Source organism: Rhodococcus sp. NPDC060084, assembly GCF_042730335.1.
Classification (GTDB): Bacteria; Actinomycetota; Actinomycetes; order Mycobacteriales; family Mycobacteriaceae; genus Rhodococcus.
In genome coordinates this window covers 1-57301 of the sequence record NZ_JBHWWX010000027.1, presented here as the reverse complement: position 1 = coordinate 57301, position 57301 = coordinate 1, and the positions used below count along the sequence as shown (strand labels likewise).

At 67.8% G+C, this 57301-nt stretch carries 52 protein-coding genes and 2 tRNA genes; 21 read left to right on the top strand and 33 right to left on the bottom strand.

Annotated features, from left to right (window positions below; translation table 11 throughout):
• The first annotated feature begins 218 nt into the window (after positions 1-218).
• Positions 219-359 (top strand): hypothetical protein, encoded by a 141-nt coding sequence (locus tag ACFWBU_RS14815; RefSeq protein ID WP_169652516.1) that lies wholly within the window; start codon positions 219-221, stop codon positions 357-359.
• Between the two features lie 4 nt (positions 360-363).
• Here the strand turns inward: ACFWBU_RS14815 and ACFWBU_RS14810 are convergent, their stop codons facing one another.
• Positions 364-2085: a hypothetical protein gene (locus ACFWBU_RS14810; protein ID WP_296551024.1), complete on the bottom strand. Its 1722-nt coding sequence runs from the start codon at positions 2083-2085 to the stop codon at positions 364-366.
• Between the two features lie 1150 nt (positions 2086-3235).
• On the opposite strand from ACFWBU_RS14810, the gene ACFWBU_RS14805 reads away from it, so the two are divergent.
• Positions 3236-3982, top strand: coding sequence for a GAF and ANTAR domain-containing protein (locus ACFWBU_RS14805; RefSeq protein ID WP_169652517.1), 747 nt, complete (start codon positions 3236-3238; stop codon positions 3980-3982).
• Between the two features lie 163 nt (positions 3983-4145).
• On the opposite strand, the gene ACFWBU_RS14800 is transcribed toward ACFWBU_RS14805, so the two are convergent.
• Positions 4146-5804 carry a CHASE3 domain-containing protein gene (locus ACFWBU_RS14800; protein ID WP_169621524.1) on the bottom strand — a complete coding sequence of 553 codons (1659 nt, stop codon included), beginning with the start codon at positions 5802-5804 and terminating at the stop codon, positions 4146-4148.
• Positions 5805-6189: 385 nt separating this feature from the next.
• On the opposite strand from ACFWBU_RS14800, the gene ACFWBU_RS14795 reads away from it, so the two are divergent.
• Positions 6190-6744, top strand: coding sequence for a hypothetical protein (locus tag ACFWBU_RS14795; RefSeq protein WP_378528606.1), 555 nt, complete (start codon positions 6190-6192; stop codon positions 6742-6744).
• A 341-nt stretch (positions 6745-7085) separates the two neighbouring features.
• Here ACFWBU_RS14795 and ACFWBU_RS14790 read toward each other — a convergent pair.
• The 10 genes from ACFWBU_RS14790 to ACFWBU_RS14745 all read right to left on the bottom strand — a co-directional run bounded on the left by ACFWBU_RS14790 (position 7086) and on the right by ACFWBU_RS14745 (position 14806).
• Positions 7086-7159 (bottom strand) — tRNA-Leu (locus ACFWBU_RS14790).
• 12 nt (positions 7160-7171) lie between these two features.
• On the bottom strand, positions 7172-8119 hold the full coding sequence (locus tag ACFWBU_RS14785; RefSeq protein ID WP_378528609.1) for an exopolyphosphatase: 948 nt from the start codon (positions 8117-8119) through the stop codon (positions 7172-7174).
• A gap of 2 nt (positions 8120-8121) precedes the next feature.
• Entirely contained in the window at positions 8122-8649 is a 528-nt protein-coding gene (locus tag ACFWBU_RS14780) for a DUF501 domain-containing protein (RefSeq protein ID WP_169621523.1), read from the bottom strand.
• Positions 8646-9353 carry a septum formation initiator family protein gene (locus ACFWBU_RS14775; RefSeq protein WP_169621522.1) on the bottom strand — a complete coding sequence of 236 codons (708 nt, stop codon included), beginning with the start codon at positions 9351-9353 and terminating at the stop codon, positions 8646-8648. Before ACFWBU_RS14775 ends, ACFWBU_RS14780 begins: the two co-directional genes overlap by 4 nt.
• An 8-nt stretch (positions 9354-9361) precedes the next feature.
• A complete protein-coding gene (gene eno, locus ACFWBU_RS14770; protein ID WP_169621521.1) occupies positions 9362-10648 on the bottom strand; it encodes a phosphopyruvate hydratase in 1287 nt (428 codons plus the stop codon).
• Positions 10649-10787: 139 nt separating this feature from the next.
• Positions 10788-11549: a lytic transglycosylase domain-containing protein gene (locus ACFWBU_RS14765; protein ID WP_378528605.1), complete on the bottom strand. Its 762-nt coding sequence runs from the start codon at positions 11547-11549 to the stop codon at positions 10788-10790.
• 47 nt (positions 11550-11596) lie between these two features.
• Positions 11597-11776, bottom strand: coding sequence for a sugar transferase (locus ACFWBU_RS14760; protein WP_277351043.1), 180 nt, complete (start codon positions 11774-11776; stop codon positions 11597-11599).
• Positions 11777-12027: 251 nt separating this feature from the next.
• The gene (locus tag ACFWBU_RS14755) at positions 12028-13794 is read right to left on the bottom strand and encodes a putative bifunctional diguanylate cyclase/phosphodiesterase (protein ID WP_378528608.1); all 1767 of its coding nucleotides are present in this window, start codon (positions 13792-13794) and stop codon (positions 12028-12030) included.
• Positions 13795-13919: 125 nt separating this feature from the next.
• On the bottom strand, positions 13920-14345 hold the full coding sequence (locus ACFWBU_RS14750; protein ID WP_378528604.1) for a hypothetical protein: 426 nt from the start codon (positions 14343-14345) through the stop codon (positions 13920-13922).
• Complete coding sequence (locus ACFWBU_RS14745; RefSeq protein WP_378528603.1) at positions 14342-14806, bottom strand: effector binding domain-containing protein; 465 nt, start codon at positions 14804-14806, stop codon at positions 14342-14344. Before ACFWBU_RS14745 ends, ACFWBU_RS14750 begins: the two co-directional genes overlap by 4 nt.
• Positions 14807-15119: 313 nt before the next feature.
• Between ACFWBU_RS14745 and ACFWBU_RS14740 the strand changes: the two genes are divergently transcribed.
• Positions 15120-16226 carry a class I SAM-dependent methyltransferase gene (locus tag ACFWBU_RS14740; RefSeq protein ID WP_378528602.1) on the top strand — a complete coding sequence of 369 codons (1107 nt, stop codon included), beginning with the start codon at positions 15120-15122 and terminating at the stop codon, positions 16224-16226.
• Between the two features lie 19 nt (positions 16227-16245).
• On the opposite strand, the gene ACFWBU_RS14735 is transcribed toward ACFWBU_RS14740, so the two are convergent.
• The 6 genes from ACFWBU_RS14735 to ACFWBU_RS14710 form a co-directional block, all read right to left on the bottom strand.
• Positions 16246-16890 carry a MazG family protein gene (locus ACFWBU_RS14735; RefSeq protein WP_169621703.1) on the bottom strand — a complete coding sequence of 215 codons (645 nt, stop codon included), beginning with the start codon at positions 16888-16890 and terminating at the stop codon, positions 16246-16248.
• Positions 16891-16898: 8 nt separating this feature from the next.
• Complete coding sequence (gene mfd, locus ACFWBU_RS14730; RefSeq protein ID WP_169621517.1) at positions 16899-20552, bottom strand: transcription-repair coupling factor; 3654 nt, start codon at positions 20550-20552, stop codon at positions 16899-16901.
• A 102-nt stretch (positions 20553-20654) separates the two neighbouring features.
• Positions 20655-21236 carry a PIN domain-containing protein gene (locus tag ACFWBU_RS14725; protein ID WP_169621516.1) on the bottom strand — a complete coding sequence of 194 codons (582 nt, stop codon included), beginning with the start codon at positions 21234-21236 and terminating at the stop codon, positions 20655-20657.
• A 20-nt stretch (positions 21237-21256) separates the two neighbouring features.
• Complete coding sequence (locus ACFWBU_RS14720) at positions 21257-21586, bottom strand: helix-turn-helix domain-containing protein (protein ID WP_378528601.1); 330 nt, start codon at positions 21584-21586, stop codon at positions 21257-21259.
• 84 nt (positions 21587-21670) lie between these two features.
• Positions 21671-22312 (bottom strand): ScbR family autoregulator-binding transcription factor, encoded by a 642-nt coding sequence (locus ACFWBU_RS14715; RefSeq protein ID WP_378528600.1) that lies wholly within the window; start codon positions 22310-22312, stop codon positions 21671-21673.
• 113 nt (positions 22313-22425) lie between these two features.
• Positions 22426-23031 carry a TetR/AcrR family transcriptional regulator gene (locus tag ACFWBU_RS14710; protein WP_378528599.1) on the bottom strand — a complete coding sequence of 202 codons (606 nt, stop codon included), beginning with the start codon at positions 23029-23031 and terminating at the stop codon, positions 22426-22428.
• 236 nt (positions 23032-23267) lie between these two features.
• On the opposite strand from ACFWBU_RS14710, the gene ACFWBU_RS14705 reads away from it, so the two are divergent.
• The 6 genes from ACFWBU_RS14705 (at position 23268) to ACFWBU_RS14680 (ending at position 28421) form a co-directional block, all read left to right on the top strand.
• A tRNA-Gln gene (locus ACFWBU_RS14705) sits at positions 23268-23339 on the top strand.
• A gap of 83 nt (positions 23340-23422) precedes the next feature.
• Positions 23423-24898: a bifunctional UDP-N-acetylglucosamine diphosphorylase/glucosamine-1-phosphate N-acetyltransferase GlmU gene (gene glmU, locus ACFWBU_RS14700; RefSeq protein WP_169621512.1), complete on the top strand. Its 1476-nt coding sequence runs from the start codon at positions 23423-23425 to the stop codon at positions 24896-24898.
• Complete coding sequence (locus ACFWBU_RS14695; protein ID WP_169621511.1) at positions 24895-25872, top strand: ribose-phosphate diphosphokinase; 978 nt, start codon at positions 24895-24897, stop codon at positions 25870-25872. Before glmU ends, ACFWBU_RS14695 begins: the two co-directional genes overlap by 4 nt.
• Positions 25873-25928: 56 nt before the next feature.
• Positions 25929-26558: a DUF2461 domain-containing protein gene (locus tag ACFWBU_RS14690; protein WP_378528598.1), complete on the top strand. Its 630-nt coding sequence runs from the start codon at positions 25929-25931 to the stop codon at positions 26556-26558.
• Positions 26559-26713: 155 nt separating this feature from the next.
• Complete coding sequence (locus tag ACFWBU_RS14685) at positions 26714-27397, top strand: hypothetical protein (RefSeq protein ID WP_169621509.1); 684 nt, start codon at positions 26714-26716, stop codon at positions 27395-27397.
• Positions 27398-27449: 52 nt separating this feature from the next.
• Positions 27450-28421, top strand: coding sequence for a calcium/sodium antiporter (locus ACFWBU_RS14680; RefSeq protein ID WP_169621508.1), 972 nt, complete (start codon positions 27450-27452; stop codon positions 28419-28421).
• Positions 28422-28425: 4 nt separating this feature from the next.
• Here ACFWBU_RS14680 and ACFWBU_RS14675 read toward each other — a convergent pair whose 3' ends face one another.
• Complete coding sequence (locus tag ACFWBU_RS14675; RefSeq protein WP_296551013.1) at positions 28426-29547, bottom strand: hypothetical protein; 1122 nt, start codon at positions 29545-29547, stop codon at positions 28426-28428.
• Between the two features lie 152 nt (positions 29548-29699).
• Between ACFWBU_RS14675 and ACFWBU_RS14670 the strand changes: the two genes are divergently transcribed.
• Both ACFWBU_RS14670 and ACFWBU_RS14665 read left to right on the top strand, forming a co-directional pair.
• Positions 29700-30668, top strand: a complete 969-nt coding sequence (locus ACFWBU_RS14670) for a TIGR03557 family F420-dependent LLM class oxidoreductase (RefSeq protein ID WP_169621506.1) — start codon at positions 29700-29702, stop codon at positions 30666-30668.
• Between the two features lie 119 nt (positions 30669-30787).
• Positions 30788-33382: a LuxR C-terminal-related transcriptional regulator gene (locus ACFWBU_RS14665; protein WP_378528597.1), complete on the top strand. Its 2595-nt coding sequence runs from the start codon at positions 30788-30790 to the stop codon at positions 33380-33382.
• Here the strand turns inward: ACFWBU_RS14665 and ACFWBU_RS14660 are convergent.
• The 5 genes from ACFWBU_RS14660 to egtA all read right to left on the bottom strand — a co-directional run bounded on the left by ACFWBU_RS14660 (position 33330) and on the right by egtA (position 38856).
• Positions 33330-34541, bottom strand: a complete 1212-nt coding sequence (locus ACFWBU_RS14660; RefSeq protein ID WP_378528607.1) for an MFS transporter — start codon at positions 34539-34541, stop codon at positions 33330-33332. The genes ACFWBU_RS14665 and ACFWBU_RS14660 overlap by 53 nt on opposite strands.
• A gap of 89 nt (positions 34542-34630) precedes the next feature.
• Positions 34631-35587 carry an L-histidine N(alpha)-methyltransferase gene (egtD, locus tag ACFWBU_RS14655; protein ID WP_169621503.1) on the bottom strand — a complete coding sequence of 319 codons (957 nt, stop codon included), beginning with the start codon at positions 35585-35587 and terminating at the stop codon, positions 34631-34633.
• Positions 35584-36333, bottom strand: coding sequence for an ergothioneine biosynthesis protein EgtC (egtC, locus tag ACFWBU_RS14650; protein WP_169652530.1), 750 nt, complete (start codon positions 36331-36333; stop codon positions 35584-35586). Before egtC ends, egtD begins: the two co-directional genes overlap by 4 nt.
• On the bottom strand, positions 36326-37672 hold the full coding sequence (egtB, locus tag ACFWBU_RS14645) for an ergothioneine biosynthesis protein EgtB (RefSeq protein WP_378528596.1): 1347 nt from the start codon (positions 37670-37672) through the stop codon (positions 36326-36328). Before egtB ends, egtC begins: the two co-directional genes overlap by 8 nt.
• The gene (gene egtA, locus ACFWBU_RS14640) at positions 37633-38856 is read right to left on the bottom strand and encodes an ergothioneine biosynthesis glutamate--cysteine ligase EgtA (protein WP_296551008.1); all 1224 of its coding nucleotides are present in this window, start codon (positions 38854-38856) and stop codon (positions 37633-37635) included. Before egtA ends, egtB begins: the two co-directional genes overlap by 40 nt.
• A 173-nt stretch (positions 38857-39029) precedes the next feature.
• Between egtA and ACFWBU_RS14635 the strand changes: the two genes are divergently transcribed.
• From ACFWBU_RS14635 to ACFWBU_RS14615, 5 genes are all read left to right on the top strand, one after another.
• Entirely contained in the window at positions 39030-40208 is a 1179-nt protein-coding gene (locus ACFWBU_RS14635; protein WP_169621702.1) for an aminotransferase class V-fold PLP-dependent enzyme, read from the top strand.
• Positions 40209-40415: 207 nt separating this feature from the next.
• Positions 40416-41036 (top strand): 50S ribosomal protein L25/general stress protein Ctc, encoded by a 621-nt coding sequence (locus ACFWBU_RS14630; protein WP_169621499.1) that lies wholly within the window; start codon positions 40416-40418, stop codon positions 41034-41036.
• 95 nt (positions 41037-41131) lie between these two features.
• Positions 41132-41704, top strand: a complete 573-nt coding sequence (pth, locus tag ACFWBU_RS14625) for an aminoacyl-tRNA hydrolase (RefSeq protein ID WP_169621498.1) — start codon at positions 41132-41134, stop codon at positions 41702-41704.
• Between the two features lie 118 nt (positions 41705-41822).
• Complete coding sequence (locus ACFWBU_RS14620) at positions 41823-43511, top strand: peptide chain release factor 3 (RefSeq protein WP_169621497.1); 1689 nt, start codon at positions 41823-41825, stop codon at positions 43509-43511.
• A gap of 99 nt (positions 43512-43610) precedes the next feature.
• A complete protein-coding gene (locus ACFWBU_RS14615) occupies positions 43611-44231 on the top strand; it encodes a hypothetical protein (protein WP_169621496.1) in 621 nt (206 codons plus the stop codon).
• A 48-nt stretch (positions 44232-44279) separates the two neighbouring features.
• Here ACFWBU_RS14615 and ACFWBU_RS14610 read toward each other — a convergent pair whose 3' ends face one another.
• From ACFWBU_RS14610 to ACFWBU_RS14590, 5 genes are all read right to left on the bottom strand, one after another.
• Positions 44280-45317 carry an enoyl-CoA hydratase/isomerase family protein gene (locus ACFWBU_RS14610; RefSeq protein WP_169621495.1) on the bottom strand — a complete coding sequence of 346 codons (1038 nt, stop codon included), beginning with the start codon at positions 45315-45317 and terminating at the stop codon, positions 44280-44282.
• Positions 45318-45375: 58 nt separating this feature from the next.
• The gene (locus ACFWBU_RS14605) at positions 45376-46050 is read right to left on the bottom strand and encodes a pyridoxal 5'-phosphate synthase (RefSeq protein ID WP_296551007.1); all 675 of its coding nucleotides are present in this window, start codon (positions 46048-46050) and stop codon (positions 45376-45378) included.
• 56 nt (positions 46051-46106) lie between these two features.
• Positions 46107-46541 (bottom strand): VOC family protein, encoded by a 435-nt coding sequence (locus ACFWBU_RS14600; protein ID WP_378528595.1) that lies wholly within the window; start codon positions 46539-46541, stop codon positions 46107-46109.
• A 16-nt stretch (positions 46542-46557) separates the two neighbouring features.
• Positions 46558-47043, bottom strand: a complete 486-nt coding sequence (locus ACFWBU_RS14595) for a nuclear transport factor 2 family protein (RefSeq protein ID WP_378528594.1) — start codon at positions 47041-47043, stop codon at positions 46558-46560.
• Positions 47044-47174: 131 nt separating this feature from the next.
• Positions 47175-47780: a TetR/AcrR family transcriptional regulator gene (locus ACFWBU_RS14590; protein ID WP_378528593.1), complete on the bottom strand. Its 606-nt coding sequence runs from the start codon at positions 47778-47780 to the stop codon at positions 47175-47177.
• 97 nt (positions 47781-47877) lie between these two features.
• Here ACFWBU_RS14590 and ACFWBU_RS14585 point away from each other — a divergent pair, with 97 nt between their 5' ends.
• The 3 genes from ACFWBU_RS14585 to ACFWBU_RS14575 are packed head-to-tail and all read left to right on the top strand — an operon-like array spanning position 47878 to position 51349.
• Entirely contained in the window at positions 47878-49401 is a 1524-nt protein-coding gene (locus ACFWBU_RS14585; RefSeq protein WP_378528592.1) for an acetyl-CoA acetyltransferase, read from the top strand.
• Positions 49398-50192, top strand: coding sequence for an enoyl-CoA hydratase/isomerase family protein (locus ACFWBU_RS14580; protein ID WP_378528591.1), 795 nt, complete (start codon positions 49398-49400; stop codon positions 50190-50192). The genes ACFWBU_RS14585 and ACFWBU_RS14580 overlap by 4 nt, the downstream gene beginning before the upstream one ends.
• A gap of 2 nt (positions 50193-50194) precedes the next feature.
• Complete coding sequence (locus ACFWBU_RS14575; RefSeq protein ID WP_169621489.1) at positions 50195-51349, top strand: acyl-CoA dehydrogenase family protein; 1155 nt, start codon at positions 50195-50197, stop codon at positions 51347-51349.
• 60 nt (positions 51350-51409) lie between these two features.
• Here ACFWBU_RS14575 and ACFWBU_RS14570 read toward each other — a convergent pair whose 3' ends face one another.
• The 4 genes from ACFWBU_RS14570 to mgtE form a co-directional block, all read right to left on the bottom strand.
• A complete protein-coding gene (locus tag ACFWBU_RS14570; protein WP_378528590.1) occupies positions 51410-51874 on the bottom strand; it encodes a DUF6069 family protein in 465 nt (154 codons plus the stop codon).
• 98 nt (positions 51875-51972) lie between these two features.
• The gene (locus ACFWBU_RS14565) at positions 51973-53769 is read right to left on the bottom strand and encodes an ABC-F family ATP-binding cassette domain-containing protein (RefSeq protein ID WP_296551004.1); all 1797 of its coding nucleotides are present in this window, start codon (positions 53767-53769) and stop codon (positions 51973-51975) included.
• A 29-nt stretch (positions 53770-53798) separates the two neighbouring features.
• A complete protein-coding gene (locus tag ACFWBU_RS14560) occupies positions 53799-54734 on the bottom strand; it encodes a 4-(cytidine 5'-diphospho)-2-C-methyl-D-erythritol kinase (protein WP_378528589.1) in 936 nt (311 codons plus the stop codon).
• A 75-nt stretch (positions 54735-54809) separates the two neighbouring features.
• Positions 54810-56168 carry a magnesium transporter gene (gene mgtE, locus ACFWBU_RS14555; RefSeq protein WP_378528588.1) on the bottom strand — a complete coding sequence of 453 codons (1359 nt, stop codon included), beginning with the start codon at positions 56166-56168 and terminating at the stop codon, positions 54810-54812.
• An 83-nt stretch (positions 56169-56251) separates the two neighbouring features.
• Here mgtE and ACFWBU_RS14550 point away from each other — a divergent pair, with 83 nt between their 5' ends.
• The gene (locus tag ACFWBU_RS14550) at positions 56252-57220 is read left to right on the top strand and encodes a helix-turn-helix transcriptional regulator (RefSeq protein WP_378528587.1); all 969 of its coding nucleotides are present in this window, start codon (positions 56252-56254) and stop codon (positions 57218-57220) included.
• The last annotated feature ends 81 nt before the right edge of the window (positions 57221-57301 follow it).

Here is a 57301-nt window from a genome sequence, read left to right as displayed (position 1 = left end):
CCGCTCCCGCCGTGTCGCACAGCGGGACCGCGACCCAGGGGTGTAGGGTGGAGAAATCGCACGGCTCGCAGCCTCCGAGCTATCTTCTTCGGACGGGCCTCGATGATCTTCTTCGATCTGCACCCGAGTACCCGCGCATACACCGCGCGACCTCGCTGTTTGCACCTCGTCGCTCCCCTTCGGCCGGAGTTGTCCGCGCCGAACCCGAAAGGACCACCATGAGTAGCTACACCGAAGCCAACAATCCCTTGTTCCTGCAGCCGGTCAACCCGAACGAGCCGGAGCAGGCCGAGCCTGTCGCGCCTGCCGCGCAGGTCGGCCCCTACGACTACAGCTCGATCTTCTCCGGTCGCCCCTGACGGCCTACGGTGTCGCGAACTCCACGAGAGCTCGCGACACCGGTTCGCCGTGCCCGTCGTTCTGATCGGCTGCCGCGGTGAGAACGTCGATGTGGTTGTACCCGGGAAGGGTGATCGCCACAGCGTTCGGATGGTTCGACGCCGGGAGCGTGATTCCACCGCTCCCGCGCAACGTGAGGACCGGGTTCCTCGTCACCCCGTCGCGGTACAGATGATGCGCCGCAAACGACGGGGCCGTACTCTGCGCGAGATCCGACGGTAAGCGCATCGGGAAGTACCACTCGGTGAAATCCAACGGCGGCTCGGACAGGTTGCGCGCCAACTCGTTTATCGATGTCACCTCACCGGCCCGAGAGGTATACCGGCTTTCCTCCGGCAACGACGCTTCGGTACCCACCTCGTCGTAATCGAGCCACCGGTAGATCACCTCGGGGTCGCCGTATACCGCCGGCGACGCCTTCGGGGCGTCCCCGAAGGATCCCGATTCGAGTATCTCCGGAGTGGACGGCACCGGGAACACCTTGTCCTGCACGGGCCCTCCGGTCATGAACCCGACACTCGCCTGCAAGAACCCCAGCGGCTGTGAGTTGTCGTCCAGGAGGGCGCCGAGCACCGCTTCATTGGTGGCGTTGAGCGTCCGCACATCGGGTACACCCGTCGCGAACATCTCCGGATCCTTCGCCAGCAACGTACGCAGCGTCCAGTTCACGTTCGCGTTGTCGGGCATCCGCGACACGATGTCGTTGACCCCGTCGGGGTCCAACCGTGCCGCAAGCCCTGCCAGCGCAAGGGTATTCGTGGTTTCGGGGTTGATGACCGCGGGAAGTTGCAGGACCGGACTCGCCGTGGAGGCCGCTCCGAGGAAGATCTCGAGCGGTGCGGCCAATGCTTCGGGTACGTCGGGTTGCTGCCCGGAACTCGGGAACGGCGCGCCCGCACGAATAACGGTATCGAGCGCGAAATAGCCCGAGCACTGGTTGTAGCCGGCGTCGTCGGTGGTGGCAGGGTCGGCGTCGAAATCCCATTCCGCGAAGTAGCCGGTGATGAAACCGCCCATCGAGTGCCCACCGCAGAGCACCTTCTCCTTGCGGACCTTCTGGTCCGGAAACTCGTGTCGCAGAAGGTCGTACTGGTCGCGCAGGGTCTGCTCGAGACCCACATGTGCGAGCCACGCGACATCCGACCCTGTCGCATGTCCTTCGAAGCGTGCGCCGTCGATCTCGGCGTCGCGGAAGTAGTAGTCGGTGGCCGTATCAAGATCGCCCGTCTCGAGCGCGGCGCGCATCCCGACGTGGTCCTCGAGACAGTTGGAGCGCCGGTCGAGGGCCCAGAACTCGACGTGCAGGCCGCGCTCTGAGGCCGCCACCACCGTATTGCGAGCCACACTCTCGAATGCCCCTGCGCCCTCGAAGATTCCGGGCTGTGCGACGAAGATGCGATCGGCATCCCCGGACTCGACGGGGCCGTCGACCGACCGCCACCGCAGATACGACAGTCGGTCGCACTCCGGTGGGTGCGGCCCCACCTCCGGCGGTAACGGCACGGCGATGGACACGACCGACCCCGCAACCTTCTCGGCGAGCGGCGCTGTGGACAGGTACGGAACCTCGGTCCGGTCTCCGGCCTGCGCGTGGGCCACCCCCGGGAGGACCACCATGCCGGCACCGGCCGTCGCCGCGAGCAGCACCGACATCGACGCCCGCGCGACCGCATCCACGATCTTCATGTGTCCCCCCACCGAGTCCCTCGGATCGAACCGCACCGGGTGGCGTATGGCAACCCCGCCGTCCGGAATCTGTCGATTCCACCACGGTGGGTGCGACGGTGACGTGGAATACCGCATTCGGCGGCAGCGCTCCGCAGGTTCGGTCAGGCGCGGCGCTCCGGGACGGTCCCGGCCCCCGGCCGGGTGGCTCGTCGGCCGACCCGGACCCCGGCCGGGGTCGAACGATCCCGGAGCGCGCGTCGTATTACCCGTTCACCTTCGCCGAAGGTCCCTATCGGTAAGGCCGTTCGTCCTCAATCCTGACGACCTTCGGCGCGAATACGTATTGCCGGCCCAGATTTCCCCGCAGGGTGACGGAGGCGGCCGGCTGGGGATATGAGATTCCGGCGTCACTTGCCCGTGTTCGAACGGCCGTGATCACTCGACCCGCGGTTGCGCCGCCTGCGGAGGAAGTTCGACACCGCCAACAACGATTTCGACGTCTTCGTCGGGTGCCCTTTTCGGCGCTGCAGAACACCGGCAACGAGAGACAAACCCCCGGCGACCAGCGGAACTGCCAGCGAGAGCAGCACCCATCGACGGACCGGCTTACTGAGCAGAGCCCACATGTGAAGTCCTTTCACCCATACGCCGCCTCGTCGATCGAGGCGACGGTCGTGCCATCCATGGACGGCCGACGTCTTTCCCTCTTATCTATGCCCAGAGTGCCCTCCACCTATTCCCTCCTGCGGCGATGAAGATCATCCGGCACAACGCAATCGGATTCGGCGTCACGGCAGGCGAAAGCCCCCTCGAGGGCCCGGCACGGAAAGATCGGCGCCCCTTCCGCTCGGGTACGATTCCCCGGGGTTAAAGAGAAGCCCTTGATCGTCAATCGTGTCCGCGGTGTCGAGTGCGAGTTTTCGAACCGGCGGGATCGGGTCTGTTTCAGGAGAAACCCTTCAATGAGAGTTGTTCCCGCGTCGAATGCTCGGCCGGTCTCCCCTCCCCGCGGTCCAGGGGGAATCGGGGCTTCGGATCGCCGTGCGTCGCGTCACCGGTGGTGCCCGCCGAGCACAGTCGGCCGACACCCGTGTTCGTCTGAGCCGGTAGAGATCTCGAGTGCTTCCGAGTGCATGCACCGAGATTCCGGTCGCCCGGTGGTTACCGCATGACGGACCACGACGGGAACGGATCCTCGACCGTCACCCCGGCGTCGAACAACGCCGATCCCGCAACTGTGTTCACTGCCCTGGCCGAGATCCTGTACGGCGGCGCCGACGCTTCCGAGGTGTACTCGGCGATCTGCGTGGCCGCAACCCTGCTCGTGCCCGGCTGTGACCACGCGAGCGTGATGCTGCGCCGCAACGGAGAGTTCGTCCTCGTCGCCGCCAGCGACGATGTCGCTGCGGCCATCGATTCCCACGAGCGGCACCTCGGTGAGGGACCCTGCCTGGACGCGATCGAGGAAGAGGTTCCGCAGATCGAGGCAGATCTGCGGAACGGCTCGTCGTGGCCCGCACTCGCCCGGGCGGTGGTCGAGTCCACCCCCGTGCGCGGAGCAATGGGTTTCCGGTTGCTGATCGACGAACGGAAGGTCGGGGCACTGAATCTGTTCTCGGATACTGTCGGCGCGTTCACTTCCGCGGCCGCGGCCGACCATGCCAGCATGCTGGCGGCGTTCGCCTCGGTCACTGCCACCGCAATCGGCCGCGGCGAAGACATCGACTCGCTGCGTAGCGGTTTGGTGAGCAATCGGGAGATCGGCAAAGCAGTCGGCCTCGTGATGGCGGCCCAGGACCTCACAGCCGACGAGGCGTTCGACCTTCTGCGGCGCACGTCGCAGCAAGTCAATCTCAAGGTTGCGGATCTGGCCCGCACCGTCGTCGAGAATCATTCCGTCGGCAAGGACCGCTGAGCCCCGACGGCGGCGTGAGCTACTGCTCTGAACTCACGCCGCCTGGGTCCGACCACCCGCCCGGGCAGATGTCAAACCTCTCTCTCCGATACCCCGCCCTCACTGCACGGAAACCCGCGGGATCGACAGCACCGCCATGTCCCCCGGCGGCGCCGGAACTGCGCTAGGAGCGCGCCGCGCCGGGCAGGCCCGCGGGGTGAACGGCTCCCGATGGTCCCAGCTCGGTCTGGGTTTTCGCGCCGACGAGTGTGAAGCACACGCGGGCTCCCTCCGTCCACGTGGTGTCGATCCAGATGTTGCCCCCGTGGTAGTCGACGATCTTTCGGCATACGGCCAGACCGATACCGGTCCCGGTGTAGACGTCCCGGGCATGCAAGCGCTGGAAGATGACGAAGACTTTTTCCGCGAATTCGGCGGGGATACCGATGCCGTTGTCGCTGACGGAGAACTCCCAGCCGGCCGCGTCGTCCTCCGCGTCCACCCTCTCGCACGTGATCCGGACGACGGGAGTCCGGTCGGGATGCCGGAACTTGATCGCATTGGCCAGCAGGTTCTGCCAAAGCATCGTCAGCAGGGTGGGGTCACCGGTCAGCTCGGGCATCTTCTCGGGCCGCTCGATGCGGGCCTGTGCCTCGTCGATCATGATCGCGAGATTGGACTGCGCCTTGTCCAAGGTCTTGTCCAGGTCCACGCGCAGACGCGCGTCGTTGACCCGGCCCACGCGGGAGAACGCCAGCAGGTCGTTGATGAGGACCTGCATACGTTTCGCCCCGTCGACCGCGAAGGCGATGTACTGGGCACCCCGGTCGTCGAGTTTGTCTCCGTAGCGCTTCTCGAGCAACTGGCAGAAGGAGGCAACCTTGCGCAGTGGTTCCTGCAGGTCGTGCGACGCAACGTAGGCGAACTGCTCCAGTTCGGTGTTGGAGCGTCGAAGCTCGTCGGCCTGGGCATCGAGATCGGCGGTCTGACGAGCTAGCTTGTCCTGCTGCCGGCGTGCATCGGTCAATGCCTGGGCGATGTGCCCGCGCATCGCCTCCACGTCCGTCGCAAGGTCCCGGATGTCCTTCGGGCCCTGCGGGTAGATGTGCTGATCGAAGTTCCCGTCACCGGCAACCCGCCGCGTCGCCGCCCGGAGCCGGAGAAGTGGCGTGGCGACCAGGTTGTGCACGAGCACGACCATGAGTGCGCCGGTGAACAGGAAACCGACCACCATCGCCACGAGGACAGAATTGCGGACGGTGCGGGCTTGCACGAGCCCCTCGTAACCGTCCGCCTGAGCCTGGACGAGGATCGTGTTCTGGTCCTCGAATTGGGAGCGCAGCACGTCGAAGGCGGCACGTCCGCGTTCGATCTCCGCGATATCGGTTCGCTCGGTCCCGCTCGGCGGTGCATCCACGAGCGGCTCTGCGTACTCGGCACGCCATGCCGCCGCATTCGAGGTGATGGTGTCGAGGTTGGCGAGCGCATCGTCGTGGCCGGCCATCAGGGTGCGCAGCCGCTCCACGGAGTTCCGCTCGGCCTCGAGCCCGGTGAGGTACGGCTCGAGAAAGCCCGGGTCTCCGGTGAGGGCATAACCACGCGCTCCGGTCTCCTGGTTGAGCAGAGCAGACTGGAACCGGTACGCCTCGACCTGTGCCGGCTGGATGTCCACGACCAACTGGTCGGTGATCCGGGCGGTCCGGTCGATGAAGTAGGTACCGATAACCGTGCCCACCAGAAGGAACACCGCCAGGGCTGCGAACGCAACCTGGAACCAGCCCTGGACAGTCATCCGGGAACGGATCTGTTCGCTCTTGGGTTCGGGTAACGAAGGATCTCTCATGCTCGCTTAGGTCCTGTTCTTTCCACTTCGCGCCGCACACCGGTCCGATGTCCGCGTGCGTTTCCGATCCGAGCGAGACGGGACGACCCTGCACGCGGCAGGGGTACCGACATCGAGAACACCGCCGTAGCGTACTGGGAGGAATCGGACACGGGTAATCGCACGGCATCGATGGTCTTTTCCTGCCCGTCCGAACGAATTGCAGCCGGACACGCTCGGGTCCCGGGCGGCTCGGGACCGATCCCGGCCGGCGTCCGGGCATGAGCGGACGAGCCACAACGGGATCGCGACGAGCGGAGCGTCACCGTGCCCGAATTGCCGCCATCATCATCGAACCGAGGACGCGAGCACGACCACGTGGCATCGTTGAAGAGCGGGTACCTGCATGTTCACCGAGCACCACACCGTAGGCCTGGAGGCCACCATGCTCATTCTCCTCGGACTCGTTCTCCTGCTCGCAGCCGTCGTCGTCGGGGTTGTCGGCGTATTGACCAACGGCGGCGAGGAACACACGATCACCGACGGGTTCTCCGTCTTCGGCTACGAGGTCACCGGCTCCACCGGGACCCTGTTCCTCTACGGCATCGTCGTGGGCGCTGTCGGCCTGCTCGGGCTGGCTCTGCTCATGTCCGGGGCGCGGCGATCGTCCCGGCGTACCAGAACTGCCCGCCGCGAGGCGAAGGACGCCCGCAAAGAAGCAGCGAAAGCACAAAAGGACCGGGATCGCATCGCGGAACAGAACAGCACGCTCGTCTCGGATGCGAATACCGCCCGCACCACACCTGCCACCGACACCGCGTCCACCACCGGCACCGCACCCACCACCGGGACGACACCCAGCACCGGGACGACACCCAGCGGAACGACATCACCCACCGACACGACGTCGCACGGAGCCCATCAACGCGGCGCGCGGTACACGGGAGAAGAACGGCCCTGAACGCCCCTGGAGGCGCCATGGGCACCGAGTCCTGTCCATCGGCGAAGTCGACGCCCGCACACGCCTGAGCATCGACACGCGCCGCTTCCACGAACGGGGAAGGCGCATATCGTCCGCCGCAACGAAGTACTTCGGGTCGCCGCGAACGTTGCTGCTACACCGAAGCTCCGACGCCCAAGGATCGGCCGGGGCGCTTTGTGTGCGGGACGACACCGACGACACCAACTCGTTCGCGGTCGGTGGACTCAGTCGTCGGACGACGGCCCCGGTCCGGTCGTGGCGTACCGGGCGGCGATGGTGCGGACCGCCTCGTCGACCACCTGGGCGACGGTACACATAGGTGCCCCCAGTGGGACTCGAACCCACACTTGGCGGATTTTAAGTCCGCTGCCTCTGCCAATTGGGCTATAGGGGCGTCCGGAACACCCTAGCGCGTGACGGACTGGGCGATCCCGTCCAGGATGTCGTGCTCGCTCACAACGAGTTCGGTGATGCCGGCGCGGCGTCGGAGTTCGTCGGCGAGGACGGTGGTGACGATTGCGCCGCCGCCGATGACGTCCACCCGGCCGGGGTGCATCGGCCCGAGAGCAGCACGTTTCTCGCGGGTCGCGGCGAGCAGTCCGTCGCACACCTGCCGGAGGCGGTCGAACCCGACGGTCGACAGATGCACCCTGTCGGGATCGTAGGTGTCGAGGTCGTTGCCGAGCGCGGCAAGGGTGGTCATGGTGCCCGCGACTCCGACCCAGGTACGGGCGCGCTCGACCGGAACGTGCGCGAGCGCCTCTGCGATCTTTTCCGCGGCGATCTCCCGCGCCTCCGAGACCTGCTCGGCGGTGGGCGGATCGTCGTGCAGACACCTCTCCGTGAGGCGCACGCACCCGATGTCGGTGGAATACGCTGCGTGAACACCGTTCTCGTCGCCCAGCACCACCTCGGTGGAGCCGCCGCCCAGATCGACGACGACGAAAGGTCCCCTGGCGGCATCGAGTTCACCGACGGCACCGGCGAAGGACAAACGCGCCTCTTCGTCCCCGGTGATGACTTCGGCTTCGGCGCCGGGAATCACGGCTCCGAGCACCTCGCGGGTCATGGAGAAGAAGTCTTCCCGATTCTGCGCGTCGCGTGTCGCCGATGTCGCGACCATCCGCACCCCGGTCGCACCGGTGTCGCGAATGATGCCGGCGTACTCGGTGAGCGCCACACGGGTTCGCTCGATCGCCTCGGGAGCGAGACGGCCCGTGGCATCGACGCCCTGCCCCAACCGGACGACGCGCATCAGCCGGGTGACATCGGTGAGGGTGCCGTCGTCGGCGATGTCCGCGACGAGCAGGCGAATGGAGTTGGTCCCGCAGTCGATGCCCGCTACGCGAGACACGCTCACTGCGCTTCCCCACGGAGTTCGGCGTAGGTGGGCCAGTCGGCAGGAACAGCGGTGCCGCGCAATCCGGCGTCTGCGGCGAGGGCGACGGATTCGTCGCCGAGCCGGTTGAGACCCGGGCCCTTCGCGAGCGAATGTGCGATCAGAACGTGCAGGCACTTGACCCGATCGGGCATGCCTCCGCCGGTGAAATCTGTACCCAGCGACTCGATGGCGTTACGTTCGGCGAGGTACGACTCGTGGGCACGCCGGTACGAGGACGCGAGTTCGGGATCGGTGCCGAGCCGTTCGGTCATTTCCCGCATCACACCTGCGGACTCCTGCCGGCTCGCTTCCGCGGTGAGGCGCGGGTCGGTCAGGTAGTACAGCGTCGGGAACGGTGTGCCGTCCGGCAGCTTCGGCGCGGTTTTGACCACGCCGGGCACGCCGTCGGGGCAACGGTAGGCGATGGCCAGGACGCCGCGGGGTTCGCGCCCGAGCTGTGCTGCGACGGCGTCGAGGTCTTCCTGCGTCACTGAATCGGTCACCCGGGGATATCTCCTGGTTCTGGGGGTGCCACAGGCATCGGCTGCGGCAGTGGTTCGGTTTCGGGTTCGGGAGGCGGTTCGGCCACCGAACGCCACAGGTCGCTGTACCAGGCTCCGGTGGTCGGCGACTCCGGTTCTTCTTCTTCGAGTTCGGGCGGCACGTCGCCGGGCAACTGCACCATGTACGGAATGTCGCCGGGCATCACGAAGCGCAACCGCTCACGTGCCTGCGCCCGGATCCACGCCGGGTCTTCGATGTGCGCCTTCATCTCTTCGAGCGCGGCGATCTCCGTCTCGAGCTGCTCCCGTTCGCGAGCGAGCTGCTCAGCTTCGGAGCGCTGGCTCACGTACGTGCGCAACGGCACCGCGAGCGTCAATGCGAGCGCACACACGACCAGCGCGAGGATGGCCGCGCGCCCCGTGGACAGACCGAGAAAAGTGCGTTCCCGGTGGTCCCGGCGCGCGGCGTCGGTCGCACCGACCCGGGTGGGCCGGGCGCGACCGGAGGCTCCGGAACGCCCGCGGCCGGGCGACGAATGGACGGGGTCCTCGCGTCCGGCCGGACGGGCTCCGGCGCTCTCGGTACCGCTGTCGACCGGAGCGGTAGATCCCGTGGGGCGTGCCCGGCTGGGCCGCCGCGCACTTGCCGCACCTTCGGTGCGGGCTCGACGGGCGCCGGGCCGGGATCTACCGCGCTGGTTCATACCGGATTTCAGCCCTCGAGGTTGAACCGCGGGAAGGCGACTTCGCCCGCGTAACGGGCAGCGTCCCCGAGGGACTCCTCGATGCGCAGCAGCTGGTTGTACTTCGCCACGCGCTCGGACCGTGCCGGTGCACCGGTCTTGATCTGGCCGCTGCCGACCGCAACTGCGAGGTCGGCGATGGTGGTGTCCTCGGTCTCGCCGGAACGGTGGCTCATCATCGTCTTGTACCCGTTGCGGTGCGCGAGATCCACGGCATCGAGAGTCTCGGTGAGAGTGCCGATCTGGTTCACCTTCACGAGCAGCGCGTTGGCGGCACCCTTGACGATGCCTTCTTCGAGCCGCTCGGGGTTGGTGACGAAGAGGTCGTCGCCGACGAGCTGCAGCTTGCCGCCGAGCTTGTCGGTGAGCGCGACCCAGCCGTCCCAGTCGTCCTCGCTGAGCGGATCCTCGACGGAGACGAGCGGGTACGCGGCGAGCAGTTCGGCGTAGAAATCAGCCATCTCGTCGGCGGTGCGGTTCTTGCCCTCGAACGCGTAGCCGGTGCCCTCGGTGTAGAACTCGGTGGCGGCGACGTCCAGTGCCAGAGCGACATCGGTGCCGAGCTTGAGACCGGTCTTCGCGACGGCCTCGCTGATCAGGTCGAGCGCTTCCTTGGTGCCTGCGACGTCCGGCGCGAAACCGCCCTCGTCGCCGAGCCCGGTGGCCAGCCCCCTGCTCTTGAGCACGGACTTGAGCGAGTGGTACACCTCCGCACCCCAGCGCAGCGATTCCTTGAACGTGGGCGCGCCGATCGGAGCGACCATGAACTCCTGGACGTCGACTCCGGTGTCGGCGTGTGCGCCACCGTTGAGGATGTTCATCATCGGCACGGGCAGGATGTGCGCGTTCGGGCCGCCGAGGTAACGGAACAGCTCGAGGCCCGCAGATTCGGCACCGGCCTTGGCAACGGCGAGCGACGCTCCGAGAAGTGCGTTGGCGCCGAGACGACCCTTGTCGGGCGTGCCGTCGGCATCGAGAAGCGCCTGGTCGACGGTGCGCTGTTCGGTTGCGTCGAGTCCGATGATCGCCGGAGCGATCTCTTCGAGGACCGATTCGACGGCCTTCTCGACACCCTTGCCTCCGTAACGGTCGCCACCGTCACGCAGTTCGACGGCTTCGTGCTCACCTGTGGAGGCCCCGGAGGGTACCGCAGCGCGGGCGAAACTTCCGTCCTCGAGCAGCACCTCGACCTCGACCGTCGGGTTGCCCCGGGAGTCGAGGATTTCGCGGGCTCCTACCTGCTCAATGATGGCCACTGGCTGATTCTCCTTCGATGGACTTCACGCTGCGGTGTCTGCACGCTGGGGACAGCCTAACCGGCGCGACCAGGGTGTGAGGCACAGGCGCGCGTCTGGGACGCGGCCGCGACCCGCCTGGACCGTGCTCGACGGTCTGCTACGGACGTACGCCCACACCGTACGCAGCCGCGCGGTCGCGTACGAGCGTCATGTACTCCCCCGAAAGGTTGTAGGCCATCAGAGCCCGCGTCCACCCTTCCGCACTGTCGAGGTCGCCGCCGCGCTCGCACAGGTAGCGTCCCGCGCTGAGCGCGGCGTCGTCGATGTTGTCCGGGTCCGCCACGCCGTCCCCGTTGGCGTCCACACCCCACCGCTCCCATGTCTCGGGGATGAACTGCATCGGGCCCATGGCCCGGTCCAGCAGGGAGTCGCCGTCGAGCCTGCCGCCGTCGGTGTCGCGGATTTCGGCGAGGCCGGGGCTTCCGTCGAGCGGCACACCGCGGATCTCGGGTGTCGCGGTGCCGTCGGGGGCGAGGGACGCGCCGCCGTGCCGCCCGTGCCGGCTCTCGACGCCGCCGATCCCGGCGAGGGTCGTCCAGGCCAGGCCGCACTCGGGCCGCGTCGCGGCCAGCACCGCTGCGGCGTGTCCGTACGCTTCGAGCGCCACCACCGGGATGTCGAGCGCGTCGGCCTGCGGTTGCGCCCACTCCCTCAGCAGTCCCGCGGTGCGCCCGGGACCTGCGAAGTCGATGGACGGAACTTCCGTTCCACGCGCGGGCGGCACTCCGTCCGGGACGGCGATCCGGGGCTCCTGCGGCACGGTGAGGCTGACACCCACGGCAAGGAGGACGACCACCCCGAAGATGCCGAAGAGAGCGAACGGCCAGGGGGAACGACGTCGGCGCGGGGCTTGGTACACACCTCCATCCTCCACACGTCGGATCGGACGGCGCGCGATCGGCGCCGTCAGTAGGCGCCGTCCCTGCGCAGGACTGCGCCGACGGTACGACGGAGGATCGACAGATCCATGGTGAAACTCCAGTTCTCCACGTACCGGAGGTCGGCGCGGACGGACTCCTCCCGGGAGAGGTCACTGCGTGATGCGCGGATCGTCGTGCGCCTTGAACAGCACGCCGGCTCCCGCATCGAGTTCGAGAACATCGTGCAGTCGCTGTTCCGCGCCCGGCACCATACTCCGGAACGTGTACATCGTGAACCGCGCTCCGCGGGTCTGCCGATACAGCACCCGTTCCCGGACGGGTCTGCTCGTCTCGATCCGGTCCCGTGCCGGCTTCCTGTAACGCGCTTTCCTTCGGTGGGCCACTTCGGCCGTAGTCGCCTCGGCCCCGGCGGTGCCCGTCGGAACAACGCGCAACAACAAACCATTTGTTTCCAGGTCACCGGGCCTGGAACCCACCGCTCCCCCGCCCCGTCGCCCAGGGCAGGTCGATGTACCCGACCCTCACCATGCCCTCCACCACCTCGGACGGCTTCGGAGCGCTGAGCAGAAAGCCTTGTCCCCGTCTGCATCCCAGCTCGAGGAGATAGGGCACCGCCCCCTCCGCCTCGATACCTTCGGCCACGAGGTCCAGACCGAACGACGTCGCGAGCCCGGCGATGGAATTGACGATGACCCGGTCACCTTCGCTGCGATGAAGATTCTGGACGAAGCCCTTGTCGATCTTGAGCGTGTCCACCGGCAGCGACTTGAGGTGACCGAGCGAGCTGTATCCGGTGCCGAAGTCGTCGATCGCGATCCGGACTCCCAGCCGTTCGAGCCGCGAGAGGGTCGCCCTGGTTCGCCGCAGGTCGCCGACCACGACGTTCTCGGTGATTTCGAGACAGACCTCGGCACCCCTCAGTCCGTGACGCCGCAGCATCGACGCGACCGACTCGTCGAACCCCACGGTCACCAGCTGGACCGGTGAGACGTTGATGCCCATCACCAGATGGAGACCGGGGATCTTCTTCTTCCACGACGCGAGCTGGGCACACGCTGTCTCCATCACCCACCTGCCCAGTTCTGCTGCAAGATTGGTCGATTCGGCGACGTCGATGAATTCGGCGGGCGCAAGCGTGCCGAGAACCGGATGGTTCCAGCGCACAAGTGCCTCCACCCCGAGGATCGCTCCCGACCGCAGATCCACCTCCGGTTGATACTCGAGGATCAAATGGTCGTCGTCGATCGAGGCCCGCAGATCGAGTTCGATGCGGGTCCGTCGCTCGCCTTCGTGGTTCATGTCCTCCGTGAAGAAGCCGACGCTGTTGCCGCCCTGCACCTTCACCGCCATCATCGCCTGGTCGGCGCGACCGAGCAGCGCCACCGAGGAGATCTCCCCCGGCTCACCGAGCGCGATGCCGAGACTGACTCCTCGTCCCACCAATTGGCCGTCGAGCGAAACGGATTCGCCCACCACCCGCTGGATCTGCGCTGCTCGCTCCCACGCGTCGGCCGGTGTGGCCGGACCTGCCAGGACGACGACGAACTCGTCGCCACCGAGCCGGGCCACCACGTCGACCGGGCGGTTGACCTGCATCAGCCGCTCTCCGATCCTGCACAGGTATGTGTCGGCGGCACGATGCCCGAGGAAATCGTTGAGCGCTTTGAGGCGGTCGAGGTCCAGAAACAGCACCGCCACCGGTCCCGGGTTCCCGGGTCGCAGCCGTTCGTCGAGGTATTCGAGCAACGCCCGTCGACTGGCCAGACCCGTCAACGAGTCGTGATAAGCGGCGTACCGTAGTTCTCCCTCGGCCCGAACACGTGCTTGCACCTGCGCGAACAAGGCCGCGATGAGGCGAAGCGACTCCATCTCGTCTTCGGTCCAGGCGCGGTCCCGCTCCCCCACCAGACCAAGGGTTCCGGTGGTGATGTCTCCCCAGAGCAGTGGCACCGCGGCAATCGATTGTCCCGGCGCCGCCAACACCCGGGGATCCTTCGAGTTTTCGGAGTCGGCCATGATCGGACCCGCATCGCGGAACTGCAGGACCGCGGAAGAGTCCGGACCGGGGCTGTGCGCTTGCGGGGGCCATTCGGCGACGAGCACGGTGGCCGCGAGGTCGTGATCGTTGTACCTGAGGTAGCAGGCGTCGACCTCGAAGTGGTCGGCGAGGAGCTCGAGAACCCGGTCGAACACTTCGCGGTGCGTGGCCACGTCGGCCGGCATGAGAAGTGCCGCCACCCGGGTGACCAGGCTTTCGAGAGTCGAGGACGAGCGGACCACGCCTTCTCCCTTCGATCGCACTCACGCATGAGCTCACAGTGCCGTATCGACAAGCGGGCGAAGGCCCTTCATTCCAGGGAGATATACAGTTCCATTTCGCCGGCCGCGGGAAGATATGCGACCTCCTCGCGGAATACCCGTGGGATGTCGCCCTCCTTTTCGGCGATATCCACCTGGGTCCACACGTCTTCCCACGGATCCGTGCTCGACCCGTCCGGCGTGAAGCGTGCGGCGTACTTGTCGGTCACGCGGATCAGCGAGTCACCCACCGCGAGACTGCCGATGTCGTCGCAGCGATATCCGGCCACCACCGTCCATCCGACCTCCGGGTGGGAGACGTAGACGACGGTGACGTCGCGTAGACCTCGTTCGCGGAACCGCTCCAGGGTGAAGGCCAGCAGATCGTCGCCGGGACGACCGGACCCCGGCTCGATCCCGGGCACCACCAGACCACCGACCGCGTATCCGGGCACCTTGACGATGGTGAAGGTCATTGCTGCGCAACCGATGTGGAATCCTCGATCGATATGTACAGCTCGATGCGATAGGCGTGTGGGTAGCACTCGAAATCGCCTGTGAACGCTCGCACGATGTCGCCGCGCCCCTCAGCCCTCCAGATCTGCCGCCACAGTTCACTGAACACGTCGGGAAAGTGACTCCCCACCGCGGAGAACTTCGCATACAGACCGGACGGGAGCCTGGACACGACATGCCCGGGCCGGACCTCTTCGAGCGTCCGGCAGCAGTACCCCACCGTTTGGGTGTAGTACGAACCGATGTCTTCCGCGTGATCGGTGTAGGTCGACGCCAGGGGCCCGCCGGCGTCCTGCTTCAACACTGCGGACCAGGCGCGCTCGAGGTGTGGGTCTCTCAGTTTTCCCAACGCGCGGCGCGGACTCCGCACCGGCAAGCCTGTTACCAAAGTTTCTTCACGCTCGACAATGCAGAACGCCATCGGGCAATCCCCCTCCAAGCCACTTACGTAGGCACCCACCCCGCGCTTGCCCGACCCGCACGCGTAATGGGAATTGCTTCGAGACTAAAGGCAACACCCACACCTTTCACGATAGCCATAAACAAACCTATGGTATGTTTTAGCTAGGTTTTCAATCTTCCGGTCATTAATTCATCGCCACACACGTTATGCAGGTCGGCGCTGACGCAAAACGAGGAGGACGAAGTCCCATGGAAGAACCCCCGGCGCCCGCCCGGAGCAGGCATGCCCCGGTGCCGTCGGGCGCCGACCCCCGCTGGGCCGGACTCGCGCGGTGACGGGGTGCCGCGCATGCGGTCATCCGGATCTCGATCCCGCCCTCGACCTCGGCCGCGTGCCACTGCCCGGCCGATTCCCCGTTCGGGAGACTCCCGTTCGCTCCGACGAAGTGCGCAGCCGCCTGGCGATGCTGCTCTGCCGCGCGTGCGGGCTTGCCCAACTGGGCTGTGACGCCGGTCCGGACACACACCGCACTGCGGTCGCACCCGAATACCGCAACGTCGACCACGCTGTCCGGATCATCCGCAAGGCGGGCCTGCTCTCCGGGGGGACCATCTCCGAATTCGGATCACCGAAAGGCGAGCGATGGCTTCCACGCTTGCAGCCCTTCGGTTTTCGATCTCCCCGACACGGTGAGCCCGCGTCGGTCGTGGTGGACTCCTTCGCCCTCGAGCGAGAACTCGATCAGCGCCGCGCTCTCCGGGAGCGGGCGGCTGCGCTGACTCCCGACGGCACACTTCTCCTGGAATTCCGTTCCCTGTCCGCGGTCATCGCCCAACGGCGCTGGGATGCCCTGCAGTACGGACGTTTCGTGTACTACACGGTGACGACACTGCGTCGCGCCCTCGAGGATGCAGGACTGCTTCTCCGGAACGCGTGGCCGATCGGACCCACCGCGGACGTGATACTCGCGGCAGCGGTCTGCGAGGGCACCCTGTACCCGGAACCGTTCGTCCGCCGGCGACTCGCCGCCGAACGCGAGGAGGGCATCACCACCGTTCGTACGGTTCGAGTGCTCCAAGCCGCCGCCGACCGTGACGCTGCCGCACTCCACAGCTGGCTCCGGCAGATGGCCCTCCGGCATCGAACCGTAACAGCCTATGGAGCAACGGCTTCGACCGTCACTTTGTTCGCGCGCGCCCACGTGAGCAGGACCCTCGTCTCCGCCGTCGCCGACGGCACACCGGGCCACCACGGCCGCCGGATGCCCGGCACCGACGTACCCATCGTGGCGCCCGATCTGATGGTGTCTGCGGCACCCGACCACATACTGGTGACGGCGCCGCGGGAGCTGGCCGAATTGCGCTCGCGCTACCCGGAACTCGGCGACAGGTGGACGTTGCCGCCCCGCGGGACGGACGAGTTGCGCCGGGACCGTTGAGAACTCGCCGGGACGCCGGTCAGCCTCTCCAGTGACGCTTCCATGTTTCGGCGTCGTGCGGCCCGGCTCCCGCCGACCGCTCGGCCGTCCGGATCGCATCGGCGAACCGCAGCACGACGCCTCGCAACGCCGCCTCGGTGTCACCCGAATCGTCGATCCGGACCGTTCTCAGCTCGTCGGGTATCAGCTCGTCGGGGAATCCGGCGCGTCGCGCGCGTTCGAGCACCTTGTCGACCAGCGCCAGGCTCGGCTGTGCCATGGCGATCCCGTCGAGGCACGACTCGCGGGCCTTCTCAGCTCTCTTCGCGACCTCCCACGCGGCTTCCTGCTCCGCGACATCCAGCGGCCCGGTATGGCCGTTGGACAAGTGAGGGCTGCGCGCCGCGAGCTTGGCGACGAGCGTCGCGGCGACGTCGTCGACTGTGAAAGCTCCGGACTCCTCGGCGATCCGTGAATGGAAGAGCACCTGCAGCAGCAGGTCGCCGAGTTCCTCCCGTAGGGAATCCGGGTCACCGGACTCGATCGCGTCGAGCACCTCGTAGGTCTCTTCGACGAGATACCGGCGCAGCGACTCGTGGGTCTGGGTGACCTCCCATCCCCCGAACGCCCACAGCCGGTCCATCACCTCCGCTGCTTCGCGCAGCATGTCACCCGGCCCGGTCATCTCCGTACTCACACGCCCACCGATACCGGGGCGCTGATGTCCACCGAGCCCTGGGGCTTTCCGTCCATCGCGAGGAGGAAGTCCGCGATGAACTGGAGCAGTTCGACGTCGCGGACACGATCCGAACCGATACCGCCCGTGCGCGGGATCGGCAACTGCACGGTGCCGCTCGTCGGCCGGTACTGCGCGGACGGGTACAGCCGCTTGAGCCGCATCTGCTTCGAGTCCGGCAATTCGAGCGAACCGATCTTGAGTTGCGAGCCGACCACGGTGACCTCGTCGAGGCCGTACTCCCGGCACAGCAGGCGCAGCTTCGCGACCGACACGAGCCTCCGGACCTCCTCCGGCATCGGGCCGTACCGATCGACGAGTTCGTCGATGACCGTGTCGATGGCGTTGTCGTCGTTCGCGGCAGCGAGTTTCCGGTATGCCTCGAGACGGAGCCGGTCGGAGGTGACGTAATCGGACGGGATGTGCGCGTCGACGGGCAGGTCGATGCGTACCTCCTTGGGCGCTTCGTCCGTCGAGATCGGGCGGCCGTCGGCAGCAGCGCGGAATGCCTCGACAGCCTCACCCACCAGCCGCACGTAGAGATCGAATCCGACCCCCGCGACATGGCCCGATTGTTCGGCGCCGAGCACATTGCCCGCGCCGCGGATTTCGAGGTCCTTCATCGCCACGGCCATGCCCGCACCGAGATCGGAGTTCTGGGAGATCGTCGCGAGCCGGTCGTACGCAGTCTCCGTGAGCGGCTTCTCCTGCGGATAGAGGAAATACGCGTACCCACGTTCGCGCGACCGCCCGACACGACCGCGCAACTGGTGCAGCTGCGACAGCCCGAGCGAATCCGCTCGCTCGACGATGAGTGTGTTGGCGTTCGGGATGTCCAGGCCCGTCTCGACGATCGTCGTGCACACGAGTACGTCGAAGTCACGTTCCCAGAAGCCCTGCACGGTCTTTTCCAGAGTGTCCTCGTTCATCTGCCCGTGCGCGACCGCCACGCGCGCCTCGGGGACGAGATCGCGGATCTTCTTGGCGGCCTTGTCGATCGAGCTGACGCGGTTGTGGACGTAGAACACCTGGCCGTCGCGCAGCAGTTCGCGCCGGATCGCAGCGGCCACCTGCTTGTCGTTGTAGCCACCCACGTAGGTCAGAATCGGGTGCCGTTCCTCCGGCGGAGTGAGGATCGTCGACATCTCGCGGATGCCGGCCATGCTCATCTCGAGCGTGCGCGGAATCGGCGTGGCGGACATGGTCAGGACGTCGACGTGGGTGCGCAGCGCCTTGATGTGCTCCTTGTGCTCGACGCCGAACCGCTGTTCCTCGTCGACCACGACGAGGCCGAGGTCCTTCCAGCGGATACCCGTCTGCAGCAAGCGATGTGTGCCGACGACGATGTCGACGGTGCCGTCCTCCATGCCCGCGAGGGTCTCGCGGGATTCGGCGGCGTCGGTGAACCGGCTCAGTCCCTTCACCACGACCGGGAACGCCGCCATCCGCTCGGTGAAGGTCTGCAGATGCTGCTGGGCAAGCAGGGTCGTCGGCACGAGCACCGCGACCTGCTTGCCGTCCTGGACGGCCTTGAACGCAGCCCGGACCGCGATTTCGGTCTTGCCGTACCCCACATCGCCGATGACCACCCGGTCCATCGGTACGGGCTTCTCCATGTCGCTTTTGACCTCGGAGATCACCGTGAGCTGATCCTGGGTCTCGGTGAAGGGGAACGCGTCCTCCATCTCCTTCTGCCAGGGAGTGTCCGGGCCGAAGGCGTGGCCGGGCGAGGCCTGCCGTGCCGCGTACAACCGCACCAGCTCACCCGCGATCTCACGGACAGCCTTGCGGGCCTTACGTTTCGTGTTCGCCCAGTCCGAGCCGCCGAGCTTGCTGATCGACGGGAGTTCCCCGCCCACATAGCGCGAGAGCTGATCGAGCGATTCCATCGGCACGAAAAGGCGGTCGCCCGGCTGGCCACGCTTGCTCGGCGCGTACTCGATCACCAGGTACTCGCGACGGGCTCCGCCGATGGTGCGTTCGACCATCTCGACGAACCGGCCGATGCCGTGCTGGTCGTGGACCACGTAGTCGCCCGCGGTCAGCGCCAGAGGATCGACCTGGTTGCGGCGCTTGACCGGCGTCTTACGCGCCTCCGTCACCACCCGGTTGCCGGTGAGGTCGGCCTCGGTCACGAGGACCAGTCCCGGCACCACGTTGTCGCCGTTGCCGGTGAGGACGAGACCCTCGTGCAGCGCACCGCGGAGGACGCCGACCTGTCCCCGCACCGGTTCCGCGCCGGGTTCGAGTTCGGCCGCGGGGACCTCGTTCTCCTTCAGCCGCTCGAGCACGCGTTGACCCGTGCCGGTGCCGGCCACCACGATCGCGGCACGTCCGCCGGTGGTGACGTGGGCGCGCAGGTTCGCGAACAGCATCGACAGCAGTTCCTCGGAACCGCGGATCTCGGGTGCCGACTGCACCGCGAGGACGGTCTCGGTATCCGCACCCGACTCGAGCTGGCTCAGCGACCACCACGGTGTGCCCTGGGCCTGCGCAGCTTCGCGCACCTGTCGCAGGGACCTGTATGCCGACGCCGCGAGGTCGAGTGTGTTCCCGTCGACCCCGTTGATGTTCGACGTGTCCAGCGGCGCGGCCCCGCCGATCGACGCAGCGGTCCACGACGCCTCGAGGAATTCCTGGCCGGTGCGCACCAGGTCGGTTGCGCGGGTGCGCACCTTCTCCGGATCGCACAGCAGGACGTGGGTGCCGCGCGGGACGACGTCGGTGAGCAGCTGGAGTTCTCCCGGCTGCAGCACGGGCAGCAGCGCTTCCATGCCCTCGACCGGGATTCCGCCGGCCATCTTCTCGAACATCTCGGCGAGCGCGGCGTCGGCCGGGTTTTCCGCGGCGAGTTTCGCGGCGCGCTCCTTGACCGCGTCGGTGAGCAGAAGCTCCCGGCACGGCGGTGCGATGAGGGTCGTGATCTCCAGTTCGGGGATGGAACGCTGGTCGGCAACCGAGAACGGCCGCAGTTCCGTGACCTCGTCGCCCCAGAATTCGATGCGCACGGGATGGTCCGCTGTGGGCGGGAACACATCGAGGATGCCACCGCGCACCGCGAATTCTCCGCGCTTGCCCACCATGTCGACGCGTGTGTACGCGAGTTCGGCGAGCCGCGCGACGAGCTCGTCGAAGTCGTGCTCGGAACCGAGACGCAGCGTGATGGGCTCGATTTCTCCGAGTCCGGGCGCCATGGGCTGCACCAGGGAACGCACGGTGGCGACGACGATCCGCAGCTCCGGGCCGAGATCCCGATCGTCCGGGCGCGCGAGCCGACGCAGCACCTCGAGTCGCCGGCCCACCGTGTCGGCGCTCGGCGACAGACGCTCGTGCGGCAGGGTCTCCCAGGACGGGAACTGCGCGACGCTGTCCCCGACCATCTGAGCGAGTTCGGCCGTCAGGTCGTCGGCCTCGCGGCCGGTCGCGGTGACCACGAGTACCGGGGTCTTCTCCGCGAGGGCTGCGGCAACGAAGGGGCGAACCGCGGACGGCGCGACCAGCGACTGCTCGGCAGTGCCGACCAGTTCACCGATCCTCTGGAACTGGGAGTCCGACAGCGCGATCCGCGCCAATCCGGACAAGGGGGTGGCGACCGGGGGCACAGCAGACAAGGAAAGCGCTCCTGAGTTTGAGACGAGAACCTTATCGAGTCTATGCCTCGCGCGGGATCTGCGTCAGGACCGAGCGGGCAACAGGGATCACCCTCGGCACGCTCACGTCGCTGCCGCGTAGCCGCGGAGCAGATCGGCACTGTTGTCGCCCAGCGCCGAACGTGCCCACACTGCGAGCCGCACCAGCAGATCCGCGTCGCTCGGATTCGCCTCGGTTCCCGGCTCGAGCCACCGCCGGCGCACCATCCGCAGCAGCGACCGCTGTGCCCGCGCGGGGTCGGCGTCGAGCGCGAATGTGACGAACGCGTCGCGGGTCCACGCTTCGACGCCGGATCGTTCGAGTGCCCGCGCGGTCACAGCGTCGGCAGTGACCACGGCGTCCGCATGACAGAGCAGCGCCACGGAGGTGACGTGCGTTTCTCTCGGGTCGATCACGTACGGCACTTCACGCAGGACCGGGGTGGGCCAGGTCACCCGCGCGTCCGGGAACGCGCGGTCGAGTTCGGCGAACAGGTAGTCGCGGGTAGGTCGGGCGAGGTGTTCCGGCAGCCGGTGATCGGCCTCCGCGATGATGCCGTCGCTCCAATACGGCTGGTACAAACCGTCTTCCGCGAAAGCGAGTGCGACATCCCGGACCCGCGCGTTCGCCAGGACCGTCGCGTCGAGGACGACTCGGATCGGCACCGCTCTCCCTTCGTCGGGCGTCAGAACTTCTCGTACATGCCTTCGCGGCGGGTGAGATCGGCGAGGTTGTCGAGCACCTCGGTGCGGATCCTGGTGTGGCGTTCGCCGAGCGCGAGGACCTCGGTCCGGGGCACCCGGCGATGCAGGCCGTGGAATTCTGCGGTCAGCGCGCCGGTGTCCACCAAACGGGCGGCGTAGCGCCGCGAGCATCCGAGGACGTCGGCGACCTGCGCGATGGTCAGTAATGCGGGCACCAGCCCGATCGTGACGGCAGTGTCCGGGCCGAGCTCGTCGAGCAGACGTGCCAGTTCTCTCGGCGCCTGGCGCGCATCGAACGGTCCGAACGTCACGGCGGCGATGCTGTCAGCACGACGGAGGGAATGCAACGACCATCCGGGCCGGCCGGAGCCGAGGGCGCACTGCGGCCATCGCGTTCAGGACTGCAACCGGAGTCTGCGGGCCGCGAACTGGCGGAAGTACTCGAGTTTGCTCGGCGGAACCACCGACGGCAGCAGCAGGCTCCACATCGCCTCGATCCGCTCGGTCAGATGCTTGGTGCCGCTCATCGCCGCTCCCACGGTGCGCGCACCGATACCGGCTTCCATCAGCAGCAACGCGAACGCGTCGGTGTCGACGTGTTCGGCCAGGTCGCCTTCGTCGCCTGCGCGCCTGGTGAGTTCCTTCAACTCTTCGAGCCAGACGTCGAAGGGGTGTTCTTCCGCACCGCGGTAGTCGCCGATTTCGACGAGCAGGCGGAACATCGCGCGGACCACCGGATCGGTTTCGGCGAGGTCGACGTTCAGCACCGACAGTTCGATGGCTGCTTCCAGCGCCGGCGCGCGCCGGTCGGTCTTCACGGCAGTTTCCGCGGCCATCCGGGCGTACCCGGCGTCGATCACGCCGCGAGCGAGTTCTTCCTTGGAACCGAAGTGGAAGTACAGGGCGCCTTTGGTGACACCCGCCTCTTCGATGATCTCGTTCAGGCTCGCGTTGGCGTAGCCTTCCCGCACGAATACCTCGGCGGCTCCTCGTAGTACCGCCTCGCGCGTCACTTCAGCGCGTACCTGCCGTCCCACAGAGACCCCGATTCTTCGTTCGCCACTGGGCGTCGGTCGTGCACTCCTGTGAAGACCACCGTAACACCGATTATCCTGTTCCCAATGCGTTGCAGCGCCTCGAAACAGAACGACTACTTGCCGAGATGCTGGTTTCCGAGCGCTGGGTCTGCTTCGAGCCGGGTCAGCCCGTTCCAGCACAGGTTGACGAGGTGCGCTGCGACAACTTCCTTCGACGGCGTCCGTTCGTCCAGCCACCAGGTCGCCGTCGTGGCGACCATCCCTACCAGGGCCTGCGCGTACAGAGGCGCGAGTTCCGGATTGAGTCCTCTCCGGGAGAAGTCGCCGGCGAGCAACTGGCCGACCTGGCGCATCGCCTCGTTGAGGAGACTCGAGTAGGTGCCTTCCTCCGCGGCGACCGGCGAGTCACGCACGAGGATGCGGAACCCGTCGGTGCGCTCCTCGATATAGGTGAGGAGCGCGAGGGCAGCACGCTCGACCCGCACTCGTGAGCGGTTCCGGGTCAGGCTCTCGGTCACCATCGACATCAGCACCGTCATCTCGCGGTCCACCACCACCGCGTAGAGCCCTTCCTTACCTCCGAAGTGCTCGTACACGACAGGCTTGGATACCTGGGCCCGCTGCGCGATCTCTTCGATCGACGCACCGTCGTAACCACGCTCGGCGAACAACGCGCGTCCGATCTCTATGAGTTGCTCGCGCCGCTGCGTTCCGGTCATCCGGATCCGGGGCGCGCGCTCGGTGCTTTTCCGACTGGCCTGCTCCGTACGGTCCTGCGACGATCGTGACACGGTTCGTCCTTTCCGACGCACCACGTCGGGGCATCACTCGGGGTCGGTCGCCGCCCAGACTATCGACAACGAGCAGATCACCCCCCACGTTCGACGCCGCGCGCCTCCCGTGCGAGGATCAGGGACGCATGCCCGGAGTGCGCCGCGCGCCGGGGGTGTGGCAGTCCGCCGTGGTGTAATCGGCAGCACCTCTGATTTTGGTTCAGATAGTTCAGGTTCGAGTCCTGGCGGCGGAGCGGGGACCGTTTTCGGGGAGCCGTCGCGCTCCCGTGCGCACGCGGCAATTCCGTGCGTATGCAGACCTTGTCGAGGGAGCTACATGCAGGTGCAGACCGCGATCATTGTCCTGGCAGCCGGAGCAGGAACCCGGATGCGGTCGAAGACCCCGAAGGTTCTGCACAGTCTCGGCGGGCGCTCGATGCTCGCTCATTCCCTTCGGGCGGCGAGCGCACTGGAGCCCGGACACCTCGTCACCGTGATCGGGCACGAACGCGACCGGGTCGGCGCCGCGGTGGCCGAGTTCGCCGAGGACACGGGTCACGAGGTGCGCATCGCGGTGCAGGAAGAGCAGCGCGGAACCGGCCATGCCGTCGCATGCGGACTCGCCGAACTGCCCTCCGACTTCGCCGGAACAGTGCTGGTCACCGCCGCCGACGTACCTCTGCTCTCGCCCGAGACGCTGCGCGAGTTGCTCGAGACGCACACGGAACCGGATTCCGCCGCGGTCACGGTCCTCACGACTACGGTGCCCGACCCCACCGGCTACGGACGCATCGTGCGGACCACCGACGGTGACGTCGCGGCGATCGTCGAAGAGAAAGACGCCACCCTCCGCCAGCGGGCCATCGTCGAGGTGAACACCGGCGTGTACGCGTTCGACGCGGCCCGTCTGCGTTCGGCGCTCGGCAGTCTCGACACCGACAACGCCCAGGGCGAGCTGTACCTCACCGACGTCGTCGAGATCGCACACCGCGAGGGTCTCGCGGTCCGCGGACTGCACACCGAGGACTCGGTCCAGGTCGCCGGAGTGAACGACCGGGTCCAGCTCGCAGCGCTGACCGCCGAGCTGAACCGCCGGGTGCTGACGCAGTGGATGCGCGACGGCGTGACCGTCGTCGATCCGGCGTCCACCTGGGTCGACATCGACGTCGTACTCGGCACGGATGTCACCCTCCATCCCGGTGTCCAGCTGCACGGCCGCACCGTGGTCGCCGAGGACGCGGTCATCGGACCGGACACGACACTGACCGACGTGCAGGTCGGTGCCGGCGCGTCTGTCATCCGTACCCACGGGACCGGCTCGGTGATCGGCGCCGGGGCGACCGTGGGACCGTTCACCTACCTGCGTCCGGGCACCGAACTGGGCGCGAACGGCAAGCTCGGCGCATTCGTCGAGACGAAGAACGCCCAGATCGGTTCCCATTCCAAGGTGCCGCACCTGACGTACGTCGGGGATGCGGAGATCGGCGAGCACTCCAACATCGGCGCGTCGAGTGTGTTCGTCAACTACGACGGCGTCGAGAAGTACCGCACCGTGGTCGGATCCCATGTACGGACCGGCTCGGACACCATGTTCGTGGCCCCGGTGACGGTGGGTGACGGTGCCTACACCGGTGCCGGAACGGTGCTCCGCCGCGACGTCCCACCGGGGGCGCTGGCGGTGTCGGGCGCGCCACAGCGCAATATTGACGGGTGGGTCCAGCGAAACCGCGCCGGAACCGCCGCTGCCGAGGCAGCATCGAGAGCACAGCAGCAGCACGACCACGATCGGCAAAAGGACGGCCAGGACCAGTGACCAATTGGATCGACAACCAGAAGAACTTGATGCTCTTCGCCGGCCGGGCGCATCCCGAGTTGGCCGAGCAGGTCGCCAAGGAACTGGGTGTACCTCTCACCCCGCAGACGGCACGTGACTTCGCCAACGGCGAGATCTTCGTCCGGTTCGACGAGTCGGTGCGAGGCTCGGACGCGTTCGTGCTCCAGAGCCACCCGTTCCCGCTCAATCAGTGGGTCATGGAACAGCTCATCATGATCGACGCCCTCAAGCGCGGTTCCGCCAAGCGCATCACCGCGATCCTGCCCTTCTACCCGTATGCGCGGCAGGACAAGAAGCACCGCGGACGTGAGCCCATCTCGGCTCGCCTGATCGCGGATCTGCTCAAGACCGCGGGTGCGGACCGCATCATCACCGTCGACCTGCACACCGACCAGATCCAGGGCTTCTTCGACGGCCCCGTCGATCACATGCATGCGCAGGGCCAGCTGGCGGAGTACATCCGCGGCAAGTACGGCGTCGACAACATCGCGGTCGTCTCCCCCGACTCCGGTCGCGTCCGGGTCGCCGAGAAGTGGGCCGACACGCTCGGCGGCGCACCGCTCGCGTTCATTCACAAGACCCGCGACCCGCTCGTCCCGAACCAGGTCAAGTCGAACCGTGTGGTCGGTGACGTGGAGGGTCGTACCTGCATCCTGATCGACGACATGATCGACACCGGTGGCACCATCGCCGGAGCGGTTCGCGTCCTCAAGGAGGCCGGTGCCGGCGACGTCATCATCGCCGCGACCCACGGTGTGCTCTCCGACCCGGCCGCCGAGCGCCTCGCGGCGTGCGGTGCCAAGGAAGTCATCGTCACCAACACGCTGCCCATCCCGCCGGAGAAGCAGTTCGACTCGCTGACCGTGCTGACGATCGCGCCGCTGCTGGCACAGACCATCCGCGAGGTGTTCGAGAACGGTTCGGTGACTTCGCTGTTCAACGGCGTCGCCTAGAAACTGCACCACGAGGTGGTGACTCCCGGGCCGCACGGACCGAAAGGCGCTCCTCGATGTTCACCGGTTTCCCGACCGCGGCTCTCGACTTCTACGAGGATCTCGAGGCCGACAACAGCAAACCGTTCTGGGCCGCGCACAAGGCCGTCTACGACGACTGCGTGCGCGGCCCGATGCTTGCTCTGCTCGCCGATCTCGAGCAGGAATTCGGGCCGGGCAAGGTGTTCCGGCCGTATCGGGACGTCCGGTTCAGCAACGACAAGACCCCGTACAAGACCCATCAGGGTGGCTTCGTCGCGACCGGTCCGAGTGTCGGCTACTACGTCCAGATCGACGCGGCGGGCCTGACGGTGGCCGGTGGGTTCTATTCGGGGACGCCCGCACAGGTCGCGGCGTACCGCGCAGCCGTCGACGACGAACGACGCGGAACCGAACTCGGCAAGATTCTCCGGCGACTGCGGCGCGGCGGGTACGAGATCGGTGGTTCGACGTTGAAGACGCGACCGCGCGGTGTCGACCCCGGCCATCCGCGTCTCGACCTGCTGCGGCACCGGTCACTGAACGCCGGTCGCAGCGACGTCTCTCCTCCGTGGATCCACAGCACGCGCACCCTCGACGAGGTCCGCAACTCCTGGCGCGCGTTCCGGCCGTTGGTGGAGTGGCTGACCTCGGCGACCGCTTCGTGACCTGCAGACCACCCGGTATGGAATTGCAGTGTGCCGCAATGGTTTGCCTCTAAACCTGGAGCGTGATGATCTTCGTCACTTCCGGTCGGCTCCGTCGCAGGTCACGCCGGACCGGGGTGCCGCACCGGTGGGGCCCTGACCTAAAGTTGCTCCTCGTGATCGACGCGCAGACTCTCGAGGCCCCCACCGAAAACGCGACAATCCGAACCTCGCGACGGTGGTCTCCCGGGGCGTGCGTCTGGTGTGGCGGCACCGATTCGGTCGAGGAATACCGCAACGAACCCCGATGCGCGACTTGCCGACACCACGAAGCGGTGATCGAGGAAGCCCGTCGTTTCATGGGCATGTACGGTCTGCGTCCTATCGGAGGAACGCTCCAGTCGGATGACGACGAGGAATACGAGCATCGCGTCGGTGCCCGCGATTCCCGTCGCGTACTCAACGAGATCCGGCTCGAACACCAGCCCGATCCCGAGCTTGTCAGGAAGGCGCTGCGCCCACGTGCGGCCGCCGTCGTCGCCGAGGGCAAGCCTGCCACCAAGCGCGCCTCCGCTTCCTCGTCGTCCTCTTCCACCGCCGGCAGCGCCCGTCCCTCGTCCTCGTCGGCGAAGGCCCCGGCACCGGTGAAAAGCGGTGCGGTCGATATCGACGAGATTCAGACTCGCGCTCTCGCGTTGCTCGACCAGCTCACGTCGATCGACGCGCAACTCGCGCGCGTCGCCGAGCAGAGCGGTCTCGCCGCCCGAGCACGTCGCAGTGATCTCGAGAAGCAGAAAGCCACCGTCCTCCGCACTCTCGCCGCGCTGGAGAAGGCTCGCCTGAGCGCGACGTCGAAGTAACCCGAGTGCGGACGGGAAGCCACCCGCCCGTCTGCGCGTTACCCTTCGACCGATGAATTCTGTCCTCGGTCTCGTCACCGGCCTGGTCGTTCTCGTGGTCGGGGCCGAGGTGCTGGTGCGCGGTGGTTCGCGACTCGCAGCCCGGCTCGGCATCACTCCGATCGTGATCGGGGTGACTGTCGTGGCCCTCGGCACGAGCGCACCCGAACTCGCGGTGGGAATCGAATCCGCCGCAACGGGAAACGCGGGTCTCGCGCTCGGCACCATCGTCGGCACCAACATCGTCAACCTGCTGCTGATCTTGGGACTCAGTGCGCTCGTCCGCACGATCCACCTGGGCACACAGACGCTCCGCATCGACCTTCCAGCCATCACCGCGGCCGCGCTCCTGTTGTGGGCGACGTCCGCGGACGGCCTGATCTCACCGCTCGAAGGTGCCGGTCTCATCGCGTTCGGGCTGCTGTATACCGTTCTCGTGATCCGCGCCGGCCGAGCCGAAGCCGCCGCCGTCCGTCTGGAATACGCCGACGAGTTCTCCCCCGACCCCGTCCCCTGGCGGCTCGGCGCGACCCTCACCGAGGTGGCGATGCTGCTCGGCGGGATCGCCATCGTCGTACTCGGTGCGGACATCCTCGTCGACGCCGCGGTCGCGTCCGCGCAGGCCCTCGGCGTCTCGGACACGGTGATCGGGTTGACCGTCGTCGCGATCGGTACATCCGCACCGGAACTGGTGACCACGATCGTGTCCACGATTCGCAACGAGCGCGACATCGCGATCGGCAACCTTCTCGGTTCCAGCGTCTACAACATCGTGTTCATCCTGGGCGCGACCGTGCTGGCCACCCCAGGCGGTGTGACGGTGCCCGACGAGATCGTCCGAGTCGACCTGCCGCTGATGGCTGCGGTCGCATTTCTGTGCATCCCTGCGTTTCTCACGGGCCGGCGGCTGTCGCGCGCCGAGGGTGCGCTGTTCATCGCGACCTACGGCGTCTATCTCACGTTCCTGCTCACGACCCGCACGTGACCGGTCACGTCAGCGCGAGGTCGGCGAGTTCCGCTACCAACGGCGCCAGACGACTGCAGTCGGTGCCGGCACTGGACACGGCGACCGTCGGTACGGTGCGCCCACCCGTGCGCGCGGCCACCCGGTTGGTGTCGACGACGTCCTCCACCGGTGTGGCTGCCGTGCACAGGTCGCCGTCGCGCCGGAGGACGATGCTGCGGCCCGCCACGGATGTCCCCTCGCGGTCCGGGCCCGCAACCGGTGCCCCCTCGGGTTCGAGCCCGAACCGCACGCTCCAGGTCTGGGCACCACCGCCGGGCAACAGCACCGAGTAGTCGCAGCGGTACGGGTCGGCGTCCACCGACCACTGGATGAGATTCTCTGGTGCGAACAATCCGACGACCTCGCACGGGTCGGCAGCGGCGAGACGGATCCTTCCCGGACCTCTCGTGGGGCGGGCCGGGAGTGCCCGGAGTCCGTCGACGGCAACATCGTGTGTCTCGTCGGCCGCCTCGCACGCGGTGCCGGTCTCCGGAACGACACCGGGCCGGAAGTGCTCGACCACGTGCACCGCCGCGGTCCGCACCGGCGGATCACCGTCGACGAAGGCGGTGACGGGCAGGTCGAGCGCGAACCACCGGGTGCACTCGGCGGTGGAGTCACCGACAACTCGAAGACGCTCGATCTCGGCGCCGCCGAATCGGACGGCCCGATCCTCCTCACCACGGGGCGGCGCCGACAGATCCAGAGTGATCGACAGATCGCGTTGCCGGTCCCCCGGCCGGCGCACGACGGCGGTGCACGTATCGAAACCTTTCTCCGGCCCGAACCTGCGTAGTTCGCCGTATTTCCCGACAACCGCTTCGGGCATCAGCGCACACGGGTCCAGGCGACGGAGGCGCTCGGCGAGTTCGAGCGCCACCTTGTCCGCGGCGGAGACCGGCTGGCTGTAGGTGTTGGGTTCGATGCGATCCGGCTCGCGGGGAGGTGGCACCGGAGAGGTACCGGCAACCACGGTCGCGCACGCCGCGAGCACGAAACACAGCACGGACGCGACGGTGACGGCAACCGCCGTCGTCGCTCTCCGACGATGCACCTCACCCTGCACACCGGCCCCCGAACCCCGAACGAATGGTCCGCGGATCATCCCACGACATCTCCTACCGGCGCCCCGCAACGGCGACCTGCACGAGACGGGGCATGGGAGACGTGCCCGCGCGCTGGTTGTCTCACACCGTTTCCCGGCCTGCCGCTCGGGTACTCGGTGAGTCCTCCGATCCGTTCCTACGAGGAGTGCGCATGAAGTTCGGGTACAAACTCGCCGCCGAAGCCTTCGGTCCCGCCGAACTGGTACGGCAAGCAGTCGCCGCGGAAGCCGCGGGCTTCGATTTCGTCGAGATCAGCGACCACTACCATCCGTGGCTCGACGTGCAGGGGCATTCGCCGTTCGCCTGGTCGGTGCTCGGCGCGATCGCAGCACGCACCGACACCGTCGGGCTCGCCACCGGCGTGACGTGCCCGACCATCCGGTACCACCCGGCGATCATCGCGCAGGCAGCCGCGACGGTCTCTCTGTTGTCCGACGGCCGGTTCAGTCTCGGCGTGGGTTCGGGTGAACGTCTCAACGAGCATGTCGTGGGCCTGGAGTACCCGTCCATCCGGCATCGTCAGGTGATGTTCCGGGAGTCGCTGGAGATCATCCGGCTGCTGTGGTCGGGCGGCTATCACAGCTACGACGGTGAGTACCTCCAGCTCGACGAGGCACGCGTCTTCGACCTCCCGGAGGTGTTGCCCGACATCGTCGTCGCCGCGGGCGGACCCGACGCTGCACGCCTGGCCGCCGAGTACGGGGACGGGCTCTTCACGACCGAACCGTCGTCCGAGCTGGTCGAGACGTATCGGAGCGCCGGCGGAACCGGGCCACGCTACGCGGAGATGTCGGTGGCGTGGGCACCGAATGCGGACGACGCCGCGGATGCGGCGCTGCGCACCAACCGGTGGGGTGTCACAGGATGGAAGGTGATGAGCGAACTTCCCAATCCGGTGAACTTCGCCGCGGCGACCGAGACGGTGCGTCGCGAAGACATGCTCGAGAACTTCGTGTGCGGCAGTGAGCCCGAGGCCTACCTCGACCTCGCACGCACTCACGCCGACGCCGGCTACGACCATCTCGTGTTCATGAATGCCGGACCCGACCCCGACGGCTTCCTCTCGTTTTTCCGCACCGAACTCCTCGAATCGCTGCGCGCCCTCCCGGCATCCGGCTGATCGTCACGATTCACCGGGTCTTCACCACATCCGACCAGGTAGTCTTTTACCGATCAGGCCTGTCGGGGGTCTCGTTCGCAGCCCCGGCATCCAGCTGGGCAATCGTCGAAGGAGCTTGCGTGAGTATCCCCGCCGCCGGTCGCGTCGGCGTACCACAGTGGCGTGGTCTCACCTGTGCTCTCGCACGACCCCGGTTGTTCGCCGCACTGGACCGCGGTTCACCTCTGACGGTGCTCGATGCGCCTCCCGGTTTCGGCAAGCGCACCCTCGTCGCATCCTGGCTGCACGGTGGCGGCGCCGAGGGCCGGACGGTGGTGTGGGTCCCTCCCGACCACGCGAACCCTGGGCACCACGCGACATGGACGGCTGTCCTCGAGACTCTGCGGGCACACGGCGACGATGCGTTCCCGCACGCCTCCGGTCCGGACGAACCGGGAGCCGACCCGTTCACCAGGGTCGTGCACGCGTTCCGGTCGTGTGAGGGGCCGGCTCTCCTGGTCCTTGCCGGCGTCTTCGATCCCGCGACCACGCTGCCCTGCGTCTACGAACTGCTGAACCGGTGTCCCTCCCTCGACGTCATCGTGTGTTCGCCGGGGACCACGGACACCGACCTCTCCGGCGCCACCGAGCAGGGGATCGACTGCACCTACATTCCCACCGAGCAGATGGCGTTCACGCCGGACGAGACGGCGACGTTGTTCCACACGGCGGGTGTGCCGCGGACCGACGCCGAGTGCCATGCCCTCAACCGCGCGTTGGGCGGCGTCCCCGCACATCTCGCCGCGTCCGTCACCCTCGTCCGCTCCGCACCCGGGCGACTGGTCGACCCCGACGGCTCACCGGACCCGCGTCTTGCCCACATGATGAAGCGCTACGCCGCGGCGCGTCTCTCCGAATTGGACGACGAGTCACGCGCTTTCGCGCTGACGATCGCGGCAGCGCGCAGCACCGACGCGACGACCGCCGTCGAACTCACCCGGCATCCGGATCCCACGACGGTGCTGAACCTCATGACGATGCGGGGGCTGCTCGTCGCGTCCCGGCCCAGCGGTGTCTGGCGGTGGACCGAGGCGGTCCGCTCCGCAGTCCTCGAGATTTCTCGCACTTCACGACCGGGACACGTCGACGCACTGCTGGTGGAGTTGGCCAGGCGGCATCGAGGCGACGAGAATCCGGTCGAGGCCGCTGTCTACGCCGTCGAAGCCGAGGATTGGGAGATGGCGAAGGAGATCGTCTTCTCGTCATGGGTCACCATGGTGGACAAGCACTTCGGTTCACTCGTGAGAATCCTGCGCCGCCTGCCGGTGAAGACACTCGACGAATACCCGTCGATCCTCGCGGGACGAGCGCTGTTCAGTCAGATGCTCGACGAGCACGCCATCTTGCACACGGCGCTACCGTCCGACCCCGCCGATCTCCGTGAACTCGGCAGGACGAAGGACGCTCCCCATGCGTTGTTCGTCGGGACGGTGCAGACGCTGGCGCTACGTGTGGGGGGCCGGGTCGACGATGCAGCAACGCGGACACTGAACCTCGAGCCGCTGGTCGAGTCCATCCTCGAGCATCAGCCCGACTCGATCGCAGCGCACCTTCCCGTACTTCGCCTGCAGTGGGCCATCACGCTTCAGCTCGCGGGAATGCTGGACCGGTCGACCACCGCATTCCGCCGCGCCTACCGGGGCGCGCACGCGTCGGGAATCACCTTTGCGGTCCAGAACGCGGCGGGCAGTTCGGCGTTGAACTGGGCAGTGACGGGCGATAACCCGCGTGCTCGCGAATGGCTCGATATCGAGCAGCGCGCCGAACCCACCGAGGGGCACTGGGGGCCGGTAGTCCGCATGGGCGGCCGGGCGGCGACGGTATTGCTCCATCTCGACTCGCTCGATCTGGAGGCCGCGACCCACGCGCTCGATGTGCTCGGGACCCCCGGTGAGTCCGAAGAACTGTGGGCTTTCGTCGCGTACTGCCGGGCGTACCACTCTCTCGCCGGGGGCAATCCGTACGACGGACTGACCGGTGTGCACCAGCTGATCACGTCGCATCGCGACCGCCACAGGTCCGGCTCATTCTCCCGGGTGCTCCTCGGCGCGGCGGAAGTGGATCTGCAACTGGCTCTGGGTAACGGAAACCTCGCCCTCGCGCGCGCCGAAGAGGATTCCGCGGGCCACCCCGTGCTGATCGTCCCGTGCGCGCGGGCGGAACTTCTGACCGGCCATCCCGATGCAGCGCTGACGAAACTCCGTCACGTGCCGTGGCCGGAATGCGGTTTTCCTCGCGCACATCTCGAAGCACTGCTCATCGCAGCGGCGTGCCACCTCCACCTGGAGGATCATGCGGGCGCCGTGCGCGACTGGCAGCGCGCCTGCACTCTTGCACCGACTCTCCGGAACCGGCGCGCATTCACCACGGTGCCGGCGCGCACCGTGGCCCGGTTGGAGGAGCTGAGCGGCATCGCGGTACCCGGAGGGCCGGTCGACGCGGTGTTTGCGGAAACGGTGCCGCGCGCGGAATTGTCGCCGCGCGAAACCGACGTCCTGGTCCTCCTCGCGCGCGGCTCGACGCACGCCGAGATCGCCAGGGAGTTGTTCGTCTCCGCCAATACGGTCAAGACCCAGCTGCGCACCGCCTACCGCAAGCTCGGGGCACACTCGCGCACCGAAGCTATCGGGCGCGCCCGCGAACTCCGGTTGCTGCCCCTCGACCGGGAGTCGTGACCGCGGAATCGGCTCCGGCCCGGTTTCCCTTCCCGGCGACCCGCATGTCGACTATCCACACCGCGGCGGTACACAGCGACAGTCCGACACCGAGCAGGAACACCGCCGTCCACCCGCCGAACGACCAGGCTGCGGCCCCCAGCGCCGATCCCGACGCCGCGCCGACGAAGTACGTCGTCATGTACACCGAGTTGAGCCGCGAGCGCGCATCGGGATCGAGCGCGTAGACGATGTTCTGGTTGGTGATGTGCACCATGCTCACGGCAAGGTCGATCGTGACCATTCCGACCACGAACCACACCAGCGACACCGCACCCGCCGCAAGTGCCGCCCACGACATGACGAGCACCGCGATCCCGGCCGCGGTCGTCAGAGCGCCGAGGCCCCGGTCGACGAGCCGCCCGACCACGGAGGCTGCGACAGCGCCGACCACCCCGGCAAGTCCGACGAGACCGATCTCGAGTTCTCCGAGCCCGTGCTCCGGACCGGACAACAGGAACGCCATCGTCGAGAACATCGCGCTGATGGACGCGAAGCTGAGCCCACCCATCAGGGCACGGGTGCGCAGCCGTGGGTGCTCGAACACCAGCGTGCCGAGCGACCGCAGTGTCGCACCGTAGCCCTGGCGTGCCGTCGGCGTCGTCGCCGGCAGGACGCGCCACAGAGCGAGCGCGACGACCGCGGTGAGGACTGCGCCGATGCGGTACACGGTGGACCAGCCGCCGACTTCGGCGAGCATCCCTGCGACACTCCGCGCGAGCAGGATGCCCACCAGCAGGCCGCTCATCACCGTGCCCACCGCAGCGCCGCGCTTCTCGGGGGTCGCGAGGGTGGCCGCGAACGGCACGAGCACCTGCGCGGCGACGGAGAACAGCCCCGCCATGGCGGTCCCCACCATGAGCACACCGATGCCGGGTGCGAAACCGCTGATCCCCTGGCCTGCCGCGGCCGCCAGCATGAGCGTCACGGCGAGCCGCCGCTGGGGAAACACGTCCCCGAGCGGTACCAGGAAGATCAGCCCCAGTGCGTAGGCGACCTGCGCGACGGTGACCGTCGCGGCCGCCGCCGAGTGCGACGTGCCCAGCGCGGTCGCAATCGACTCGAGCAGAGGCTGGTTGAAGTAGTTGCCGCCTACGCACAACCCCGTCGCCACCGCCATGAGCAACAGCACGGGGGTGGTCAGCACGGGACGGGACTCCGAGGCATACCCACCACAATCCCTCTCGCCGCGCGTGGCTGTCCAACCGATCAGCGGCGGGCGGCGCCCAGCACGACGAACCGGCCGTCGCGGTCGATCCATTCGCGGTGCACAACGAAGCCGGCGCGGTCGAGTTCCGCTCCGAGCCCGTCCAGCCGGAACTTCGCGGAGATCTCGGTGCGGATCTGCTCGCCCTTGTCCAGCGACACCTCGAGATCGAGTCCCGGCACCGACACCGTCATCGGCTCCGTCGCCTCGAGCCGCATCTCGATCCATTCGTTGTCCGGGTCCCACACGGCACGATGGACGAAGCGATCCGGGTCGAAATCGGCGCCCAGACGGTTGTTGAGCACTCGCAGTACGTTCCGGTCGAACTCCGCGGTGACTCCGGCAGCATCGTCGTAGGCCGGGATGAGCACCTCGGGATCCACCACGAGCCCCGCTCCGAGCAGAAGCCACTCGTCGCGGTCGAGGATCGACGCGAGTCCGGAGAGGAACGCGGCCCGTTCCTCGGGCACCAGGTTGCCGATCGTGCCCCCGAGGAAAGCCACCATCCGGCGTCCTCCCGAGGGAAGATGCTCGAGCGATTCGGTGAAGTCACCCACCACGCCGTGTACCGACAGCCGTGGGTACTCCACCGACAGCTGTGCCACCGCGGTGCGCAGAGCCGGCTCGGAGACGTCCTGCGGTACGTAGGTGTGGAGGTACGGTTCGAGCGCATCGAGCAGCACACGGGTCTTCTCCGAGGAGCCCGACCCCAGTTCGACGAGCATCTCCGGCCGCGCCGAGTCGGCGATCTCCCCCGCGAATTGCCGCAGCAAACCGAATTCGGTGCGGGTCGGGTAGTACTCGGGCAGCCGCGTGATCTCTTCGAAGAGTGTGCTGCCGCGCGCGTCGTACAGCCACGTGGGCGAGAGATATTTCGGGGTCGACGTCAACCCTCGGTAGGCATCGGCGCGGAGCTTCTCGTCGAATTGTTCGGGTTCGAGATAGACGTCGACTGTCATGGAGCCTTGACCTCCAGCGGGGAGACGATGAGCTTTCCGGGTATCGCATGGACGAGATGGCGGTCGGGCACCGGCTGCCAGCGCAGGTCGTCGTCGTACGGTTCCGAGGCCACGATGGCGACGTCTTCGTCCACAAGGGTCCACAACGAGTGGTACCACGCCGTCGCCCACATCTCGGACCCGTTGCACAACAACAGGTTCAGCCGGGATTCGGGAGCGGCACCGATGATGTCGCGCACCAGGGACATCAGAGCGATGTCGGGTGTCCCCGACCGAAGCCGGTGGCGCAACAACATCCACAGGGCCGCGGAGTCGGTCGGCGCGTCGAGTTGCAGCAAGTCTTCGACGGGCAGCGTGGACGCGAGAGAGGCGAGGGATCCGGGCCATCCTCGGACCACCCCGTTGAGGCTGAACCCCCAGCGCGCTTCACCGAACGGCGCCGCCGCGGACCGTTCCACCGGCATACCCTCGGTGGCCGATCGCAGCGCGACCATCAAGGCACTGCCGCGTATGCCCGACAGCCCCTCTCCCACAAAGGGATCGGACCAGATCGGTGAGGCCGACCGGTACCGGCCGAAAGTTCCGTCGTCACGCCACCAGCCCACTCCGAAACCGTCGGCGTTGATGGTGCCGCCCCCACGCATGTCGCGGGGCGCGAACGACTGGCGAATCAAGGAGTGCGGGCCGCGATGGACCAGCTCGGCAGCTCCCGTGGCCGGTCCGAGATAGCCCAGGTGCCTACACATTCGGCTCCCCGGCACCGGCCGGGTCGTATGCGAGGCGGAAACCCGCGAAGATCTGGCGTCGGACCGGAAGATCCCAGTTGCGGAAGGTTCCCCGGCACGCGACCGAGTCGGTTCCGAACGAACCGCCGCGCAGTACCCGGTAGTCGTTCCCGAAGAACACTTCCGAGTACTCCCGGTACGGGAACGCCCGGAAGCCCGGGTACGGCTCGAACGGTGAGGAGGTCCACTCCCACACGTCCCCGATGAGCTGGTGGACGCCGAGCGGTGACGCTCCCGCCGGATATGCCCCCACCACGGCCGGGCCGAGGTGACACTGTCCGAGGTTCGCATGCTGGGGGCCGGGCTCCTCGTCGCCCCACGGGTACGCGCGGCTGCGACCCGTGGCGGGATCCCACCGCGCTGCCTTCTCCCACTCGAACTCGGTCGGCAGGCGGCCACCCGCCCAGCGGCCGAACGCCTCGGCTTCGTAGAAGCACACGTGCACCACCGGTTCGTCCGGGTGCAGTTCCACGATCCGTCCGAACGACCGCCGTGCACGCCGGCCCGCAGGATCGTGGGTCCAGAACCGGGGCGCCTCGAGCTCGGCGTCACAGCGGTGTCTCCATCCCGGCTCGGACCAGAATTCGGGTCGCCGGTACCCGCCGTCCTCGACGAATTCGAGGTAACGCCGGTTCGACACCGGCACGGTGTCGATCGAGAACGCGGGCACGTGGACGCGCTGCGCGGGCTGTTCGTTGTCCAGCGCCCACGGATCGCTCGACGTCCCGATCTCGACCTCGCCGGCGGGCACGAGCACCCGGCTCTGCTCCGGCGGCGTTCCCCGCCGAGGCGCCTCCGGGGCGTCGAGCAGCGGTGGCCCCTCGCGCAACTGATGCGTGGCGAGCATCGTCTCGCCGTGTTGCTGCTCGTGCTGCGCGACCATGGCGAAAACGAACCCGTCACGCGTGAGTTCGGAATCGAAACTCCCCTGGTTCAGGGCATCCCAGCTGGCGGCACGGACCTCGTCGACGTAACGACGCGCCTCGTCCGGCCCGAGCAGCGGCAACTCGGGCCGAGTCGCGCGGGGATGCAGGAACGCGTCGTACAGGTCGTCGATGCCGCTTCGTAGCGGCGGCCGGCCCCCGACCTTCCGCACGAGCCACTGCTCTTCCTGGTTGGCGATGTGCACGAGATCCCAGACCAGCGGGCTCATCAACGGCGAGTGCTGCGCGGTGAGCTCGGAGTCGGGGAGATCGGTCAGCGATCTCGTCCGAGCGCGCGCACGCTCCAGGTGCTGACGGAGCCGGGTACGCGCGGCCGTCACCGCCCGGTCACCTCCGGCGCACGTCCCCGCAGACATCGGGCAGCGGCGGCGTCGAGAGCGCTGGTGAAACGCATGTCGCGCGAGGATTCCGCGGCGAGCGAGAGCAATCCTGCTGCGGCGGCGCGCAATTCGACCGCCCCGAGCCCGACTCGTGCCGCCTCGCTCCACATCTCCCGAACAGGAGCTGCGACTGCAGTGGCTTCCTGCGTCACCGCCGGTGTACTGAGCAGCGCCTCGATGGCGGCCACCGGTACCTGCCACAGGTCACCGGGCTGGGCATCGATGTATCGCACCTCGAGGTGTCCGCGTGGCCGCACCGGAGGGAACAGCGTCGTCATGTGGTAATCGAGATCGCCGACGGTGGGGCGGCGGCCGATCTCGGCGTCGAGACTCCCGTCGAGCCAGTCGGCGAACGTGGCGCCCGGTGGAGCATGCCACTCCGGTTCGCCGGAACGCACGCACGTCAACGGCGCATCGATCACCCACGCCGGATAGCCGGCTGGGTCGGGCACATCGATGAGTTCGGGGTCGAGCGCCAGCCACGCGCGCATCCGTTGCGACACCCACTCACCGTCCGGAGCGCCCCGCATGCTCGGCGAGCACGCGAAGGCGGCGATCATCGCCGGGCCCATGGCATGCAGCAGCTTCCAGCGGCGGTCGATCTCGTCGTCGTTCTCGCCGGCATCGACACTGACCTGCACAGCGGCGGTGTTGTTCATCATGAGCCGGCCCATAGGCCCGATCCGGTCGTAGCGCATTTCCATCGCCCCGTACCGGGGAGTGTGGAGCAGCCGCTGAGGGGGCCGGATCGCGTCGGAGGCGCCGTCGAGCATCGTCACCGAACGACGCGCGAGCAGCGCGCGGAGCATCCTCGCGTCGGCGCTGAGCCGATCGCATACCTGACGCGCGGAGGTGCAGGGCGCACTCGACAGTTCCACCTGACCACCGGGCTCGAGGCTCACCACACTGCCCGACGGCAGCGGTCTCTCCGACGACGGCGGCAGGACCGTCCGGGGCGCATGTGAGCCGAGCGCATCGACGAGGGAGGACAGTTGCGGGCGCGCGGCCGTGATGTCGGCACGCGCCGTGAGCCACTCGAGTTCGACGCCGATCAGGCGTGGTGGACCGGCACGGAAGCTCACGTCCCGGACGTGCTTTTCGGCAGCTCCGCGTGTCCCGAGTCCCGCCCGAGCGTGCGATACCGGAAAATTGATCGACATCACCACTCGATTCACCCCCCACGGCTGCCTGACAAGGTCTGCGAACGAGACTAACGCGCGTGGGCACGCAACGCGGGGAGATCGCCTCCGCGCGGCAGGCAACCCGGTGGGATTCCGGTGCGGCGGGATACTGTCCGAGACGACCACGCCGACGTGCGGGAGGGGATGTGCCGATGCTGGATCTCGAGCAGGCGCGCCGGGACACACCCGGATGCTTCGAACGCGTGTTCCTCGACAGCGCCGGTTCGTCGCTTCCACCCACCCCGGTGGTCGACACTGTGGTGTCGCACCTGCGGCGGGAAGCCGAGGTGGGCGGATACGTCGCGGCGAACGAGCGGCGCGGCGATCTCGACGCGGTGAAGACCTCGCTCGGCCGTCTGCTCGGCGCGCCGGCGGAATCCATCGCACTGTCGGACAGCGCGTCGCGTGCGTGGACATCGTTCTTCTACGCGGTGCCGTTGCGGCCCGGCGACAGAATCCTCCTCTCCCGGGCCGAATACGCCGCGAATGCGGTTGCGGCACTGCAGCGTGCACGAACGACCGGGGCTCACGTGGAGGTGGTTCCGTCCGATCCGTCCGGACGCATCGACCTCGATGCGCTGACCGGGATGCTCGACGAGCGTGTCCGGCTGGTGTCCGTCGTACACGCTCCCACCAACGGAGGGCTGGTCAATCCCGTGCGGGAGGTGGCCGATGCCGCCCACGCGGTGGGCGCACTCGTACTGCTCGACGCGTGCCAATCCGTCGGCCAGTTGCGGGTCGACATTCCCGAACTCGACGTCGACGCGCTCTCCGGAACCGGCCGCAAGTGGCTACGGGGGCCTCGCGGCACGGGCTTCCTCTATGTCCGGCCGCGCCTGGTCACCCAACTCGAACCCGCGATGATCGATCTGCACAGTGCGGTGTGGACGGCGCCGGATCGCTTCGACTACGCGCCGGACGCCACCCGGTTCGAGATGTGGGAAGCCGACGTCGCCGCACGACTGGGACTGGGCGCGGCCGTCGATTATCTGCTCGGTCTCGGGGTCGACGAGGTGGTCGACGCGCTCGGTTATCGCGCCCAGCACCTGCGCGACGGTCTCGATCGAATCCCCGGCGCGACCGTGCGAGATCTCGGTGACCGGCGCAGCGGAATCGTCTCGTTCACGCTGGACGGCTGGGAACCGGACGCGGTGCGGGACGCTCTGGCGCAACGGTCGGTGACGGTGACGGTGAGCCACCGCAGTTCGACGCTGCTCGACATGTCGGCCCGCCGTCTCGAGGCAGTCGTGCGGGCCTCCCCGCACTACTTCGTCTCTCCGGCAGACGTGGACCGGTTCCTGTCGGCCGTCCGCGACCTCGCGGCGCGCTAAACGGTCTCCACCTGCGCGGGTTCGCGTCCGAGGTGCCGATCCGGTAGAGTGGATCGAGTTGTCTCGGCGAGGGTGGACCGCATCTGTCGGATCACCGTGATCGACGCGGCCGCGGCTTTGATGAGCACCTGCTCCTGTCGCGCGTGCCGGCCCACTTGCCGAGAACACCCGACCACGAAGTGCCATCAGCGTAGGAGCCGTTACATCATGTCCGACGAGAACAATCTCGTAGCCAGCGTCCGCACCGAGTTCGGCAAGGGCGCCGCGCGCCGTGCCCGCCGCGACGGTCAGGTCCCCGCCGTGCTGTACGGCCACAACACCGACCCGCAGCACCTCGCGCTCCCCTCGCGTGAGTTCGCCGCCGTCCTGCGTGCCCACGGCACCAACGCCATCCTGACCCTGGACATCGACGGCACCGAGCAGCTCGCGCTGACGAAGTCCGTCGTCGTCCACCCGATCCGCCGCTACATCGAGCACGCCGACCTCCTCGTCGTGAAGCGCGGCGAGAAGGTCACCGTCGAGGTGCCCGTCGTGCTCGAGGGCGAGCCCGCCAGCGGCACCCTGGTCGTCAACGAGGTCAGCACCATCAAGATCGAAGCCGACGCGATGAAGCTCCCCGAGGAGATCAAGGTCTCCATCGAGGGCGTCGAGGCCGGTACCCAGATCCTCGCCGGCGGCATCGAGCTGCCGTCGGGCTCGAGCCTGCAGGACGATGCCGATCTGCTGATCGTGAACATCGTCGAGGCTCCGTCCGCCGATGAGCTCGAGGGCGAAGAGGGTGCCGACGAGGCTCCCGCCGCCGAAGAGGCGGCAGAAGAAGAGGCCTGAGTCTTCACCGGCTCCCTGTGAAGTCACTCGTGCGGCGCGTCATCCTCCGGGGTGGCGCGCCGCACGTGGTTGTAGATGCACGGAAGGAACTGCACGTGAGCGAGGACACCGCGCTCGTCGTAGGGCTGGGAAATCCCGGGCCGAAGTACGAAAACACCCGGCACAACATCGGTTTCATGGTGGCCGACGTGCTGGCAGGCCGGGTCGGTGGCAAGTTCGGTGCCCACAAGCGCAGCAATTCCGACATCGTGCAGGCACGGCTCGACGGTCGTCAGGTGATCATCGCCAAGCCCCGCACGTACATGAACCTCTCCGGGGGCCCGGTCGCGAGCCTCGCCAAGTTCTTCTCGGTCGACCCGTCGAACATCGTGGTGATCCACGACGAACTCGATCTGGACTTCGAGACGATCCGTCTCAAGCAGGGCGGCGGTGAGAACGGGCACAACGGCCTCCGGTCGACGTCCTCGGCACTGGGCACCAAGGACTACGTGCGTGTCCGGATGGGCATCGGGCGCCCTCCCGGCCGGCAGGACCCCGCCGACTACGTGCTCAAGCCGTTCTCCACCACGGAACGCAAAGAGCTCCCGGTGTGGTGTGAAGAAGGCGCCGACGCCGTGGAACTCGTGCTGCGACTGGGGCTCGAAGGCGCCCAGAACCGCGTGCACTGATACAGAACCGTCGGACGGGCGCAGTCGAATCCGCCCGAAACGACCCTACGAGTTGCCGAGTAACATGGACGAGTTGCCGGCGACAGCCGCACCAGTCCCGCTTCGAGAGGTTTCCGCGTTGAGCACCCCGCACGCTTCGGCCGTCAGCGAATCCACCGGAGTCCCGAAGCCCGGATCCGGTAAGGAAGTACGGGCCGAGGCCCAGCGCCGCCGTACGTTCGCCGTCATCTCCCACCCCGACGCCGGTAAGTCCACGCTCACCGAGGCCCTCGCTCTGCACGCGAAGGTGATCTCCGAGGCGGGCGCCGTGCACGGAAAGGCCGGCCGCAAATCGACCGTCTCCGACTGGATGGAGATGGAGAAGGCGCGCGGCATCTCCGTCAGCTCGACGGCACTGCAGTTCAACTACACCTCCTCCGAGTCGGCTCGCGGCGACGACGGAAGCGAGACGGTCAACGTCATCAACCTCGTCGATACGCCCGGTCACTCCGATTTCTCGGAGGACACCTATCGCGTGCTCACGGCTGTCGACGCGGCCGTGATGCTCATCGACGCCGCGAAGGGCCTCGAGCCGCAGACCCTCAAACTGTTCCAGGTGTGCCGTCACCGCGGCATCCCGGTGATCACCGTCATCAACAAGTGGGACCGGCCCGGTCGCGCACCGCTCGAACTGCTCGACGAGATCGACGAGCGCATCGGCCTGACCCCCACTCCCCTGTTCTGGCCGGTCGGGATCGCCGGTGATTTCCGCGGCCTGCTGCGTCGCGGCGAGGACGGCACCGCAACCGAGTACATCAAGTTCACCCGCACCGCTGGTGGCGCGAAGATCGCACCCGAAGAGCACCTGTCGGTGGACCAGGCGTCCGACCGCGAGGGCGATATCTGGACCGAAGCCGCCGAGGAGTCCGAACTTCTCTCGGCAAGCGGTCAGGACCACGACCAGGAGATGTTCCTCGCCGGACAGACGTCCCCGGTGATCTTCGCGTCGGCCATGCTCAACTTCGGTGTCCGGCAGATTCTCGACACGCTGGTGTCGCTGGCACCGCCGCCGCGCGCCCGGATCGACATCGAGGGCAACCCGCGCAACGTCGACGATCCGTTCAGCGCGGTGGTGTTCAAGGTTCAGGCCGGTATGGACACCGCACACCGCGACCGGCTCGCCTTCATGCGGATCGTCTCCGGTGTCTTCGAACGCGGCATGGTGGTCACGCACGCCCAGACCGGGAAGCCGTTCGCCACGAAGTACGCGCTCACCGTCTTCGGGCGTGAACGGACCACGGTGGAGAACGCCTACCCCGGGGACGTGGTGGGTCTGGTCAACGCAACCGCGCTCGCGCCGGGCCACACGCTGTACGTGGACAAGAAGGTGGAGTTCCCGCCGATTCCGTCGTTCGCCCCCGAGCACTTCGCGATCCTGCGCGCCGAGAGTGCGTCGAAGTACAAGCAGTTCCGCAAGGCGGTCGATCAACTCGACTCCGAAGGTGTCGTGCAGATTCTGCGCAACGACATCCGCGGTGACGCCTCGCCGGTCATGGCGGCAGTCGGTCCGATGCAGTTCGAGGTCGTCGCGGCGCGGATGAAGGCCGAATACAACGTGGACCCGAAGATCGAGCCGCTGGGATACGCGCTCGCGCGACGGACCGACACCGCATCGGAAGACGAGCTCAACCGTCAGCGCGGGGTCGAGGTGTTCACACGGTCCGACGGTGTGCTGCTCGCACTCGTGAGCGACAAGTGGCGTCTGCAGTACATCGAGAAGGAACACCCGGACCTCACGCTCGAACCGCTCGTCGCCGCGACCGACTGACGGAATCCCGGCGGACGCACCCGGTGGGTGCAACCTGCGGACTTTACTGATACTTTCCCTTCCGTCGATCCGACGTATCGGGTGGAATCAGGAGCAACGATGAGCGACGACGCACCGGCCTCGGCTGGGGACGGACTGCCGTCCGGTAGGCCGGGGGACGCAACCGCACGGTCCGGAGGACCGAAACGGTCGGGCACCTTCGTCTACCCGTTGCCGAGCACCCCTCTGCCCAGCAGCACTCCGCTCACCGGCACGGTCCGGCCGGACTCGGCCGGGAAGTCCGCTCCGGGTGTGTCCGGAGCGAACACCGAGAGCGAGCGCGCGATCGACCGCGACCCGGCCGGCGGGGTGGACGCCGGCATCTTCGACGAAGGGACGACCCTGGTGAGCAGCACCAGCACGAACGGCACGGTCAACGGTGCGGGAACCGCAACCGACGGTGCCCGCACCACCACCGCGACGTCCTCCGTCACCGCGCCGACTCCGTCCCGGCGGAACTCGATGGGTGTGGCCTCGGTCCGGATCGCAGCCCGGCTCGCCCAGAACGAACTGGGAACCTCGGGTGGTCAGGGCGACCCGATCTCGGACAACGACGAACTGCTCACCCTGCTCGGCGAGTACCTGGTCGCCGGCGGGCTCGAGAAGCCCGAACTCCACGTGACCCTCGGTGGTCAGACCATCGTGGTGGACCTGCAGACTCCGCAACGTCACGCCCGCTGACCGGATCCCCGGCGGCGCGGCACGACGCGCGCGCTGCCGGAACGCCGGTCAGTTGTCCAGCAACGCTACGATCGACGCCTGATCGACGTCCCCGAGCGTGGCAGGCGACCACTGCGGATTGCGATCCTTGTCGACGAGCACGGAGCGAACTCCCTCCGCGAAGTCGGGTGTGAGGGCGATCCGCACCGCGACCCCGAGTTCCCGGGTGAAGCACTCCTCCAAGGTGCTTTCGGCACCTCGCCGCAACAGTTCCGCGGTGACCCAGACACTCGTCGGCGACAGCGCCGTCAGCGCGTCGCGTGTCTTCTCCGCCCAGGCGGTGTCGATATCGGGGTCGTCGGAGAGACGAGCCAGCATGTCCAGCACGGTCCCGTCACCGAAGACCGCCTCGATATCGGTGAAACGCCGCGCCAGATCCGATTCGGGGGCCGGTTCGACGTACTCGTCGAGCGCGTCCTGCCAGTGCCCCGCCCTGATCCGGTCGGCCAGTTCGCCGATGCGTGCGCTCGGCACATAGTGCGTCGCGAGTCCGACCGCGAGTGCGTCGCCCGCGTCGATCCGCGCGCCGGTGGTGCCCAGGTACATGCCGACGGCGTCGCAACGCGCCGTGGTTCCGCGCAGCCGGGGAAGGAAGTGGCTCGAACCGACGTCGGGAATGAAACCGATCGCCGTCTCCGGCATGGCGAAGGTCGACTTCTCGGTCGCGATGCGCATTGCTCCGTGCACCGAGATCCCCAGTCCCCCACCCATCGTCACGCCGTCGAGCAGCGCCAGGTAGGGCTTGGGGTAGGTCGCGACGAGCCGGTCGAGCCGGTATTCGTCCGAGAAGTAGCCGCGGACGGTGTCGGCGTCGCCCTGCACCGCCGCCTCCCGCACCGGCTTGATGTCACCCCCCGCACAGAACGCGCGATCGGACAGGCTGGTGACCAGGACGGCCGTGATCTCTGGATCGTCGCGCCATGCCTCCAGCGGGGCGTACATGTCGCGGATCATCGACCGGTCGAGCGCGTTGAGTGCAACCGCCCGGTCGAGCTGCACCTCGCCGACACCATTGGCGACGCGTGTGCGGATGAAGGAGTCGTTCACGGGCCGGAGCCTACCGGTCGTCCGCCCGTAGTGCGGTATGCCCGGGCCGGTTCCCGCCCTACGGAAACAGCTGTTCGTGCGTCCACGTCGTACCGTCCCGGCGGTAGCGCAGCCGCCGGTGCCGGCGGCCCGGGTCGGCCTGCCAGAACTCGACGGTGGTGGCCTCGAGACACCACGCTCTCCAGTGGGGCGACACCCACGCCGGATCGGCGTCCAGCGCCTCGAGCCGCTCACTCACCACACGGTCGTAGTCACGCGGGTCGTCGAGGATCTCACTCTGCAGACCGGTCGACGCGACCGCACGGGCCAGCGGCGACCGTTCGACGAAGTCGCGCCCACACACTTCGGAGCCGCCGGAACGCACCGGCCCCCGCACCCTGATCTGACGGCCGTGCTCACGCCAGTAGAACGTCAGTGCCGCAGCGGCCGTCGCGCCCAGGTGGCGTCCCTTCGGGGACCGGTTGTCGCCCGAGAACCACCAGCCGTCCGCGGTGACATCCTTGAGAAGCAGGGTCCGGGCATCGGGCACCCCGTCCTCGTCGACGGTCGACAGCGTCGTCGCATGCGGCTCTGCGATGCCGGCGTCCACGGCGTCCGTCAGCCACTGCAGAAACAGATCCTGGGGTCGCGGGGTCACCGGACGCTCCGGCGGTGGCTGCGTGGCGAACACCGGGATCGCCCTGACCCAGGCGCGTACGTCGGGGTACTTCTCGAGGTGCGGGATCTCGGCCACCCGGGAAGCGTAACGGCCCGAGGTCGGATAACGGCCCGAGTCACGGGGCGACGAGGTCAGTCCTCTCCCGTCGCCGCGTCGCCGGTGAGCGGACCCACCAGCATCCATCGGTGACCGAACGGATCGAGCAGGGTCGCGTTGCGATGACCGTGGCTTTCGTTGATCCAGCGTTCCACCGACCCTCCGGCGGTGCGGGCGCGGGCGAGAACGGCGTCCGCGTCGCCGACCGGAAGCATCAAGCTCACCGAGGTGGCACCGGACTGGGGCGCGGTCAGTCCCATCTCGGGAAACTCCTCGGCGAGGTACACCATCCCCGTCGGAAGGCTCAGTTCGGCGTGACCGATCCGCCCGTCCTCCATCACCACCGGCTCACCGACGAGAGAGGCACCGAAAACGCCGGTGTACCAATCGATTGCGTCCTGAGCCCGCGAGACGGTGAGGTACGGCAGAGCGCCGATGGCCGGGAATTCGTCGTCGGAGATGTTCGACACGAGGCTCTCCGTTCGGTTACGAGGCGCGAGGCTGGTTCGACAGCATCGCGCGCCGGTTCGTGTTCAGCCGGAAGTTGGGCAGGTCGGACAGGAAAGTCACCGTCTCCCAGTTGCGTTCGTAACCGGTGTGGCAGATGCGCCACTTCCCGTCGTCGCTCAGCACGTACCGGTCGTAGTAGTGTGCCGACCCGCGCATCAGTATCCCGTCCTCGGGCACCATGACCGTGTCGGCCAGCAGCCACACCCCGGTGGCCCTCGTGCCGTCGGCCGAGATCTCGATCTCAGGGTGGCTGCAATGGTGCTCGGTGACCATCCGGGTGCCGAGCGTGTTCTCGAGGAAACCGATGAACGCGTCGCGCGACTCGAAACTGAGATGTTCGCCGTACACCGCCGTGGCGTCGGGCATCATGGTGTCGGACAGTTCGGTCCAGGATTTGGTGTCCAGCGCACGCAGGTAGCGGTACTTCAGTCGCTCGATCGCCGCCACCGCCGCCAGATCCATCGCGCGCCTCCTGTCACGAGGTACCTGCAGGTACCGTTCTCAGGCTAGTCCGGAAATGTTTCGGCGGGCGTGCAATTCGGAGACTCACGGCGGGGCTCGATTGCGTTTCGGTTACAGGACCGGGACGAGAGTCACGACGGTGGCCGGAGCCCGCGGACGGTGGTCTCCACGACGAGTTCGGCGTAGGCATCGTCCTCGGCGGGTTCGGGCGTGGTGAGGGCGAACAGCGCGTGACTCAGGACCGCACCGGTCACCAATTCGAGAAGCAGTGTCGCCGAGGTGTCCGCCGGCAGATCACCGCGCTCGACCGCACGGTGCACGATCGTGCGTGCGGCGAGCAGGCGGCTCTTGTTGAGCGTGTGGGTCAGCCGCGCGAGCAACTCCGGATTGACCCGGGCGTCGAGGGCGACGCGAAGACTGACCAGTCCCGGCGTGGTGCGATACCCCTGCAAAAGCTGGCGCGCGAGCTCGACGAGGTCCGATCGGAGATCTCCGGTGTCGATCGGCACCGGCAGGGGGCTGCGTGCCTCGAGAGCCTGGACGAGCAGGTCGTCCTTGCTCTCCCACCGGCGGTAGAGGGCGGCTCTGCCCACCCGGGCACGCCGGCCCACCGCGTCGAGGGTGAAGCCGCGCCAGCTCGTCTCCGAGTACACCTCGAGTACCGCGTCGAACACCCGGTCCTCGAGGTCGGCGTCGCGGGGCCGCCCGCGGCGGCGCGGGGCTGCTACATCTGTCACCACCCGAGTGTGCCAGACCTGGTCCACATTTACAGACTGAAACAGTCCGTATTAGGCTGTGGACGTCCCTCCCCGACGAAGTACTCGAAGGAACGCCATGACAGACCCCACCCGGGTTCCCGTCGTGATCGGCGTCGGCGACCTGCGCTCCGGCCGCGCCGGTTCGCCCGCCGACCCACGCGAACCGCTCGACCTCATTCATGAGGCCACCGCGTCCGCGTTGACCGACACCGGTGTCGATCGCGACGCTCTCGTCTCGCGCATCGACACCATCCGGGCCATCAAGACGGCAAGCTGGTCCTACGACGATCTGCCCGGCCTTCTCGGCGAGCGACTCGGCGCGCGAGCCGTCCACACGTCGACGACCCCCATCGGTGGGCACTGGCCGGCGGCACTGCTCGACCGCATCGCGCACGACATCGCGCACGGCACGAGCGGTGTCGCGTTGCTCGTCGGCGGCGAAGCCCAGGCCTCGGTGACCAACGCCTTCAAGCAGGGCACCGATCCGGCATCGCTCGGCTGGACGACCGCTCCCGGCGGCCCGCCCGCGTTCGATCCCGACGACCTCGGCAGCCCCGCCATGCAGCGGGCCGGAATGATCGCTCCCACCCGGGTCTACCCGCTCTTCGAGAACCGGCTCAGCCACGAATTGGGACACACGCGCGAGCAGTCGATCGACTGGTCCGCCGAGCTGTACGCGGCGTTCTCGGAGATCGCCGGCAACAACCCGGCTGCATGGAACCCGACCCTGCGCACCGCCGACGACATCCGCACCGCCGGACCCGGCAACCGCATGGTCACCGACCCGTACCCGCTGCTGTGCAACGCGATGCCGTTCGTCGACCAGGCAGCCGCCGTGGTCGTCACCTCGCTCGCGACGGCCCGGGAACTCGGCGTCGCCGACGACCATCTGCTCTACGTGTGGGGTGGCGCCGGAGCCACGGAGACCCCGGACGTCCTCGCCCGGGCAGAACTCGGCCGCTCCGCCGCGCTCGCGGATGCCCTGCGCCGCACCCTCGAGGCCACCGACCTTCGGCCCGCCGACTTCGACATCGTCGACGCGTACAGCTGCTTCCCCGTCGTACCCAAACTGCTCGTCGAGCACCTGGGCCTGCCCCGCGACACGGTTCCGTCGGTCACCGGTGGGCATTCGTTCTTCGGCGGGCCCCTCAACAGCTACACGCTGCACTCGATCGTCGCGGTCGCGCAGCGACTCCGCCGCGACGGCGAACTCGCCCTCGTACACGGCAACGGCGGATACCTGACGTACCAGCACGTCGTGGTGCTCGGGTGCGCCCCGCACACCGAGGGTTACGTGGGCGATCCCGAACCCGTCCAGCTGCCGGCGACCGCACCCGAAACGGCCCTCGACTACACCGGTGACGTCGAGATCGTCACCGCCACCGCCGAATACGGTCGCGACGGCAACCCGTCCGTCGGATTCCTCGTCGGCACCACACCCGACGGCCGTCGCGTGTCGGGCCACACAGACGCGGAAGGCGCCGCGATCCTGTCGGCCGGCGCGGACCTCATCGGCACCGTCGTGCACGTGACCGACAACGGCGGGCAACTCACCGTTGCCCGCATCGACACCACTTCCTCCGAGGAGCACCCGCAGTGACCGACCCGATCGTTCTCGTCGAACAGCGCGACCACACGCTGATCGTCACCATCAACCGCCCCAAGGCCGCCAACAGCATCAACGCGGACGTGCACCGCGCGCTCGGTGAGGCCTGGGAGCGTGCCGCCGACGACCGCACCGTGCGCGCCGTGGTTCTCACCGGTGCGGGCGACGCCGTGTTCTGCGGCGGTGCCGATCTCAAGGCCCTCGGCACGGCAGGACCGGACGGTGTCACCCCGCCCGACACGGCACACTGGGGATTCGCCGGTGTCGTCAAGCACCACATCGCGAAGCCGATCATCGCCGCTGTCAACGGCACCGCACTCGGCGGCGGCACCGAACTCGCCCTCGCCAGCGATCTCGTGGTCGCCTCCGACACAGCCGAATTCGGTCTCCCCGAGGTGCACCGCGGGCTCATCGCCGGCGCGGGCGGCGTGTTCCGCATCGGACAGGCGATCCCGCGGGCGATCGCGATGGAACTCGTCCTCACCGGGAAGCCGATGCCGGCCGCCGACGCGCTGCGCTGGGGCCTCGTCAACCGGGTCGTGCCGCAAGCCGACGTGCTGACCACCGCGCTGGATCTCGCCGCACAGATCGCGGCGGGGGCACCGCTGGCCGTACAGGCGAGCAAGACGGTGGCACGCGGGATCGTCGACGGTCATGTCTCCGCGGAAGACCATTCGTGGGACCTGACCGAAAAGGCCCTCGCACGGCTCACCACCAGCGCCGACACCCTCGAAGGCGTCATGGCCTTCATGCAGAAGCGTGAACCCGTCTGGAAGGGCGAATGACGATGACCACCACCGAAGCGCTGCGCTGGGACACCGACGAGCAGAAGGCACTGCGGCAACTCGCCGCCGACTTCACCCGCAAGGAGATCCTCCCCCATCTCGACACGTGGGAGCGTGAGGGTTCCATCCCGCGCGAACTCCATCGCAAAGCCGCGGACGCCGGACTTCTCGGGGCCTCCGTCGCCGAAGAGCACGGCGGTTCCGGTGGCAACGCCCTCGACATGCTCACGATTCTCGAGCAGATCATCCTCTCGGGCGGATCGTCGGGCCTGATCTCCGCGCTGTTCAGCCACGGAATCGCGACCCCGCACATCATCGCCTCCGGCAACACCGACCTCATCGACCGGTACGCGCGGCCCGCGCTCGAAGGCAGGATGATCGGGTCGCTCGCCATCACCGAGCCCAGCGGTGGTTCCGATGTCGCGAACATCCGCACCACCGCTCGCCGCGAGGGCGACGAGTACGTCATCAACGGCGCCAAGCTGTACATCACCTCGGGCACCCGCGCGGACTTCGTCACCACCGCGGTCCGCACCGGCGACGCGGGCGCCGGCGGTATCTCGTTGATCGTCGTTCCCACCGACACACCGGGTTTCACGGTCTCGCGCAAGCTCGACAAGATGGGCTGGCTGTGCTCGGACACCGCCGAACTGTTCTACGACGACGTGCGTGTCCCCGTCTCGAACCTCATCGGTGCGGAGAACTCCGCCTTCGGCCAGATCGCCCAGCAGTTCCAGGGCGAGCGGCTGTCGCTGGCCTTCCAGGCCGTCGCCACCGCGCAGCGTTGCTTCGATCTCACCGTCGACTGGGTCAAGTCCCGCGAGACCATGGGACGGCCGCTGTCGAAGCGGCAGGTCGTGCGGCATCGCCTCGCAGAACTCGCCACCGAGATCACTGCGGCACAGACATTCTGCCGCTCGGTCGCGGAACGCTGGGCCAACGGCGAGGGCATGCTGCTCGAAACGTCCATGGCGAAGAACAACGCCGTGAAGGTGTGCGACACCGCCGTGATGGAAGCGGTTCAGCTCGCCGGCGGCATCGGCCTGATGCGCGAGAGCGAGGTCGAGCGCCACTTCCGCGACGCGCGCGTCCTCGGAATCGGTGGCGGCACAACCGAGATCATGAACGAGATCATCAGCAAGCTGCTGGGCTTGTAACCCTGCGGATGTGAACCGATATGCCGGCGGCCGAGGACTTCGGCCGTCGGCATATCGCTGTCAACGCAATGCCCGGCGGTGTCCCGCACGGCCACGGTGCCGCAGGACTTCGAGTCCCGCCACCGCTGCCGCCGCGACGACCACGTGCATCGTCACCAGCGCGGCAGTGCTCGCGGTGTCGAAATCGGCCACGACGGTCCCCTGGATCGTGGCGAGGGGCAGCAGTGCCCCCACGACCTGCGCGATCCGCAGGAACCCGCTCCACCACAGACTCAGCAGTGCCGCGAGGGCAAGTCCGGCCGCGAGCGGGCCCGCGGTCATGAGCACGACACCACCGGGCGCCGCCGAAGCTACGGTCCCGGCGTCGGTGTGCTCGAACGAACCGCCGGCGGCGAGCCCGACGAGCCACACGACGAGATTGACCACGAGCGCAAGCAGCACGGTCGCCACCACGACGACGAGCCTGTCCGGAACGCGCACAGCGGCGGAGACAGAAGACGATCGAGAAGTTTCGGACGCAGTCATGAATCCTCCTGAAGGGTGCTGTCATTCGACGACACCCATCGTCCGACCTCGAGTCGGCTCGAGGTCAAGACCTCGACCGAGCCCGGTGACGGTGGAGGTCAGCCCACGTCTTCGGCGAGCTCCATCCACTGCTCCTCCGCGGCTTCCTTCTCCGCGACCACCTCACGAAGCTCGGCATCGAGCTTCTGCAGCTTGTCGGGATCGGTAGCGGCCTCGGCCAGACGGACGTGCAGCTTCGCCTCGCGCTCGTCGAGCTTGGCGATCGCCCGTTCGAGGCGCGAGAGTTCCTTGCGAGCCGCCCGCTCGGCTGCCCCGTCGCGCTTCGCCGGCGTCGCTCCCCCGGTGTCACCCGGCTTGGAGACGGTCGACGCCACGGACACCACGCCCTCGTCGCCCATGGCCGCGCGCCGGCGGAGATATTCCTCGATGCCGCCGGGAAGGTTGGTCAGCTTCCCGTCACCGAAGAGCGCCCACGTCGAATCACAGATGCGCTCGATCAGGAACCGGTCGTGGCTGATGACGACGAGCGTGCCGGCCCAGCCGTCGAGCAGGTCCTCGAGCTGCTGCAGCGTATCGATGTCGAGATCGTTGGTGGGCTCGTCGAGCAGGAGAACGTTGGGCTCGGCCATGAGTACCCGGGTGAGCTGCAGTCGGCGTCGCTCACCTCCGGACAGGTCGCCCACCGGTGTGCGCTGCCGTGCCGGTGTGAAGCCCAGACGCTCCGCGAGCTGGCCGGCCGAGACCTCCTTGTCGCCCAGCATGATCCGCTCGGCCACATCCTTGACCGCGTCGAGTACCCGCATGTCGGTGGGAAGGTCGTCGAGTTCCTGCCGCAGCCAGCCGATTTCGACCGTCTGCCCCTGGATACGCCGGCCCGACGACGGTTCGAGTTCCCCGGCGAGGGTGCGCAGCAGGGTCGTCTTGCCCGACCCGTTGACGCCGACCAGACCGATCCGCTCCCCCGGTCCGAGCCGCCACGTCAGGTCGTGCACGAGTTCGCGGCCGTCCGGGGTCGTCAGGGTCGCGTTCTCGAGTTCGATGACGACGCGGCCCAGCCGACGCTTGGCGAACGAGGCCAGCGCCACCGAGTCGCGCGGCGGCGGCACGTTCGCGATCAGCGCCTCCGCCGACTCGATGCGGTAGCGCGGCTTCGACGTACGGGCCGGTGCCCCGCGACGCAACCACGCCAGTTCCTTGCGTGCGAGGTTCTGGCGCCGTTCCTCCATGGCGTCGGCCTGGCGCGACCGCTCGGCCCGCGCGAAGATCCAGTCGTTGTAGCCACCCTCGTAGGTTTCGACCTTGCCGCCCACGACCTCCCAGGTCCGGGTGGCCACGGTGTCGAGGAACCAGCGATCGTGGGTGACGACCACGAGGGCACTTCGCCGGGAGATCAGATGCTCGGCGAGCCACTGGACACCCTCGACGTCGAGGTGGTTGGTGGGCTCGTCGAGCACGAGCAGATCGAGATCCTGAACGAGCGCGGCCGCGAGCGCGACCCGGCGGCGCTCGCCACCCGACAGCCCGTCCACGACGGCGTCCAGGCCGAGCTTGTCGATGCCGATCCCGGTCAGCACCGACCGGATCCGCGAGTTGCCGGCCCACTCGTGGTCTGCGACGCCGAGCGGTCCGAGAACCACTTCCGCGACCGTCGATCCGGGGGGCAGCACACCGCGCTGCGTCACCACGGCCATGCGGAGGCCGCCGACCCGGCTCACGCGCCCGGAGTCGGGCGCCTCCACGCCGGCGAGGACCTCGAGCATGGTGGTCTTTCCGCCGCCGTTGAGGCCGACCACGCCGATGCGCTCGCCCTCCTGCACGCCGAGAGACACCGATTCGAGCAGCGGCTTGACGCCGAAGGACTTCGAGACCTGTTCGAGATTGATCAGATTCGCCACGTGGAGCATTGCCTTCCGGAGTGTTCAGTTCAGTGATGTGCGGTATCGGTGTCGAGCACGACGCGGGCGCCCGGCACCGGGCCGGTTGCGAGGCGCACCGTGCGGCACACGCCCGCCCCCGCCAGTTCGGCGCTCACGGTGACCGCGGCGTGATGGTCTGCGACGAGGAACGCGCAGGTCGGCCCGGAGCCGGACACCAGGCCCGCGAGCGCGCCCGCGTCGACGCCCGCGCGGAGAGTGCGACGGAGTTTGGGATCGAGTGAGAGCGCAGCGGCCTGCAGATCGTTGCCGAGCAGCGGCGCGAGTTCGTGCGGGTCGCCGGACGCGAGTGCCGACAGGACGTCGTCGGAACTGCCGACGCGCTGGGGATCGCCCCCTGCACGCAGGCCATCGAGTTCGCGAAAGACGACAGGTGTGGACAGGCCACCCTTCGCCAACGCCAGGACCCAGTGGAATGTTCCCCGGGTGAGCACCGGCACGAGCCGTTCACCGCGACCTGTGCCGAGGGCGGTGCCGCCGTGCAAGCAGAACGGCACGTCGCTGCCGAGCTGGGCGGCAAGTCCGTCGAGTTCCTCGCGGGACGCTCCCAGTCCCCACAGGGCGTCGAGGGCGACGAGCGTCGCGGCCGCATCCGCACTGCCGCCGGCCATACCACCGGCGACGGGAATGCCCTTGGCGATGGTGATCGCCACCTCGGGTGCGCGGCCCGCGCGTTCGGCGAGCAGTTCTGCGGCACGCCACGCGAGGTTGGTCGAATCGGTGGGCACCGCGCCGGCGTCGGCACCGGTGACGTGCACGCTGAGAGTGTCCGAACCCACCACCGAGACCTCGTCGTAGAGCGACAGTGCCTGGAAGACGGTGTGCAGATCGTGATAGCCGTCCGGGCGCAGATCGCCCACCGCCAGATGCAGATTGACCTTGGACGGGGCCCGTACGGTGACGGGGGCCGGAACGACGGAAAGCACGAGTACACAGCTTACCCGCGTGCTGATACCGGGCCGGACCGCCGCTCGGTGAGCGGATGCATCGAGGCGCCCGCCTCAGATGCCGAGGACCACCTTCGCGATCATGAAGTACACGAGCAGGCCCGTCGCGTCGACGAAGGTCGTGATGAACGGGTTGGAGAACACCGCCGGATCGGCGCGGACCGCGCGTGCCAGCATGGGCATCACTCCGCCGACTGAGGCGGCCATGGTGCAGATGCCGAGCAGGGTCAATCCGATGACCAGACCCATCGACGGCTCGTAGAGCAGGGTGACCAGGACGAAACCCCCGGTCCCGAGCAGCAGTCCGAGCGACAATCCCACGCTCAGCTCACGCAGGAACACCTTCCAGACGTCGCGCGGAGTCACGTCGTTGAGAGCGAGGGCACGTGTGACGGTCGTCGCCGCCTGGTTACCGGTGTTGCCGCCCGTGCCGATGAGCAACGGGATGAACAGCGCCAGCGCGACCATCTGCCCCAGCGTCGCCTCGAAGACCTCGAGGACCTGCACCGTCAGCGACGCACCGATGGCCAGCACGAGCAGCCACACGACGCGGGAACGCACGATGGCGAACACCGGAGTGGCCAGATACGGCTGCCGGAGCGGTTCGGTGCCGCTGATGCGCGCCTGGTCTTCGCTGTCGGAGTCTTCGAGAATCCGCAGCGCGTCGTCGAAGGTGAAGATTCCGACGAGCCGGGTCTCACTGTCGACCACGGGCAGCGCGAGCCGCTTGAGGTCGGCGCAGCGCCGCGCAGCCTGTTCGCTGTCCTCGGTGGCGTACGCCCAGTCCGGGCGTCCGGCGATATCGGCGATCAGCGCGTCGCGGGGGGCTTTGAGCAGGTCGCGCAGGCTCACCACGCCCACGAGGACCCGCGCGCGATCGGTCACCGGAAGCGTGTAGATCGTCTCCGCGTCCTCGATCCGCCGCTCGAGTTTGTCGAGGGTCTCGGCAACTGTGAGGTCGGGGTGGGTGACGACGTATTCCGGGCTCATCCGGCGCCCGATCGATCCGCGCGGATACCCGAGGATCTCGGCGGTGAGATCGCGCTGGTCGGGCGGCAGGCCGTGGAGCAGTTTCCCGGCGACCGTCGCGGGCAGTTCGTCGAGCAGACCGACCCGGTCGTCGGGCTCGAGTTCGGCGAACAGCGCGGCGACGTCGTCGTCCTGGAGCGCGCCGACGAGGCTGCCCTGAAGTGCGGGGTCGAGTCCCTCGAACACGGTCATGGCGCGGTCCTTGGAGAGCAACCGGTACACGATCGCGCGTTGCGTCGGGTCGAGTCGTTCGAGGACGTCGACGACCTGTCCGGTGGTGAGTTCGCCGAGAACGTCGGTCAGCGCCGGCAGATCGGTGCGCGCGAGCGCGGCCTCGACCGCCTTGACTGCGGACTCGCCTCCTGCAACGCGGGACTCACTCACCGTTGCACCTTATCGAAGGAACCATGTCGGGCTTCGGCCCGATGAGGACACCTACGGTCCGCAATTCGTGCGAGGGTCGATCCATGCGTGAAACCTCGGCCCGACTGTTGCGCCTTCTCTCGCTTCTCCAGATGCGACGGGAATGGTCCGGCAGCGAACTCGCCGACCGACTCCGGATCACGACGCGCACGGTCCGGCGGGATGTGGAGAAGCTGAGGGAACTCGGGTATCCGGTGGAGGCGACCGTGGGAGTCGGTGGCGGTTACCGGCTGGGAGCCGGCGCGGAGATGCCGCCGCTGCTGCTCGACGACGACGAGGTCGTCGCCGTCGCGTTGGCGTTGCGCGCGGGCGCCACCCACGCGGTCACCGGGATCGGCGACGCCGAAGCTCGGGCCCTCGTGAAACTGCGGCAGGTCATGCCGTCACGGATCCGTATCCGGCTCGAAGCGTTGCAGGTGGACGTGGTGGACCGCGGTCCTGCCGAGTCGGCGGTGGACGCGGCTCTGCTGTCCACCATCGCGTCGGTGTGTCACGCCCACGAGCGGTTGCGATTCGACTACCGCACCCATAACGGGGCGTCGTCACGGCGCGAGGTCGAGCCGCATCGGGTGGTGCGTGCCGGACTGCGCTGGTATCTCGTGGCGTGGGATCTCCAGCGCGACGAGTGGCGTTCGTTCCGCGTGGATCGGATGGAGCCGAAGATTCCCACCGGACCTCGCTTCACTCCTCGTGACCTTCCGGCGGGTGGGGCCGCGGAGTTCGTCTCGAGGGGGATCGTGAGCGGCACGTGGGTGGTGACCGCCAGGATCCTGTTTCATGCACCGTTCGAAGCGGTCGCGCCGAAAGTGGACGAGCGGTGGGGCACGATCGAACCCGTGGACGACGATCACTGCGCGGTGGTCCTGGGCGGAAGCTCGCTCGAGTCGATTGCGCCGTGGCTCGCGGCATTCGACGTCGACTTCACCGTGCTCGACCCACCGGAACTGCGGGAGGCGTGTGGGCGGGCTGCCAGGCATCACGCGGCGATCGCCGAGCGGTACCTACGGGCGTGACCCGGCGGTACCGAACTCGTTGGGGCCCGAAGGTGAAGTGGCGGGCGGCGGCGGACAGGAGCCGGGTGACGTTGTGGTGGG

Bases quoted from the DNA above. Each gene is read 5' to 3' on its own strand.
- ACFWBU_RS14815 (WP_169652516.1), top strand. From the start codon at position 219: ATGAGTAGCTACACCGAAGCCAACAATCCCTTGTTCCTGCAGCCGGTC.
- ACFWBU_RS14810 (WP_296551024.1), bottom strand. From the start codon at position 2,085: ATGAAGATCGTGGATGCGGTCGCGCGGGCGTCGATGTCGGTGCTGCTC.
- ACFWBU_RS14805 (WP_169652517.1), top strand. From the start codon at position 3,236: ATGACGGACCACGACGGGAACGGATCCTCGACCGTCACCCCGGCGTCG.
- ACFWBU_RS14800 (WP_169621524.1), bottom strand. From the start codon at position 5,804: ATGAGAGATCCTTCGTTACCCGAACCCAAGAGCGAACAGATCCGTTCC.
- ACFWBU_RS14795 (WP_378528606.1), top strand. From the start codon at position 6,190: ATGTTCACCGAGCACCACACCGTAGGCCTGGAGGCCACCATGCTCATT.
- ACFWBU_RS14775 (WP_169621522.1), bottom strand. From the start codon at position 9,353: ATGAACCAGCGCGGTAGATCCCGGCCCGGCGCCCGTCGAGCCCGCACC.
- ACFWBU_RS14760 (WP_277351043.1), bottom strand. From the start codon at position 11,776: ATGCGGGAGCCGGCGTGCTGTTCAAGGCGCACGACGATCCGCGCATCA.
- ACFWBU_RS14755 (WP_378528608.1), bottom strand. From the start codon at position 13,794: ATGCCGGCCGACGTGGCCACGCACCGCGAAGTGTTCGACCGGGTTCTC.
- ACFWBU_RS14750 (WP_378528604.1), bottom strand. From the start codon at position 14,345: ATGACCTTCACCATCGTCAAGGTGCCCGGATACGCGGTCGGTGGTCTG.
- ACFWBU_RS14745 (WP_378528603.1), bottom strand. From the start codon at position 14,806: ATGGCGTTCTGCATTGTCGAGCGTGAAGAAACTTTGGTAACAGGCTTG.
- ACFWBU_RS14735 (WP_169621703.1), bottom strand. From the start codon at position 16,890: ATGACCGGGCCGGGTGACATGCTGCGCGAAGCAGCGGAGGTGATGGAC.
- ACFWBU_RS14710 (WP_378528599.1), bottom strand. From the start codon at position 23,031: ATGACCGGAACGCAGCGGCGCGAGCAACTCATAGAGATCGGACGCGCG.
- glmU (WP_169621512.1), top strand. From the start codon at position 23,423: ATGCAGGTGCAGACCGCGATCATTGTCCTGGCAGCCGGAGCAGGAACC.
- ACFWBU_RS14690 (WP_378528598.1), top strand. From the start codon at position 25,929: ATGTTCACCGGTTTCCCGACCGCGGCTCTCGACTTCTACGAGGATCTC.
- ACFWBU_RS14680 (WP_169621508.1), top strand. From the start codon at position 27,450: ATGAATTCTGTCCTCGGTCTCGTCACCGGCCTGGTCGTTCTCGTGGTC.
- ACFWBU_RS14675 (WP_296551013.1), bottom strand. From the start codon at position 29,547: ATGATCCGCGGACCATTCGTTCGGGGTTCGGGGGCCGGTGTGCAGGGT.
- ACFWBU_RS14670 (WP_169621506.1), top strand. From the start codon at position 29,700: ATGAAGTTCGGGTACAAACTCGCCGCCGAAGCCTTCGGTCCCGCCGAA.
- ACFWBU_RS14660 (WP_378528607.1), bottom strand. From the start codon at position 34,541: ATGGCGGTGGCGACGGGGTTGTGCGTAGGCGGCAACTACTTCAACCAG.
- egtD (WP_169621503.1), bottom strand. From the start codon at position 35,587: ATGACAGTCGACGTCTATCTCGAACCCGAACAATTCGACGAGAAGCTC.
- egtC (WP_169652530.1), bottom strand. From the start codon at position 36,333: ATGTGTAGGCACCTGGGCTATCTCGGACCGGCCACGGGAGCTGCCGAG.
- egtB (WP_378528596.1), bottom strand. From the start codon at position 37,672: ATGTCTGCGGGGACGTGCGCCGGAGGTGACCGGGCGGTGACGGCCGCG.
- egtA (WP_296551008.1), bottom strand. From the start codon at position 38,856: ATGTCGATCAATTTTCCGGTATCGCACGCTCGGGCGGGACTCGGGACA.
- ACFWBU_RS14635 (WP_169621702.1), top strand. From the start codon at position 39,030: ATGCTGGATCTCGAGCAGGCGCGCCGGGACACACCCGGATGCTTCGAA.
- ACFWBU_RS14630 (WP_169621499.1), top strand. From the start codon at position 40,416: ATGTCCGACGAGAACAATCTCGTAGCCAGCGTCCGCACCGAGTTCGGC.
- ACFWBU_RS14615 (WP_169621496.1), top strand. From the start codon at position 43,611: ATGAGCGACGACGCACCGGCCTCGGCTGGGGACGGACTGCCGTCCGGT.
- ACFWBU_RS14595 (WP_378528594.1), bottom strand. From the start codon at position 47,043: ATGGATCTGGCGGCGGTGGCGGCGATCGAGCGACTGAAGTACCGCTAC.
- ACFWBU_RS14585 (WP_378528592.1), top strand. From the start codon at position 47,878: ATGACAGACCCCACCCGGGTTCCCGTCGTGATCGGCGTCGGCGACCTG.
- ACFWBU_RS14575 (WP_169621489.1), top strand. From the start codon at position 50,195: ATGACCACCACCGAAGCGCTGCGCTGGGACACCGACGAGCAGAAGGCA.
- ACFWBU_RS14570 (WP_378528590.1), bottom strand. From the start codon at position 51,874: ATGACTGCGTCCGAAACTTCTCGATCGTCTTCTGTCTCCGCCGCTGTG.
- ACFWBU_RS14550 (WP_378528587.1), top strand. From the start codon at position 56,252: ATGCGTGAAACCTCGGCCCGACTGTTGCGCCTTCTCTCGCTTCTCCAG.